40 protein-coding genes and 3 pseudogenes (2 of these 43 running past the window's edge) are annotated in these 57,671 nt (G+C 59.5%); 31 read left to right on the forward strand and 12 right to left on the reverse strand.

Translation table 11 applies throughout. From position 1 onward, the window contains the following. The 3 genes and pseudogenes from FHL16_RS05290 to FHL16_RS34925 all read right to left on the reverse strand — a co-directional run. Positions 1–841, reverse strand: partial view of a potassium/proton antiporter gene (locus FHL16_RS05290; protein ID WP_010464348.1) — the beginning only. The gene continues 902 nt to the left of window position 1, outside the view; the window shows 841 of its 1,743 coding nt (coding positions 1–841); it begins with the start codon at positions 839–841; its stop codon lies off the left edge, out of view. A 286-nt stretch (positions 842–1,127) separates the two neighbouring features. Then, the gene (locus tag FHL16_RS34920) at positions 1,128–2,183 is read right to left on the reverse strand and encodes a methyl-accepting chemotaxis protein (RefSeq protein WP_425335202.1); all 1,056 of its coding nucleotides are present in this window, start codon (positions 2,181–2,183) and stop codon (positions 1,128–1,130) included. Positions 2,184–2,246: 63 nt separating this feature from the next. Next, a pseudogene (locus tag FHL16_RS34925) lies at positions 2,247–2,819 on the reverse strand (MCP four helix bundle domain-containing protein); the annotation flags it as partial. 208 nt (positions 2,820–3,027) lie between these two features. Here FHL16_RS34925 and FHL16_RS05300 point away from each other — a divergent pair. The 4 genes and pseudogenes from FHL16_RS05300 (at position 3,028) to FHL16_RS34935 (ending at position 5,595) form a co-directional block, all read left to right on the forward strand. After that, entirely contained in the window at positions 3,028–3,258 is a 231-nt protein-coding gene (locus tag FHL16_RS05300; RefSeq protein WP_010464345.1) for a hypothetical protein, read from the forward strand. Continuing rightward, complete coding sequence (locus FHL16_RS05305) at positions 3,255–3,557, forward strand: cell division protein ZapA (RefSeq protein ID WP_010464343.1); 303 nt, start codon at positions 3,255–3,257, stop codon at positions 3,555–3,557. The genes FHL16_RS05300 and FHL16_RS05305 overlap by 4 nt, the downstream gene beginning before the upstream one ends. Positions 3,558–3,702: 145 nt before the next feature. Continuing rightward, positions 3,703–4,731: pseudogene (locus FHL16_RS34930) on the forward strand (HAMP domain-containing protein); the annotation flags it as partial. Positions 4,732–4,863: 132 nt separating this feature from the next. Then, the gene (locus tag FHL16_RS34935) at positions 4,864–5,595 is read left to right on the forward strand and encodes a methyl-accepting chemotaxis protein (RefSeq protein ID WP_370654432.1); all 732 of its coding nucleotides are present in this window, start codon (positions 4,864–4,866) and stop codon (positions 5,593–5,595) included. Positions 5,596–5,720: 125 nt separating this feature from the next. On the opposite strand, the gene FHL16_RS05315 is transcribed toward FHL16_RS34935, so the two are convergent. Next, positions 5,721–7,523: an acyl-CoA dehydrogenase gene (locus FHL16_RS05315; protein WP_077747635.1), complete on the reverse strand. Its 1,803-nt coding sequence runs from the start codon at positions 7,521–7,523 to the stop codon at positions 5,721–5,723. 258 nt (positions 7,524–7,781) lie between these two features. Then, entirely contained in the window at positions 7,782–11,732 is a 3,951-nt protein-coding gene (gene putA, locus FHL16_RS05320; RefSeq protein ID WP_010464336.1) for a trifunctional transcriptional regulator/proline dehydrogenase/L-glutamate gamma-semialdehyde dehydrogenase, read from the reverse strand. A gap of 462 nt (positions 11,733–12,194) precedes the next feature. On the opposite strand from putA, the gene putP reads away from it, so the two are divergent. The 8 genes from putP (at position 12,195) to FHL16_RS05370 (ending at position 24,939) form a co-directional block, all read left to right on the forward strand. Then, a complete protein-coding gene (gene putP, locus FHL16_RS05325) occupies positions 12,195–13,679 on the forward strand; it encodes a sodium/proline symporter PutP (protein WP_010464334.1) in 1,485 nt (494 codons plus the stop codon). Between the two features lie 361 nt (positions 13,680–14,040). Beyond that, on the forward strand, positions 14,041–16,059 hold the full coding sequence (locus FHL16_RS05330) for a type VI secretion system Vgr family protein (protein ID WP_077747636.1): 2,019 nt from the start codon (positions 14,041–14,043) through the stop codon (positions 16,057–16,059). Next, positions 16,049–16,786 carry a DUF4123 domain-containing protein gene (locus FHL16_RS05335; RefSeq protein WP_077747637.1) on the forward strand — a complete coding sequence of 246 codons (738 nt, stop codon included), beginning with the start codon at positions 16,049–16,051 and terminating at the stop codon, positions 16,784–16,786. Before FHL16_RS05330 ends, FHL16_RS05335 begins: the two co-directional genes overlap by 11 nt. Next, entirely contained in the window at positions 16,786–21,594 is a 4,809-nt protein-coding gene (locus FHL16_RS05340) for an RHS repeat-associated core domain-containing protein (protein WP_077747638.1), read from the forward strand. The genes FHL16_RS05335 and FHL16_RS05340 overlap by 1 nt, the downstream gene beginning before the upstream one ends. Next, positions 21,591–22,007, forward strand: coding sequence for a hypothetical protein (locus tag FHL16_RS05345; protein WP_077747639.1), 417 nt, complete (start codon positions 21,591–21,593; stop codon positions 22,005–22,007). The genes FHL16_RS05340 and FHL16_RS05345 overlap by 4 nt, the downstream gene beginning before the upstream one ends. Positions 22,008–22,596: 589 nt before the next feature. Then, positions 22,597–23,013 carry a hypothetical protein gene (locus tag FHL16_RS05355; protein WP_238706152.1) on the forward strand — a complete coding sequence of 139 codons (417 nt, stop codon included), beginning with the start codon at positions 22,597–22,599 and terminating at the stop codon, positions 23,011–23,013. 443 nt (positions 23,014–23,456) lie between these two features. Beyond that, positions 23,457–23,780: a hypothetical protein gene (locus FHL16_RS05360; protein WP_077747641.1), complete on the forward strand. Its 324-nt coding sequence runs from the start codon at positions 23,457–23,459 to the stop codon at positions 23,778–23,780. A gap of 319 nt (positions 23,781–24,099) precedes the next feature. Continuing rightward, complete coding sequence (locus FHL16_RS05370; RefSeq protein WP_077747642.1) at positions 24,100–24,939, forward strand: 23S rRNA (adenine(2030)-N(6))-methyltransferase RlmJ; 840 nt, start codon at positions 24,100–24,102, stop codon at positions 24,937–24,939. A 151-nt stretch (positions 24,940–25,090) separates the two neighbouring features. Here FHL16_RS05370 and msrA read toward each other — a convergent pair whose 3' ends face one another. The 5 genes from msrA to aceE all read right to left on the reverse strand — a co-directional run bounded on the left by msrA (position 25,091) and on the right by aceE (position 35,132). Beyond that, positions 25,091–25,738 (reverse strand): peptide-methionine (S)-S-oxide reductase MsrA, encoded by a 648-nt coding sequence (msrA, locus tag FHL16_RS05375; protein WP_077747678.1) that lies wholly within the window; start codon positions 25,736–25,738, stop codon positions 25,091–25,093. A gap of 208 nt (positions 25,739–25,946) precedes the next feature. Next, positions 25,947–28,640 carry a sensor domain-containing phosphodiesterase gene (locus FHL16_RS05380; protein WP_077747643.1) on the reverse strand — a complete coding sequence of 898 codons (2,694 nt, stop codon included), beginning with the start codon at positions 28,638–28,640 and terminating at the stop codon, positions 25,947–25,949. 193 nt (positions 28,641–28,833) lie between these two features. Continuing rightward, complete coding sequence (locus FHL16_RS05385) at positions 28,834–30,228, reverse strand: alkaline phosphatase D family protein (protein WP_077747644.1); 1,395 nt, start codon at positions 30,226–30,228, stop codon at positions 28,834–28,836. A 270-nt stretch (positions 30,229–30,498) separates the two neighbouring features. Beyond that, the gene (gene aceF / locus FHL16_RS05390; RefSeq protein WP_077747645.1) at positions 30,499–32,475 is read right to left on the reverse strand and encodes a dihydrolipoyllysine-residue acetyltransferase; all 1,977 of its coding nucleotides are present in this window, start codon (positions 32,473–32,475) and stop codon (positions 30,499–30,501) included. Positions 32,476–32,486: 11 nt separating this feature from the next. Beyond that, positions 32,487–35,132, reverse strand: a complete 2,646-nt coding sequence (gene aceE / locus FHL16_RS05395) for a pyruvate dehydrogenase (acetyl-transferring), homodimeric type (RefSeq protein WP_010464306.1) — start codon at positions 35,130–35,132, stop codon at positions 32,487–32,489. Positions 35,133–35,367: 235 nt separating this feature from the next. Between aceE and FHL16_RS33995 the strand changes: the two genes are divergently transcribed. The 17 genes and pseudogenes from FHL16_RS33995 (at position 35,368) to FHL16_RS05475 (ending at position 54,035) form a co-directional block, all read left to right on the forward strand. Further along, positions 35,368–35,520 (forward strand): hypothetical protein, encoded by a 153-nt coding sequence (locus FHL16_RS33995; RefSeq protein WP_158080544.1) that lies wholly within the window; start codon positions 35,368–35,370, stop codon positions 35,518–35,520. After that, positions 35,517–38,456, forward strand: a complete 2,940-nt coding sequence (glnE, locus tag FHL16_RS05400; protein WP_077747646.1) for a bifunctional [glutamate--ammonia ligase]-adenylyl-L-tyrosine phosphorylase/[glutamate--ammonia-ligase] adenylyltransferase — start codon at positions 35,517–35,519, stop codon at positions 38,454–38,456. Before FHL16_RS33995 ends, glnE begins: the two co-directional genes overlap by 4 nt. A gap of 307 nt (positions 38,457–38,763) precedes the next feature. After that, a complete protein-coding gene (gene waaF, locus FHL16_RS05405; RefSeq protein WP_077747647.1) occupies positions 38,764–39,798 on the forward strand; it encodes a lipopolysaccharide heptosyltransferase II in 1,035 nt (344 codons plus the stop codon). Between the two features lies 1 nt (position 39,799). Next, the gene (gene waaC / locus FHL16_RS05410; RefSeq protein WP_077747648.1) at positions 39,800–40,861 is read left to right on the forward strand and encodes a lipopolysaccharide heptosyltransferase I; all 1,062 of its coding nucleotides are present in this window, start codon (positions 39,800–39,802) and stop codon (positions 40,859–40,861) included. Further along, positions 40,861–41,982, forward strand: a complete 1,122-nt coding sequence (locus FHL16_RS05415) for a glycosyltransferase family 4 protein (protein ID WP_077747649.1) — start codon at positions 40,861–40,863, stop codon at positions 41,980–41,982. Before waaC ends, FHL16_RS05415 begins: the two co-directional genes overlap by 1 nt. Then, a complete protein-coding gene (gene rfaP, locus FHL16_RS05420) occupies positions 41,982–42,788 on the forward strand; it encodes a lipopolysaccharide core heptose(I) kinase RfaP (protein WP_077747650.1) in 807 nt (268 codons plus the stop codon). Before FHL16_RS05415 ends, rfaP begins: the two co-directional genes overlap by 1 nt. Then, positions 42,788–43,522, forward strand: coding sequence for a lipopolysaccharide kinase InaA family protein (locus FHL16_RS05425; protein WP_010464295.1), 735 nt, complete (start codon positions 42,788–42,790; stop codon positions 43,520–43,522). The genes rfaP and FHL16_RS05425 overlap by 1 nt, the downstream gene beginning before the upstream one ends. Beyond that, positions 43,519–44,271, forward strand: a complete 753-nt coding sequence (locus FHL16_RS05430; RefSeq protein WP_077747651.1) for a lipopolysaccharide kinase InaA family protein — start codon at positions 43,519–43,521, stop codon at positions 44,269–44,271. Before FHL16_RS05425 ends, FHL16_RS05430 begins: the two co-directional genes overlap by 4 nt. After that, positions 44,271–45,722, forward strand: coding sequence for a lipopolysaccharide kinase InaA family protein (locus FHL16_RS05435; protein ID WP_077747652.1), 1,452 nt, complete (start codon positions 44,271–44,273; stop codon positions 45,720–45,722). The genes FHL16_RS05430 and FHL16_RS05435 overlap by 1 nt, the downstream gene beginning before the upstream one ends. 238 nt (positions 45,723–45,960) lie before the next feature. Beyond that, complete coding sequence (locus FHL16_RS05440) at positions 45,961–46,296, forward strand: YceK/YidQ family lipoprotein (RefSeq protein WP_077747653.1); 336 nt, start codon at positions 45,961–45,963, stop codon at positions 46,294–46,296. 313 nt (positions 46,297–46,609) lie between these two features. Continuing rightward, entirely contained in the window at positions 46,610–48,367 is a 1,758-nt protein-coding gene (locus tag FHL16_RS05445) for a carbamoyltransferase family protein (RefSeq protein ID WP_010464288.1), read from the forward strand. After that, positions 48,351–49,481: a glycosyltransferase gene (locus tag FHL16_RS05450; protein ID WP_077747654.1), complete on the forward strand. Its 1,131-nt coding sequence runs from the start codon at positions 48,351–48,353 to the stop codon at positions 49,479–49,481. The genes FHL16_RS05445 and FHL16_RS05450 overlap by 17 nt, the downstream gene beginning before the upstream one ends. Further along, a complete protein-coding gene (locus FHL16_RS05455) occupies positions 49,481–50,377 on the forward strand; it encodes an antimicrobial resistance protein Mig-14 (RefSeq protein WP_077747655.1) in 897 nt (298 codons plus the stop codon). Before FHL16_RS05450 ends, FHL16_RS05455 begins: the two co-directional genes overlap by 1 nt. An 8-nt stretch (positions 50,378–50,385) precedes the next feature. Continuing rightward, positions 50,386–51,819 (forward strand): PIG-L deacetylase family protein, encoded by a 1,434-nt coding sequence (locus tag FHL16_RS05460; protein WP_077747656.1) that lies wholly within the window; start codon positions 50,386–50,388, stop codon positions 51,817–51,819. Between the two features lie 25 nt (positions 51,820–51,844). Continuing rightward, positions 51,845–52,003: pseudogene (locus tag FHL16_RS34940) on the forward strand (DUF6625 family protein); the annotation flags it as partial. After that, complete coding sequence (locus FHL16_RS05470; RefSeq protein WP_077747658.1) at positions 52,000–53,154, forward strand: glycosyltransferase family 4 protein; 1,155 nt, start codon at positions 52,000–52,002, stop codon at positions 53,152–53,154. The pseudogene FHL16_RS34940 and the gene FHL16_RS05470, both read left to right, overlap by 4 nt. Continuing rightward, on the forward strand, positions 53,151–54,035 hold the full coding sequence (locus tag FHL16_RS05475; protein WP_010464275.1) for a glycosyltransferase: 885 nt from the start codon (positions 53,151–53,153) through the stop codon (positions 54,033–54,035). Before FHL16_RS05470 ends, FHL16_RS05475 begins: the two co-directional genes overlap by 4 nt. A gap of 101 nt (positions 54,036–54,136) precedes the next feature. On the opposite strand, the gene FHL16_RS05480 is transcribed toward FHL16_RS05475, so the two are convergent. Both FHL16_RS05480 and FHL16_RS05485 read right to left on the reverse strand, forming a co-directional pair. Then, positions 54,137–55,354, reverse strand: a complete 1,218-nt coding sequence (locus FHL16_RS05480) for an acyltransferase family protein (RefSeq protein ID WP_077747679.1) — start codon at positions 55,352–55,354, stop codon at positions 54,137–54,139. Beyond that, positions 55,354–56,871: an O-antigen ligase family protein gene (locus tag FHL16_RS05485; protein ID WP_371917141.1), complete on the reverse strand. Its 1,518-nt coding sequence runs from the start codon at positions 56,869–56,871 to the stop codon at positions 55,354–55,356. Before FHL16_RS05485 ends, FHL16_RS05480 begins: the two co-directional genes overlap by 1 nt. A 27-nt stretch (positions 56,872–56,898) precedes the next feature. Here FHL16_RS05485 and FHL16_RS34340 point away from each other — a divergent pair, with 27 nt between their 5' ends. Then, positions 56,899–57,339, forward strand: a complete 441-nt coding sequence (locus FHL16_RS34340; protein ID WP_238706153.1) for a hypothetical protein — start codon at positions 56,899–56,901, stop codon at positions 57,337–57,339. Positions 57,340–57,372: 33 nt separating this feature from the next. Then, positions 57,373–57,671 carry the start of a lipid A export permease/ATP-binding protein MsbA gene (msbA, locus tag FHL16_RS05490; protein ID WP_077747660.1) on the forward strand. Its footprint extends 1,504 nt past the window's final position, so only the first 299 of its 1,803 coding nucleotides appear in the window; it begins with the start codon at positions 57,373–57,375; its stop codon lies off the right edge, out of view.

Genomic DNA, 57,671 nt, shown 5'->3' on the forward strand with positions numbered 1-57,671 from the left:
TGCCGATCTGTGCCAACCAGGCCATGCCGTCGAGCATGTGGAGAATGCCGTGGCGGCTGCGCACCGGACGATTGCCGATCACCAGGCCGCAGAGGTAAACCGCCAGGAAGCCACTGCCGTGCAGGGCGTTGGTCAGGGCGAAGACGGCCAGGCCGCCGGCAATCACCAGAATCGGGTAGAGGCCGTTGGCGAGGTTGATCCGGTTGACCAATTGCAGCATGACCCAGCCACCGCCGAGGCCAATCACGGCCCCGATGCCGAATTCACGCACGAAATGCCCGAGCAGGCTCCAATGCAGGCCCGTCTGGCCGCTGGCGAGCATGTCGATCAGGGTGACGGTGAGAAACACCGCCATCGGGTCGTTGCTGCCGGATTCGATTTCGAGGCTGGCAGTCACCCGTTCGTTCAGGCCTTTACCGCCCAGCAGCGAGAACACTGCCGCGGCGTCGGTCGAGCCGACGATGGCACCGATCAGCAAACCCTGGATCATGTTCAGGTTGAACAGCCAGGCGGCGGCCATGCCGGTCAGCGCGGTGGTGATCAACACCCCGACCGTGGCCAGCGACAACGCCGGCCACAACGCCACGCGAAAGCTGGATACGCGGGTGCGCAAACCGCCATCGAGCAGGATCACCGCGAGGGCGAGGTTGCCGACCAGATAAGCCGTGGGGTAGTTATCAAAGATAATGCCGCCGCCGTCGACGCCGGCGGCCATGCCCACGGCGAGGATGATCACCAGAATCGGGATGCCGAGACGCGAGGAAAGTGAACTCACCAGAATGCTCGCACCTACCAGCAACGCGCCGATCAAGAATAGGCTGTTGATGGTCGTCGCATTCAAAGGCAGTACTCCAGAAAGCTGAAAGGCGGGCACAAACTGACCATGCAGTCTGCGTGCCAGCGATTCTAACCTGTTGAAATGTGATGCTGTCAAAAAGCTTTTGCAGCAGCGACAACGTCACCCGGATTGAGCTTGATCCCTGTGGCGAGGGAGCTTGCTCCCGTTGGGTCGCGCAGCGACCCCGAAGAGGCGGCGCGGTGAATCAGATTCAACGCGCAGGCTGATTGGCGACTGCTTCGCAGCCGAACGGGAGCAAACTCCCTCGCCACAGAGAAGGTGTCGGCGGTTAGAGGCTAAACCGCCCAACCATGTTGTTCAGGTCCAGCGCCAATCGCGACAACTCATTGCTCGCCGCACTCGTCTGATTCGCCCCGGTCGCCGATTGCACCGACAAATCACGGATATTCACCAGGTTGCGATCCACTTCACGGGCGACCTGCGCCTGTTCTTCGGCCGCGCTGGCAATTACCAGGTTGCGCTCGTTGATCTCGACAATGGCACTGTTGATCGTATCCAGCGAAAGACCTGCACCGCGGGCGATGTTCAAGGTCGATTCAGCACGTTCGGTGCTGTTGCGCATCGAGTTCACCGCATGTTCGGTGCCGCTCTGAATGCTGCCGATCATGCGTTCGATCTCGCTGGTCGACTGCTGAGTGCGATGCGCCAGTGCACGCACCTCATCCGCCACCACTGCGAAGCCACGTCCGGCTTCACCGGCACGCGCGGCTTCAATTGCTGCGTTCAACGCCAGCAGGTTGGTCTGGTCAGCCAGGCCACGGATCACGTCCAGCACCTTGCCGATGTCACGGGACTCGTTGGCCAGATCACCAATCAAGGTCGCGGTGCTCTGCACATCGGCGCTCATGCGTTCGATGGCGCTGACGGTTTCCTGCACCAGGTCGCGGCCGTCACCGGCCGAGGTGGTGGCGTTCTTCGAGGCTTCGGACGTGCTCACAGCGTTGCGCGCGACTTCTTCCACGGCGCTGGTCATTTCATTGACAGCGGTGGCGGCCTGTTCGATTTCGTTGTTCTGCTGGGTCAGGCCACGGGCGCTTTCGTCGGTGACGCTGTTCAGCTCTTCAGCGGCGGACGCCAGTTGCGTAGCCGAGCCGGAAATCCGCTGCAGGGTGTCGCGCAGCTTTTCCTGCATCTTCGACATGGCCAGCAGCAAGCGGCCGGCTTCGTCATCGCCATCGACATGAATCGGGCGAGTCAGGTTGCCTTCGGCGATTTCTTCGGCCGCGCTCAAGGCGTTGGCAATCGGTTTGGTGATGCTGTTGGTCAGGAGCCAGGCGAACAGCAAGGTCAGGCCGCTGGCAATGACCAACAAGGTGATGACCAGGTTGAGCGACGTTGAATACTGTTCGCCGGCCCGGGTGTCGGTGACTTCGATCTGTTGCGTATTGATTTCGAGCAACTTGGCCAGTGCCGCGTTGACGGCCTCGGAGTTGGAGAGCAATTCGCTATTGAGCATTGTGCGCAGTTCATCGACCTGATTGTTGCGCGAGAGGGTCTTCATGCGGTCTTCAAGTTGGCGGTATTGCGCCAGCAACTGCACGTACTGATCGTAGGCGGCACGCTCTTGCGGGCCCTCGATCAGCGGTTCGTAGACTTTCTGCGCGTCACGAATCTGCTGATTACGCAGATCGAACAGCTCGAAGGTTTTCTGCTGCACGTCTGGTTCGCGGTTCACCAGCAAGCGGTAGGACAGCACCCGCAGGCGCAGGGTCAGTTGAGTGAATTCGTCCAGGCTTTTGATGCTCGGCACGCTCATGGAGGCAATGTCTTCGCCGGCGCCGCGAATCTTGCTCATCTGGTTCAAGGCAAACACACCCAGAACCAGCATCAAACCGCCAATCAGGGCGAAACCGAGGAACGCCCGCGGTGCGATATTCATATTACGAAGGGACATGGTGTTTACCAAAGTGAGCGCACCCGTGCGGCGCTGAAGCTGACGTATGGGTGACTTATCGGTCATACGACTAAAGTCTTGAGGGCCTGCGCGTTTTTGTCGCACAACCGCTCCGGCGACGAAGTGCAGGAACCAGATCCGCCAATCACAGTCTTTAAAGCTCGCGAGGAAGGTCGCCCGCCAGGAAAATCAAGGCCTTGCGTCCCAATAACCCTGGCATCGGTGGTGACTTTTCTTTATCGTACGCGCCCTTTGAAATGCTTGGAAAATCAAAATGTTGGAAGCATCCCTTAGTCAATTGGAACAGCTGGTCAGCGACCTGGTGCAACAGAACCAGACCCTGCTCGCCACCAACCAGACCCTGAGCACAGAACTGGCCCAGGCCAAGGATGAAAACGAAAGCCTGCAACTGAACCTGATGGAACAGGAAGAGAAACAAGGGGCCACCGCAGCCCGCATCCAGGCCCTGGTTGAGCGCGTCAGCGCCGGCCCGGTCAGCGCATGAATCACGGCGCCGCAGGGGTAAAAGTCGTCTCGATCCTGGGGGAGGACTATTCGATCAAGGCGCCGGCCGGGGAAGAGCAAACCCTGCTGGACGCCGCGATGATGTTGAAAGCTGCCTTGGCTGACACCAAAAGGAAGTACCCGACACTGATCGGTGACCGACTGTTGGTATTGGCTGCGATGAATCTGTGTTCCCAGCAGATTGAAATGCAAAAGCAGCACAAGCAGGAACTCGACCGTTACCAAGAGCAAGTCAGCGCCACGGTTGAAGTGATCTCCAAGACGATCAATCAGGCCTGATCGGCTTTGCGCACAACCAAAGAATAGATTGTCGGTTTAGTTGTATACAATCGGCACGGCTGTTGCAGTGTTTCAGCCTCTTATTCTTTGGGGGTGCTCCATGCAGTTCTGGCGACGCAGTATTCAATGGCAGTTGATCCTCAGCATGGGCACCGCCCTGCTGGTCAGCATCCTGATCGTGGTTGGCATTTATACCCTCGTGGTCAACCGCCTTGCCCAGAGCTATCTGGTCGAACAGGCACTGCCGTCCAGCATCGAAGCGATGCGCAACGACATCGAACGAATCCTCGTCCAACCCCTCACCGCCGCCAAGGACATCGCCAGCAACAGCATGGTGCGCGACTGGTTGGCCGGGGGTGAAAACAGTGCCCAGACCGCCGCGTTCGTCCAGTATCTGGAAGGCATCCGTGCCGAACACAAAGCCTTTACCGCGCTGATCGTCGGCACGGCTTCAAACCATTACTTCACTGAAAAAGGCCTGGACCGGACCCTCAGCCGTACCAACCCCAAGGACGCCTGGTTCTACGCGTTCCTCGACAGTAACCAGCCACGCACCATCAATATCGACAATGACACCGCGACCGGAGAATTGGCGCTGTTCATCGACCTCAAGGTCGAGCAGGCCGGTAAAGTCGTGGGCGTTGCCGGACTTGGGTTGAGCATGAAAGAGCTGTCGGAGCTGATTCACAATTTCAACTTCGGTGAGCGCGGTAAGGTCTATCTCGTGCGTTCCGACGGTTTGATCCAGGTTCACCCTGAAGCGCAGTTCAGCGGCAAGCGCACGCTGGCCGAGCAAATCGGCGCGGCCGCCGCACAATCGGTCATGGGTCAAAAAGTTGCCACCAACAGCAGCTTTGTCCGCGATGGCGAAGATTATCTGGCGTTGAGCCTGCCGTTGCGGGATCTGGGCTGGACCCTGGTGGCCGAAGTGCCACAGTCGCAGATCTACGCCGAAGCCCGTCGCGCCATGTGGATGAGCAGCGGCATTGGTCTGGCGGTGGCGCTGGTGTGTCTGTTGCTGGTGGTATTACTGGCCCGTGGCCTGGTACGGCCGATCCGTCAGGTAACAGCGGCGCTGGTGGCCATTGGTAGCGGTGGTGGAGATTTGACCCACCGGTTAGATTCCAGCCGCGCCGATGAACTGGGTGACCTGGCGCGAGGCTTTAATCGATTCCTCGACAGTCAGCGCGAGATGATCGGTGAAGTGCTGACCACCAGCGAGCGTTTGCGCACGGCGGTCAGCCAAGTGGCGAAGGTCGTGGACAACACCGCCGAACGCTCCGGTCGTCAGCAGGAAATGACCGATATGGTCGCCACCGCTGTTCATGAGATGGGCCTGACCGTGCAGGAAATCGCCCAGAACGCGGGTAACGCCGCGGTCGCTTCACAGAACGCTCGCGATGAAGCGATGCAGGCGCGGGAAGTGGTCGGTGGGTCGATCCGGCATATAGAAAGCATGTCCGACGAAATCGGCATCGCCGCCAGTGCCGTCGGCGAATTGGCTGATCAGGTCGCATCCATCGATCAGGTGCTGGCAGTGATTCGCGGAATTTCCGAGCAAACCAATTTACTGGCACTGAACGCGGCCATCGAAGCCGCGCGGGCCGGAGACATGGGCCGTGGATTTGCGGTCGTGGCGGATGAAGTGCGCACGTTGGCGCGGCGCACGCAGTCGTCGACCGATGAGATCCAGCAGATGATCGGCAGCCTCAAGCAGGGCGCGGAGAATGCGGTTTCATCCATGCACTCCGGGCAGGCAGCAACAGGCACCGGCGTGGAATCGAGCCAGCGCACTGGCGCGTCGTTGACGGCGATTACCGGTCAGGTCGAGCGCATCAGCGACATGAACCATCAAGTGGCGACGGCCACGGAAGAGCAATCGGCGGTGACGGAGGAGATCAACCGTAACGTGCAGGGCATTTCCGATTTGGCCCGGGCGACGGCGGGGGAAGTCAGGGCTTGTCGCGAAGACTGTCAGACATTGCAGCGGTTGGCGGATGATCTGGCGCGGCAGATGGGTGGGTTCAAGTTGAGCTGATAAATATGTTGTTTGTGCTGACGTCATCGCGAGCAGGCTCGCTCCCACATTGGATCTGTGAACACTTGACCCTGTGGGAGCGAGCCTGCTCGCGATTGGATTTCAGCAGCAGCAAAAAATCCTGATCAGAACCACTCATCCTGCATCGTCAGACAAACATCATCCCGAGCCTCAAGAATCGCCAGCTCATGGTGGCAACCCGGCACTTCCCAGGTCAGGAAATACCGCGCCGCCTGCAGCTTGCCTTTATAGAAGCTCACATCCGCCGCATTCCCCTTCGCCAACCCTTCCTCGGCGCGAATCGCCTGTTCCAGCCAGCGCCAGCCGATCACCGTGTGCCCGAACACTTTCAGGTACAGCGCCGAGTTCGCCAGGCTGCTGTTGACCTTGCCTTGGCCCAGATCCATCAGCAAGCCGATGGTCACCGTTTGCAGGCGCGCGACCAGCTTCTCCAGCGGTTCACGCAACGCAGTCAACGACTCATGTGCCTGCGAGCGTTCGGCAGTGTTGGCAATCAAGCGGATCAGCTGCTTGAGCCCCGCCCCTCCGTTCTGCGCCAGTTTGCGTCCCAGCAAATCCAGCGACTGAATACCGTGGGTGCCTTCGTGGATCGGGTTCAAACGGTTGTCGCGGTAATACTGCTCCACCGGGTATTCGCGGGTGTAGCCGTGGCCGCCGAGAATCTGGATCGCCAGTTCGTTGGCCTTCAGGCAAAACTCCGAGGGCCAGGATTTGACGATGGGTGTCAGCAAATCCAGCAGTTCGTGCGCCTGTTTGCGCTGGTCTTCGGTCTCCAGCGTCGTGGTGTCATCGAACAGTCGCGCCGCATACAACCCAAGGTCGAACGAGCCTTCGACATAGGCTTTCTGCGTCAGCAGCATGCGCTTGACGTCGGCGTGCTGAATGATTGCCACTGGCGCGGTGTTCGGGTCCTTGCTGTCCGGCACGCGACCTTGCGGACGTTCGCGGGCGTATTCCAGGGAATACAGATACCCGGCATAACCGAGCATCACCGCGCCCATGCCGACGCCGATCCGCGCCTCGTTCATCATCTGGAACATGTAGCTCAAACCATGGTGCGGCTTACCCACCAGGTAGCCGACGCACTCACCGTTATCACCAAAGTTCAGCGCGGTAGACGTGGTGCCGCGCCAGCCCATCTTGTGAAACAGGCCTGCCAGCAAGACGTCGTTGCGCTTGCCGAGGCTGCCGTCATCGTTGACCAGGAACTTGGGCACGATAAACAGCGAAATCCCTTTCACCCCGGCCGGTGCATCCGGCAGTTTCGCCAGGACCATGTGCACGATGTTCTCCGAAAGCGGGTGATCGCCACCGGAGATGAAAATCTTGTTGCCCTTGAGTCGATAGGTGCCGTCAGACGCAGGCTCGGCGCGTGTACGAATATCCGACAGCGAAGAACCGGCGTGCGGTTCGGTCAGGGCCATGGTGCCGAAGAAGCGACCGTCAATCATCGGTTGCAGGAAACGCTGCTTCTGCTCATCGGTGCCGAAGCTTTCAATCAGGTTCGCCGCGCCCATGGTCAGGAACGGGTACGAGGTCGATGCCGCGTTGGCCGATTGGAAATGCGCGAAGCAGGCCTGGGACAGCAGCGTAGGCAGTTGCATGCCGCCGGCGTCGAAGCTGCGCGCCGCGTTGAGGAAACCGGCTTCGAGAAACGCATCCACCGCCGGTTTTACTTCCGGAATCAGAATCGCCTGACCGTTCTCGTAGCGCGGCTCGTTCTCGTCGTTCTTGCGGTTGTGCGGCGCGAAGAACTTCTCGGCGATGTTTCGGGCCGTGCCGATGGCGGCATCGAAGGTTTCGCGGTTGTGCTCGGCAAAACGCTCACGCTGGGTCAGGCCCTCGGCATCGAGGACTTCGTACAGCTCGAAAGCCAGATTGCGGGAACTGAGCAGCGTCTCGGACATGGCGGCCTACCTTTTTTTGGAATGGACCGAGTCTAGGCGTGAGAATAAAAGCTGAACAGGATGATTGATGAGCGTGATGGTAGATCAGAGCACCGACTTACCAGACACCCCAAAACAACTGTAGGAGTGAGCCTGCTCGCGATAGCGGTGTGTCATCCAATAAATAGGTCGGATGACAGAGCGCTATCGCGAGCAGGCTCACTCCTACAGGATTTTGCATACCGGGCAGCCATTGCGGTTGCCCGGTTTTGTTGCGGTTTAGCCGATGGTCATCAAGCTGGCGTTACCACCCGCCGCAGCGGTGTTGACGCTCAACGCCCGCTCAATCACCAGACGCTCCAGCGCAATGCTGGTCTCGCCCTGCGACAGACCATGAACCCCGACAATCGCCCCGGCACGCTTGGCCACTTGCTGGCACACCGCACGCAGCTGGTCGGAATGGCCATGATGCAGAACCGCATCAAACACCACTTCGTCCTTGCTCCAGTCGGAAACAAGCTTGATTCGCGCCTGAACTTCCTTCGGCAGACGTGCGAACACCGCCTTGGTCAATTCAGCTTCCGGCCACACCGCCGAACCGCCGACAGCCAATACCGCCGCCAGCTGCGTCAGCAGATCGCCTTCGACTTCCGCCAGGCACAGCACGTGTTCACGCGGCAGGATGGCGTAGCTGTTGCGCTCGCCAGTCGGTCCCGCGAGGACACGGGTGATGCCGCTTTGCGACTGCGCCGCGAACTGCACACACAGCGTGCTCAGGTCTGCAAACGTGTTGCTGTCGGCCCACGCCTTCAGGGCGGTCAGTGGTTTGCTCATGGCATCACGCAAACGGACATCCGGTGCTGCGATGGCGTCGCCGCGAGCGAAGGATTGTTCGATGGCATCGGTAGGACGCGTCGACAGCAGACGGTACAGGTACAGCGGACCACCGGCCTTCGGGCCGGTGCCCGACAAGCCTTCGCCACCGAACGGCTGTACGCCGACCACGGCACCCACGATGTTGCGGTTTACGTAGACGTTACCGGCGTTGACGTTGTCGATCACCTTGGCGATGGTCTCGTCGATCCGGGTGTGCACACCCAGTGTCAGGCCATAGCCGGAAGCGTTGATCTGACCGATCAGTTGATCGATGTCTTTGCGCTTGTAGCGAACCACGTGCAGCACCGGGCCGAAGATCTCCCGTTGCAGTTCGTCGAAGCTTTCCAGTTCGATCAGGGTCGGCATCACGAAGGTGCCGCGTTTGACTTCTTCGCTGTTGGCGATCGCCACCTGATACACGTTGCGACCTTTGTCGCGCATGGCCTGGATGTGCTTCTCGATGCCGGCCTTGGCTTCGGCGTCGATCACCGGGCCAATGTCCACGGACAGGCGCTCAGGGTTGCCGAGACGGCATTCAGCCATGGCGCCCTTGAGCATTTCGATCACACGGTCAGCGGAATCTTCCTGCAGGCACAGCACGCGCAGGGCCGAGCAACGTTGACCGGCGCTGTCGAAAGCCGACGACACCACATCGATCACCACCTGTTCGGTCAGTGCCGAAGAGTCGACGATCATCGCGTTCTGGCCACCGGTTTCGGCGATCAGCGGAATCGGACGACCCTGTGCATCCAGGCGACCGGCGACATTGCGTTGCAGCAAACGAGCGACTTCGGTGGAGCCGGTGAACATCACGCCTTTGACCCGATCGTCGCCGACCAGACGGGCGCCGACGGTTTCGCCACGGCCCGGCAGCAGTTGCAGCACACCTTCCGGAATCCCGGCTTCGAGCAGCAAGCGCACGGCTTGAGCCGCTACCAGCGGGGTTTGTTCCGCAGGCTTGGCCAATACCGGGTTGCCTGCGGCCAGTGCAGCAGCTACCTGGCCACTGAAGATTGCCAGCGGGAAGTTCCACGGGCTGATGCACACCACCGGACCCAATGGGCGGTGGGCGTCGTTGGTGAAATCGTTACGCGCCTGCACCGCGTAATAACGCAGGAAGTCGACGGCTTCACGCACTTCGGCGATGGCGTTGGCGAAGGTCTTGCCGGCTTCGCGAGCCAGCAGGCCCATCAGCGGCTGGATCTCGCCTTCCATCAAATCGGCGGCACGTTCCAGAATCGCAGCGCGTTCGGCGGGCGGAGTGGCCTGCCAGATCGGTGCAGCCTTCAGGGCGCACTGGATCGCGTTGTCGACGTCTTCGACGGTTGCTTCCTGTACGTGGCCGACGACGTCACGCAGATCCGACGGGTTCAGCACCGGAGCCGGGGTTTCAGTGCTGGACGCGCAACCGAGCATCGGCGCGGCTTTCCAGTGATTGTGAGCGGTGGCCAGCAAAGCACAGGACAGCGAAGCCAGACGATGTTCGTTGGCCATGTCGATGCCGCTGGAGTTGGCGCGCTCGGCACCATAAAGATCACGCGGCAGCGGGATACGCGGGTGCGGCAGGCCGAAGCCGCCTTCCAGCGTTGCCATCTGCTCGATGCTGGCCACTGGATCGGCCACCAGCTCCTGAATCGAAATGGATTGGTCGGCGATGCGGTTGACGAACGAAGTGTTCGCGCCGTTTTCCAGCAGACGACGCACCAGATACGCCAACAGCGTTTCGTGAGTACCGACCGGGGCGTACACGCGGCACGGACGATTCAACTTGCCTTCGGAAACTTTGCCTACAACCTGTTCGTACAGCGGTTCACCCATGCCGTGCAGGCACTGGAACTCGTACTGACCCGGGTAATAGTTCTGACCGGCAATATGGTAAATAGCCGACAGGGTGTGGGCGTTGTGCGTGGCGAACTGCGGGTAGATGACTTCCGGCACCGACAGCAGCTTGCGTGCGCAAGCGATGTAGGAAACGTCGGTGTACACCTTGCGGGTGTAGACCGGATAGCCTTCCAGGCCCTCGACCTGGGCGCGCTTGATTTCGCTGTCCCAGTACGCGCCTTTTACCAGGCGGATCATCAGGCGATGACGGCTGCGACGAGCCAGGTCGATCACGTAGTCGATCACATACGGGCAACGCTTCTGATAAGCCTGGATCACGAAACCGATGCCGTTCCAGCCGGTCAGTTGTGGCTCGAAGCACAGGCGCTCCAGCAGATCCAGCGACAGTTCGAGGCGGTCGGCTTCTTCGGCGTCGATGTTCAGGCCGATGTCGTATTGCTTGGCCAGCAGGGTCAGCGACAGCAGGCGCGGGTACAACTCGTCCATCACGCGCTCGTACTGCGCACGGCTGTAACGCGGGTGCAGTGCCGAGAGCTTGATGGAAATGCCGGGACCTTCATAAATCCCACGACCGTGGGAGGCTTTGCCGATCGAGTGGATGGCTTGTTCGTACGAGGCCAGGTATTTCTGGGCATCATGCTCGGTGAGTGCGGCTTCACCCAGCATGTCGTAGGAATAGCGGAAACCCTTGGCTTCGAACTTGCTCGCATTGGCCAGGGCTTCGGCGATGGTTTCGCCGGTCACGAACTGCTCGCCCATCAGGCGCATGGCCATGTCGACGCCCTTGCGGATCATCGGCTCGCCGCTCTTGCCGATGATGCGGCTCAAGGAGGAAGTCAGGCCCGCTTCATTGTGGGTGGCGACCAGTTTGCCGGTCAGCAACAAGCCCCAGGTCGCGGCGTTGACGAACAGCGACGGGCTGTTGCCCAAGTGCGGGTGCCAGTTGCCGGTGCTGATCTTGTCGCGGATCAGCGCGTCACGGGTGCCTTTGTCCGGGATGCGCAGCAGCGCTTCGGCGAGGCACATCAGCGCGACGCCTTCCTGGGACGACAGGGAAAATTCCTGCAACAGACCCTGAACAATTCCGGCACGGCCGCCGGCGCTCTTCTGATTGCGCAGTTTTTCGGCGATCGAGGAGGCGAGCTTGTTAGTGGCTTCGGCCATCGCCGCCGGCAGACGCGCCTGCTCGATCAGCATCGGCACCACTTCAGGTTCCGGGCGACGGTAAGCGGCAGTGATCGAGGCGCGCAGCACCGATTGCGGCAGGATGCTTTCGGCAAATTCGAGGAAGCACTGATGGGCGTGATCCAGAGGCGCATCGACGGCTTCGTCGGAATCCTTGGTCAAACCGCTCAGCTCGGTCAGGGTTGCACCACCCTCGAGTTTTTCCAGGTAATTGAAAATTGCCTGCTTGATCAGCCAGTGCGGCGTGCGATCAATCGAGGTCGCGGCCGCCTTGAGGCGCTCGCGGGTCGGGTCGTCAAGTTTGACCCCAAGGGTGGTGGTAGCCATATTTTTATCCTCATGTTTGCCACGACCGCGTGGCATCAGCTGGCCGCAAGATTAGCTGGGCAACCTTTGAGGTGCAACCGGGTGCAACCCTTTTTTTGTCGGAATAATAAGCAGCTCGTCAGGAAATAAATTCCGGAACGAACGTACCGCGCTGACTTGGTGCTTTTCATTCTAGTAAACCGTCAGGACTGCCCTAAAAGGGAGCAAAAACAGGGGATTTTCAGGTAAATCCGACTAGGTGCAACTTATTCTCGAAAAATGGGTTGCACCTTATTTGCTTTGTTGAATAGCATTCGCGGCCAAGGTGCAACCGGTCATAAAAGACTGGTGTACCGGCTGATGGCTTTCCTGGGGAAACATCAGTCATAAATGCGCGGGACCTGAAATCGTCTGTCAAACGTCGTCGTTTGCGCGCGGTTCACCAGCCGCCGCTACATAAAAACAAAGCCAGGGCGAAACTTAATGAGCGTTAGCAATCCAACTCTGATCACGTTCGTGATCTACATCGCAGCAATGGTGCTGATCGGCTTCATGGCCTATCGCTCCACCAACAACCTTTCTGATTACATTCTGGGCGGTCGTAGCCTGGGCAGCGTCGTGACTGCATTGTCTGCCGGTGCTTCCGACATGAGCGGCTGGTTGTTGATGGGCCTGCCGGGCGCCATCTACATGTCCGGTCTGTCCGAAAGCTGGATCGCCATCGGCCTGATCATCGGTGCTTACCTGAACTGGCTGTTCGTCGCCGGTCGTCTGCGCGTGCAGACTGAGCACAACGGCGATGCACTGACCCTGCCGGATTACTTCTCCAGCCGTTTCGAAGACAAAAGCGGCCTGCTGCGGATCATCTCCGCCGTTGTGATCCTGGTGTTCTTCACCATCTACTGCGCTTCCGGCATTGTGGCCGGCGCCCGTCTGTTCGAAAGCACCTTCGGCATGTCCTACGAGACAGCGCTGTGGGCCGGTGCTGCGGCGACGATTGCCTACACCTTCGTCGGCGGTTTCCTGGCCGTGAGCTGGACGGACACCGTACAAGCCACGCTGATGATCTTCGCCCTGTTGCTGACCCCGATCATCGTGCTGCTGGCCACCGGCGGCGTCGACACCACGTTCCTGGCCATCGAAGCGCAGGATCCAAGCAACTTCGACATGCTGAAAAACACCACCTTCATCGGCATCATCTCGCTGATGGGCTGGGGTCTGGGCTACTTCGGCCAGCCGCACATCCTCGCGCGTTTCATGGCGGCGGATTCGGTCAAGTCGATCGCCAAGGCACGTCGCATTTCCATGGCCTGGATGATCCTGTGCCTGGGCGGCACCGTCGCTGTAGGTTTCTTCGGTATCGCTTACTTCTCGGCACACCCCGAGCTGGCCGGCCCTGTGACCGAAAACCCAGAGCGCGTGTTCATCGAACTGGCCAAAATCCTCTTCAACCCATGGGTTGCCGGTGTCCTGCTGTCGGCCATCCTGGCTGCGGTCATGAGCACCTTGAGCTGCCAACTGTTGGTGTGCTCGAGCGCCCTGACCGAAGACTTCTACAAAACTTTCCTGCGTAAAACCGCTTCCCAGGTTGAATTGGTCTGGGTCGGCCGCGCCATGGTGCTGCTGGTTGCCCTGATCGCCATCGCGTTGGCCGCTAACCCGGAAAACCGCGTATTGGGTCTGGTCAGCTACGCCTGGGCCGGTTTCGGTGCTGCGTTCGGTCCGGTGGTCCTGATCTCCGTGATCTGGAAAGACATGACTCGCAACGGCGCACTGGCCGGCATCCTGGTCGGCGCGATCACCGTGATCGTCTGGAAGCACTTCGAACTGCTGGGCCTGTACGAAATCATCCCGGGCTTCATCTTCGCCAGCCTGGCCATCTACATCGTCAGCAAGCTGGGCGCGCCGACTCAGGGCATGCTTCAGCGTTTCGCCGCTGCCGAGGCTGATTTCCGCCTGAACAAGTGATAGGGATGAGCTAAGGCTCTGAGCTTTCGCCGAACATGAAAACGGCCCGCTTCCTTTTGGAGGCGGGCCGTTTTTTTGTCTGCGGGAAAAGATTGGGTGTTTTTTATGGCCCTTTCGCGGGCAAGCCTCGCTCCTGCAGGGTTGGCGATTCGCCACAAAACTGTGGGCGCTAGGCTTGCCTGCGAAGAGGTCACCAGCTGCAACACACTACTTTTGCAGAGAATGTCTGTAGCCAAACATTCCAATTCTTGAAGGACAAATCCCTAAAAAAGTAGGGCAAATCTGATTTTCCTGTCCCTCCCTCAACACCCCTTGTCGCTCATGCAGAATCGCCCGCCCTCATTCTGCAGAGACACATCGGATGTTCGCTCCTGCCAATCAACCGCGTTTCACGTTGACGATCGACGGCGTCCAGATTGAGCTCAAGGTGCTTGAGTTCACGGGCACGGAAGCCATCAGCCAACCCTACCGCTTCGATCTGGAACTGGTCAGCGACCGGCCAGACATCGAGCTCGAAAACCTGCTACATCGTCAGGCGTTTCTGAGTTTCGATGCACAAGGTTCTGGCGTACACGGTCAGATCTTTCGCGTCGGTCAAAGCGATTCCGGGAAACGTCTGACGGGCTATCAAATCAGTCTCGTACCGCGATTGGCCTACCTCGGTCAGCGCATCAACCAGCGGATTTTCCAGCACCAAAGCGTGCCAGCGATCATCGCGCAGGTCCTCAAGGACCATGGCATCCAGCGCGATGCCTTCGAGTTCCGGCTCGGCAGCGACTACTCACCGCGCGAATACTGCGTGCAATACGCCGAAAGCGACCTCGCGTTTATCCAGCGCCTGTGTGCCGAGATCGGCATTCATTACCACTTCCAGCACAGCCCCGACGGACATCTGCTGGTGTTTGGCGATGATCAGACAGTATTCCCGCGCCTGCCTGAGCCGACGCTGTACTTGCCGGGCAGTGGCATGGCGGCGGACGCGCCGGCCATCAAGCGTTTCAACGTGCGTCTGGAGACCCGCACCACGGCGGTCACCCGGCGCGATTACGACTTCCAGAAACCGCGTCTCTCCCTGGAAAACCGGGTCGACAGCGAACAGCGTCCGGTGCTGGAGGATTACCACTTTCCCGGCCAATTCACTGACCGCGAGCATGGCAAACAGCTGACACAGCGAGCGCTGGAACGGCACAACGCAGACTTCCGTCAGGCCGAAGGTCGTGGCGACGATTCTGCCTTGGTCAGCGGACATTTCCTGCACCTCGCCGAGCACCCGCGTCAGGCGTGGAACGACCTGTGGCTGATCACTGAAATCGAACACCGTGGCCGACAGCCGCAAGTGCTGGAGGAGTCGGCCACCAGTGATGACCCGGATGATTTCCAGGGTTATCGCAATACCTTTCTGGCGACGCCGTGGGATGTTTCATTTCGTCCACCACTGGGACCGGAAAAGCCGCGCATGCTCGGCTACCAACCTGCCGTGGTCACCGGTCCTGTCGACAGCGAAATCCATTGCGATGAGTTCGGCCGGGTAAAGGTCCAGCTCGCTTGGGACCGCGACGGTCAGCTCAATGAGCATTCCAGTTGCTGGTTGCGGGTCGCCACGGGCTGGGCCCACGACCATTACGGCAGCGTGCTGATCCCACGAGTGGGCATGGAAGTGCTGGTGGGTTTCATCGACGCCGATGCCGACAAACCGCTGGTGATGGGGTGCCTGCCCAACGCCGCAACACCGGTGCCGCTGGATTTGCCCGCCGAGAAGACCCGCAGCATTTTCCGCAGCCAAAGTAGTCCGGGCGGCGGCGGTTACAACGAATTGCGCATCGAGGATCGCAAAGGCGCCGAGGAAATCTACCTGCGCGCCCAGCGAAACTGGACCCAGCACGTGTTGAATGATCAGCAGGTGCAGGTCGATAACCAGCGCACCATCGTCGTCACGGGGACCGCTCGCCATGAGCTTAAGGCTGACGAGCAACGCATCACCCACGGCCAGCGCCAGGCCGAAGTGAAGCTCGACGATCACTTGCTGGTGATGGGCGACCGGCACATCCGCGTGTCCAGTCAGGCGCTCAACGCCAGCCAGCAGTTCCATGTCAGCGCCGGTCAGCAAGTGGTGATCGACGGCGGTGCCAGCGCGACGATTCAGGCGGGCGGGCAGTGGATCAACATCGGTCCTGGCGGGATTTTCAGCAGCGTTCCGATTCAGGTCGGGGGCGCGTTGATGCCGTCTATGGCCGCTACGCCCGTGTCGCCCAATACGCCGTTGAAACTCGTCGCCGCCCCAGCCGCCCTGCTGAGCGCCGCACAGATCATGAGCCTGCAAAGCGACGCGCCGTTCTGCGAAGAATGCGAGCGCTGCAAGGACGGTGTCTGTGCCGCCTGATCGCATGTCACCCCACGCCTGGCTGGAACGCCAACCGCTCAAATCCGGCGAGCAGTTGTTCGCGATTTTCGGCAACGCCAGTGCGTCGCAGCCGATGAAAGCCTGGCAGCTCTCGACCCCGGCCCAAGCACCGAGCCCGATCTGGGCCGACACCACCTATGCCGAGTGGGAACCGGTGATGCCCTATGTAGGAATCGTTCCCGCAAGCAGTGAGTTTCTGCAGTGGGTCGCCACGACAGAGTCCCGTGATTGGGGTTGGCTGGCGGTTTCTTCTGCGTCTCAGGAAGCGCTGGTCGAACATCTGCGCAGCCTTACACAAGTGCTTTTGCCCAACGGCAGTGCGGTGTTTTTTCGGTTCTGGGATGGGCGTTATTTGCTGCCGATTCTTCAGTCTGCCGACGTGAACCCAACGCAATTAATGCCTGTGCTTGACCGCTGTTTGATCAATGGGCAGCCGCTCGATATCGGCGGTAGCGCATTGAAAGTCTCCAGGGTTTTTCCGTGGTGGGAAGTGTCCGAATCGCTGCTCGACGACCTCGCCGCCGAGTCCGCGACAACCCGGATCAACAACTTGATGAAGTGGTTGAGCGAAGACCGTCCTGATCTTTTTGAGGCGTTTTCGGCGCGTGTATTGCGGCACAAGGTTGCGACCTTTCTGAAGACGCCGGACCTGCCTCAAGCACCGAAACAAGCCTTGGCGGATTACCTGATGGCGGAGCGGAACTGATGGACCAGATTGTGCGGATCGAGCAGGAGCTCGACGGTTTTAAAGACACGTTGGTTTTGTATCGCGAGCAGCTCGGCAGTTTCTTGAGTCGGAATGCGGACAAGATCAGCCGGTCGATGGACATGCCTTCGCTGATGGGCATGGAGCGGCTGATAAAGCTTGGCGATTCGACGACAGCGGTGAGCAGTCGCGACGATGATTTTCTCTCGGGCTTGGCACAGTGTCCTGCGAACGGAATTCTGGAGATCGAGAGCAAGTTTGAATCGGTTTATGACATCCCGCTGGGCAATATTCAGGTCGATGTGATCGCCATGGACGGGGGTGAGAGCACCGCGGTCCCGCTCGACAAAAATGGCAAGGGACAGTTCGAAGGCACGCCTGGCAAGTTCTATCGCGTTCATGTCCAGAGTGACGTTTCATCGGATCAAATCGAAGACCTGTTCTCCTCTTACGATGGCCTGACCCAAGAACTGGACAGTTGGCTGCGCAACGAGTGGGAAGGGTTCAAGCCGCAATGGTCGCAGTCGACATATGCGGCCGCCGGTAATGGAATACTCGCGGGAAGTTGGGCGGCGATTACCGGTGTCTGGGACAGCATCAGCCTGCTCTCGGACATTCTCCAGAATCCCCGAAAGTTCGTTGGCCGCTTGGGCGATGGGGCCGACAAGCTTGCCGAACTGGCAGAGAAACTCCCGGCAACAATGGAAAAGGTCCAGCTGCTGTTCAGCGATGAAGCGGCCCTTTGTCTGTTGCTGCGCACGGCAAGCCTCTGGCTGGAGATGCTGCCCCCCAGTGAAATCGCCGGCAAAACTGCCGAAGCGCTTTCAACCGTGGTGGTGCAACTGCTCATCGATATTCTGATCGGGCTTGTTCTGACTTTTGCGGGCGCAGGCGCAGGCGTTGCCTATTTGGGGATGCGCCTTGCCAACTACGGCGCCCGAATCGTCGACGCTGTTGTGGGCTTCGTCAAAGCCATCTTCAACATCACCAACAGCTTCATTACCTACGTTGACCGCTACAAAAAAGTGGCCGCACGCGGTGTAGCGGCAGGCCTGAAAAAAGGTCGCATGCAACTGCGCTGGGACGCCAAACGCAACACCACACTCAAACAAAACGAACACCACGACAACGTCCCGGATCAGGCGAAAAACCCCAACGGCGACAGTGCCGATTCCATCGATAAAACCGCCACCAACAAATGCCCGGTGTCGATGGTTACCGGCGAAGAACTGCTGACCCTCATCGACGGTTCGCTGGACGGCATTCTGCCGTTTGACTTTGCCCGGCTCTATCGCACCAGTGCTGCCGAAATCGACTGCGGTCTCGGATTTGGCTGGAGCCATTCGCTCTCCCATCGACTGGAAATCGACGGCGACACCATCATCTGGATCGACCACGAGAACCGTCGCACCACGTTCCCGCTGCCGTCCGCTGAACGCCCGGCGATTCATAACAGCCTGTCGCGCGCCGCGATTTACGTTGGCAATGAACCCGAAGAATTGATCCTCGCCGTCGCCGTCGCCGGCGACGAGTCACGTTTCTACCATTTTCGTAATGGTTTACTTACAGCGATCAGCGACGGATACGACAACCGCCTGCGCATAACCCGCGATCGTCAGGGCCGCATTCGGCGCCTCGACAACGGTGCGGGCCGCGCCTTGTTGTTGCGTTATGAATGCAGTCACTTGGTCGCCGTCGATTATCAGGTTTTCGCCCCGGCCCAAACCCTGGACGAAGCCTGGCAGACCGAGCAAACACTGGTCGGTTACCGCTACGACGAACGCGGTCGACTCATCGAGGCCACCAATGCCGCCGGCGAAAGCGAGCGATACGACTACGACGATCAGCACGTCATTCTCCAGCGGCAATTGGCCGGTGGGGCGAGTTTCTTCTGGGAGTGGGAAAGGTCCGGCAAGGCCGCCCGATGCATCCGCCACTGGGCGTCGTTTGCGCAGATGGACGCGCGGTATACCTGGGATGACCAGGGCAGCGTCACCGTCCACAACATCGACGGCAGCGAAGAGGTTTACGTCCACGACGACCGGGCGCGGCTGGTGCGCAAGGTCGAACTGGATGGCGGTGAACACCTCAAGGCCTACGACGATCAGGGGCGGCTGATTGCCGAGCAGGACCCGCTCGGCGCGGTCACCGAATACCGCTACGACGAAGTCGGACGCTTGGTGGCGCTGATTTCGCCAGAAGATGAGCCAACGGCCTACGAGTATCGCAACGGTTTCCTGCACGCACGCTATCGCGGCAAAGCGGTGTGGAAGTATCAGCGCAATGCGCAGGGGGATGTCACCGAAGCGACCGATCCCGATGGCCATGTCACCCACTATCACTACGACGAAAAAGGTCAGTTGCTGTCGATCCGCTACCCGGACACCAGCCGGCATGTGTTCGTCTGGAATGGCTTGGGGCAACTGGTCGAAGAGACGCTGCCGGACGGTGGCGTACGGCGGTTTTCCTACGATGCGCTGGGGCGGCAGATTACCCGGCAGGACGAACATGGCGCGGTCACCCAGTCGCAATGGGACGCCATTGGCCGACTGATCCAGACGATTCTTCCTACCGGTGCCAGTCGCGCCTACAGCTACAACGCCTACGGAAAAATCACTGCCGAACGCGATGAACTCGGCCGCATCACGCGCTACGAATACCTCGACGACCTGCACCTGGTCAGCCGCCGGCTCAATGCCGACGGCACCCAGCTGAAGTATCGCTACGACAACGCGCAGCTGTTGCTCACGGAAATCGAAAACGAATCCGGCGAAAAATATCAGTTGGCCTACACCCCCGGCGGATTGATCCGACAGGAAACCGGCTTCGACGGCCGACGCACGGCGTATGCCTACGACCTCAACGGCCATCTGCTGGAGAAAACCGAGTTTGGCGACGATGGTTCGCAGCTCGCCACCGCCTATGAACGAGACTCGGCAGGGCGGTTACTGGTCAAAACGCTGCCCGACGGCGTCAAGGTCGAATACCGCTACGACAGCCTCGGTCGACTGATTGGCGTCGATGACGGGCACGACCACCCGCTGGAATTCGAGTACGACCAACAGGATCGGCTGATCACCGAGCATCAGGGTTGGGGCACGCTGCGTTATGGCTACGATGCCTGCGGCCAACTCAATCGCCTGCGCCTGCCGGACGGCAGCAAACTCGATTATCACCACGCCAAGGGCGGCGCACTGACCGCCATCGATCTCAACGGCGCAAGGCTTTCCAGCCACCAATTTGCGTTTGGTCGCGAGCAGCAACGTCAGCAAGGCCAACTGCTCAGCGAATATGCCTACGACGATCAAGGCCGCTTGAAGGCCCACGCTGTCAGCCAACAGCAACAACCGCTCTATCGCCGCGACTATGCCTACAGCGCCAACGGCAATCTCGACAGTATCGCCGACACCCGTCACGGCCAGCGCAACTACCAATACGACCCGCTCAACCGCCTGACCCGCGTGCGCCACACCCGCGACGACCCGGCGGAAAGCTTCGCCCACGACCCGGCCGGCAACCTGCTGATGCAGGATCGGCCTGGCTTGGCGACCGTTAAAGGCAATCGCCTGCTGATGCAGGGCGACCGCCATTACGACTACGACGCCTTCGGCAACCTGGTTCGTGAACGTCGCGGCACAGCGCAAAAACTCGTCACCGAATACCGCTACGACTGCCAGCACCGATTGCTCGGCGTCACCACCCCGGACGGTCGCACCGCCAGTTACCGCTACGACGCCTTCGGCCGCCGCATCGCCAAAACCGTCGACGGCAAAACCACCGAGTTCTTCTGGCAAGGCGACAACCTCATCGCCGAAAGCAGCCGCGAACACTACCGCAGCTACATCTACGAACCCGGCAGCTTCCGCCCGCTGGCGATGCTCGACGGCAAAGGCCCACGCAAAGCCTGCCCGTTCTACTACCAACTCGACCATCTCGGTACACCGCAGGAACTGACCGATTTTGGTGGCGAGATTGTCTGGTCAGCGAAGTACAACGCCTACGGCAAAGTCACTCGCCAGACGTTCGGCGGGGGCGAGCAACTTGAGCAACCGTTGCGGTTTCAGGGGCAGTACTTTGATGCGGAGAGTGGTCTGCATTACAACCGGCATCGGTACTATGATCCGAAGATTGGCCGATACCTGACGCCGGACCCGATCAAGTTGGCGGGTGGGCTGAATCAGTATCAGTACACGCCGAATCCGACGGGGTGGGTTGATCCGTTGGGGTTGAGCGGGAATTGTCCGCAGTCGGGTAAGGCTGGGTGTGAGGCGCCGGATGATACGACTGGCGTTAGGGTTGATGAGGGTGAGGCGCAGCTACCGAAGCTGACGGGTGATCAGCGGCGAGAAAGGATTGGGATTCTTAAGGAGGAGGTTGCTAAGCGCTGGGTTGAGCGGTTTGAGAAAAAGTACCCTGGAATGCATTCCATCGGTAAGCATAGTATCGAGGTTCCTGATGTGGTAATTCGACAGCGCTCGGTAGACGGTACGGATCCCATTACTAAGATTCCCCATAGAGAAAACAGAGGGAACTTAAGCTCGCAATATAAAAGCTGGAACTTGCAAATGCATACGCTAAACGATGATATGACTAGGGTTGTTCGAGGGCTTCCGCAATTCACCGGCAAAGATGTCAATGGCTACAATGTGGTTAGAAGGGAGAATAGAAATGTTGGGCGAGGGTATAAGCCAAATAGAAAAGACCCGGAAAATCCACACCTGTTTGAAAATATGCATGGTTCGGAAACAAAATTTAGTAAAGGTGAAAACCCTAAACCGTTTACATCTCATCCGGTGATAATTAAATGATTAAAGATCCATATTTAGATCAGCCATACTCGCCAACAGTGAGGGAGCTTATAGGGGATTTTGATATTTATGATAGGGAGCACACTCTTGGTGTAGAGTTAGAGAAATACGATATCAATCTTTCTATTGATAGAAGGGCTCTTGCAAGAAAATATATTTTAGTTAGTTACGATTTTTTGAGTCATAGACATAAGTTTTTGCTGGTGGCCGTTCTTGAGTCTGCACTACAAGATGAGTCTTATGACTTTCAGGCATTGCTAGAGCATGACTGCGAAAGCACGAATCTCTTTCCAAGTGGTTGGGATGAAATGAAAAATCCTCGTGCATTTTTTGAAGATATTTACAGTGTTTTGAGCGATGAGTGGAAAGGTCAGCTGCTAAAGGCAAGCCTTGAGGATCAATCCACTTGGTGAGATGAAGTCAGCGAAGTTTCTGGGCAAGGTCGTCGGAAGTTTCCTGCAAATCTGCGGCGGCTTTCATGAACGGGTGGGCAACGTGTTTCATCAATAGTCTCTGGTGGTCACTGAAAATTCAGTGGCAGGGTGTAGGAACCCTTCAAGACTAGAGAGGACGCTTTGGCGTCGACACCTGAATTGCGGCCATCAACATGCATCCGTAAGATCAGTTGCGGCGGCTGTGCGCGGGCACGCTTTGGTGTGGTCGAGTTCTCTGGTCTCGATATTCCTACCCCGCGTATAGCTGCCACCCAAGCCTGTAGGATGCCAAAGGGGACGGATTTATTTTTGCTGATTTTTTGCTGCCAGCTTCGAAGGTGTTGTTATAGAGCAACAAATATATCCGTCCCCTTTATGGTTTCTTTGTGGTTTAACTACTGCTTTACTTGTGCTCGCGAATGCAACATTGTTTTGACAGTGGTAGCGAGCGGATACACTGTTGGAAAGTGTCATTGAAGAATTAGAAAAATAAATCCGCCATCTTTTTCAAGCTTGATAAGGATAATGTGCTGCGGCCTTTTACTGCTTATCCTTCGGGGAGAAAATGATGCTGCGAGATCCATTTTTAAATGAAGAATTTCAACCCGATTTGATGTGGTTTATTGGCGTCTTTGATGTTTATGATCGCGAGGAAACTCGAGGTGCGGAGCTGGAAGTGTTTAACCCTAATGATCGCATTGACAGAACGGAACTGATAAAAAGATACAGCTTGAATCTAGGTTGTCTGTCCTATAGACATAAGCTCGTGCTGATGGATTTTCTAGCGGAAAAGCTAAACGATGCGTCTTATGACTTTCAGAGTTTGTTTGATATAGATGAAGAAGATGCAGGGAGTTGGCCGCGTGGTGAGTGGTATGCATTGGCGGATCCCCGTGGATTTCTTCAAGATTTCTATACGTTGGCTCAGGAGGCCTGGAAGGAAGATGTTCTTTTAGCGAGCTTTGAAGATCGGGCCAGTTGGTGATAGAGAAGGTGGCACCTGTCAGTCTGGAGTCCTCCGCGTCGGTATTCGCAATGCCAATTGCCAGCACTACGGAATGTTTAAGTGTTGTTTAAAGACCTCGTAACTACTACGAAATTTCCGGGCAAGCTCATCGGAAGTTTCCTTCAAGTTGTGACGGCTTCCATGAACTGGTGGGCGATGGGTTGCAGGGATAGTCTTTGGCTGTCACCGCGCAAGTGGTGGCAGGGTGTAGGAGCCCTCTCTCATGATGCAACAGCTCTGTCGTCTGATTGCGGCACTTAACTCGTGTCCATATGATCGTTCGCGGCGGCTGTGTGCGGGACACGCTTCGGCGTGACCGAGGTTCATGAGTGCTCGGTACTCCTACTCCTGCGCATGGCTGCCACCCAAACCTGTAGGAGGGTGCGTTTGGCAGCTAATTTTCATACTCATGGAATTTACAAATGACAACGCTAACGCCAGATCCACCCTACGAAAAACCAATCCCCCACCCCAAAAACCGCTTCATGGCCCTCACCAGCAACTGCACCGACATGCCGACGCTGTTCGTCGATACCCACGCGCCGCTCGATGTTTTGTACGACGCTGCCAGCTATCGAATTCGCGCGGTGACGCAGGTGCTTGAGAACCTGTCGATGCGCGGTTCGGTTGAGTGTGAGTCGTTCATTCTTAGTGATTTTGCGTTGCTGTGTGCCATTCCGTTGCGGGATGGGTGTGATGTGCTGGATGTAGTGGGGCGACGGTTGAGGGCTCGGCCTTCGGATTAAGGGCAGGATGTGGCGAGGGAGCTTGCTCCCGTTCGGCTGCAGAGCAGTCGCCAAATCAAGCGCTGCGGTGTTTCTGACAAATCTGCGGTGCTGGTTTTGGGGCTGCTTCGCAGCCCAGCGGGAGCAAGCTCCCTCGCCACAGGGTTTGTGGTTGGCTGGGATGTTTTGGGGTTGCTGCGCAGCCCAACGGGGGCAGGCCCCCTCGCCACAGGCTCTTGGGTTGACGTGAGATTGCGTGTCGGCAGTTGCCCGCTCAGCCGCGAACCCCTGACGTTCGCCTCGGTACAAGGTAAACTTCCCGGCCTTCGCAGGAGCAATCATGAATTATCGTCACGCCTTCCATGCCGGCAATCACGCCGATGTGTTCAAACACCTGACTCTGACCCGCATCATCGCCCTGATGTCGCGCAAGGAGCAGCCGTTTGCCTATCTCGACACTCACGCCGGCATTGGTCTGTATGACCTGCAGGGTGATCAGGCGAGCCGTACCGGTGAGTACCTGGAAGGTATTGCGCGTCTGTGGGATCAGCCGGATCTGCCAGCGCTGACCGCCGACTACATGAAAGTGCTGCACGACATGAACCCGGATGGCCAATTGCGCTATTACCCGGGGTCGCCGGAGCTGGCGCGGCGTCTGACGCGGCCGCAGGATCGGGTGATGCTCAATGAGAAGCACCCCGAAGACGGTTTGCTGCTCAAGGACAACATGGCCGGTGATCGTCGGGTGAAGGTACATCTGGGCGAAGGCTGGCATGTGCCGCGTGCGATGCTGCCGGTGCAGGAGAAGCGGGCGGTGATGTTGATTGATCCGCCGTTCGAGCAGCTCGATGAGATGCAGCGTTGCGCGGCGTCGCTGAAAGAGGCGATTGGCCGGATGCGGCAGACGGTGGCAGCGATCTGGTACCCGGTGAAGGATCAGCGCATGTTGCGACGTTTTTATCAGGACTTGGCCGGCTCGGGCGCGCCGAAGTTGTTGCGCGTGGAGTTGCTGGTGCATCCGCTGGATACGCCGAACAGTTTGAATGGCTCCGGGTTGGCGATTGCGAATCCGCCGTGGGGCCTGGAAGAGGAATTGCGTGAGTTGCTGCCGTGGTTGTCCAAGAAGCTTGGGCAGACCCAAGGCGGGTGGCAGATGGATTGGTTGATTGCTGAGAGTTGATGGCTGATCAGATGGATTGATGGCGTCTGATCGGACGCCTTCGCGGGCAAGCCTCGCTCCTACAGGGATCGATATCTGAGCACAATTTTGTGATCGACATAAATCCCTGTAGGCGCGAGGCTTGCCCGCGAAGCTTTTCAGGGCCCGAGAGTTAGATCGGGCAGGTAACGCCCGTACCACCAATCCCGCAATACCCTTCAGGGTTCTTCGCCAGGTACTGCTGGTGATACGCCTCGGCGAAGTAGAACGTCGGCGCTTCATCGATTTCAGTGGTGATTTCGCCTTTCCCGGCCTTGGTCAACTCAGCCTGGAACACGTCCTTGCTGTGCTTGGCGGCGGCCAGTTGCGTCGGGTTGGTCGCATAGATCACCGAGCGGTACTGAGTGCCGATGTCGTTGCCCTGACGCATGCCTTGCGTCGGGTTGTGCAATTCCCAGAACATTTTCAGCAGTTCTTCGTAGCTGACTTTGGCCGGTTCGTAGACCACCAGCACCACTTCGCTGTGGCCGGTCAGGCCCGAACAAACTTCTTCATAGGTCGGGTTCGGGGTAAAACCGCCGGCATAACCCACCGCCGTGCTGACCACGCCTTCACGTTGCCAGAACTTGCGTTCCGCGCCCCAGAAGCAGCCCAGGCCGAAGATCGCGAAATCCACGTCCATCGCGAACGGGCCCAGCAGTGGGGCGTCGTGGACGAAGTGTTTTTCCGGCACGGTCATCGGGGTTTCACGGCCGGGCAGAGCTTGTTCTTTGGTAGGTAGCACGTTTTTGTTCACCAGGATTTCCGAGCGCAAGACCATCATCAGTCCCCTCAGTCAGGTTGAATGTAAATTGTCAGACACGCAGTTTGCCCAATGCCGGCCGGTTACGCACTACCCCTGTGCGAGCGTGCCTGCTTGCGATAGCGGCGGGACATTAAACATTGATGGCGACTGACACACCGCTATCGCGAGCAGGCTCGCTCGCACAGGGGATTACGGTGTTCCACAGGGATTTTGTGGTGTGCTGTCAGACGAGCGGGCCGCGTGGGTAGCGCTTGAGCTTTTCGATCAGCTCGGCGCCGGGGATGGGGCGGTCGAACAGGTAGCCCTGGCCGACATCGCAGCGGTGGCGACGCAAGAACGCAAGCTGCTCGGCCGTCTCGATCCCTTCCGCCACAACTTTGAGTTTCAGGTTGTGAGCCATGGCGATCACCGCGGAGGTGATTTCCATGTCGTCCTGGTTGTCCGGGATTTCGTGGATGAAGCTTCGGTCGATCTTGATGATGTCGATCGGGAATTTTTTCAGGTAACTGAGCGACGAGTAACCGGTGCCGAAATCGTCCATGGCCAGGGTCAGGCCCAGGCGCTTGAGTTGATCGAGCTGCAAGTGGGTGTCTTCGGTGGCTTCCAGCAGCAGGCCTTCGGTCAGTTCCAGCTCCAGCAGGTTCCCCGGCAGCGCTTCTTCCTTGAGGATGTTGGCGATGGACGCCACCAGGTCCGGGTCGGAGAACTGCTTGGGCGACAAGTTGATCGCCACTTGAAGATTGCCCAGGCCGGCGGCGGTCAGGTCTTTGCTCATGCGGCAGGCCTGGCGGGCGATCCATTTGCCGATCGGGATGATCAGGCCGGTTTCTTCGGCAACGCTGATGAACTGGTCCGGGCGGATCATGCCTTTTTCTGGATGGTTCCAGCGCAGCAGCGCTTCCATGCCCAGCAGGCGACCACTGCGCAGGCACAGTTTGGGCTGATAGAACACGTCCAGCTCATTCTGGGTCAGGGCGCGGCGCAGGTTGTTTTCCACGAACAGCTTGTAGCTGGCCTCGGCGTTCAGTGCTTCGGTGAACACTTGGACCTGGTGTTTGCCATTGGCCTTGGCCTTGTGCAGCGCCAGGCCGGCGTTGCGCATTAATGTCTGTGGATCGCGACCGTGCAGCGGCGCGCACGCCAGGCCCACGGAGCCGGTGACGCTGATCAACTGGTTGTCGACGAACATCGGCTTGTCGAGGGTCGCCAGCAATTGGTTGGCGACGTGCTGGCCCATCGCGAGGTCGGTGTTGTCCAGCAGCACGGCGAATTCGTTACTGGCGAATCGCGCCAGGCTGCCGCTCGGGCTCAGGCTGTTGCGCAGGCGCCGGGCCAGGCTGATCAGCAGTTTGTCGCCGGTCTGGTGGCCGAGGCTGTCGTTGATGCGCTTGAAGTTGTCGATGTCCACCAGGAGCAGGCTGATCGGCGTATCGCTGTCCCGGGCGAAGCGTTCGTCGAGGTTGCGGATGAACGCCGGGCGGTTGCCAAGGTTGGTCAGGTTGTCGGTGTAGGCCAGGCGCTCGATGCGCTGCTGGGCGAGCTTGGTCTGGGTGATGTCTTCGTAGATGCCGATGTAATGCGTCAGCTCTCGGTTGTCGCCATAGACCTTGGAAATCGACAACTGGCCCCAGTAGGGTTCGAGGTTTTTGCGCCGGCTCTTGAACTCGCCCTGCCAGCTGTTGCTCTTGGCCAGCGCCGACGGTGCGTCGAACAGCAGTTCGCTGAGGTTCTCCAACGCAGGCAGTTCCGATAGCCGCTGGCCGTGGACTTCCTCGGTGGTGTACTGGGTGATCGCCGTGAAACTTGGGTTGACGTACTCCACCACGCCATCGCAATTGACCAGCAGAAAGGCGTTGGCGCTTTGCTCCACCGCACGCTGGAACAGGTGCAGGGCGCTGGTGGCGGTGCGGCGGTTGTGGTTGTTGATGACTTGGGCGAACTGATCCGCCAGCTCGCCGGCAAAGGCGATTTCATCCGACTGCCAGGCACGGGTCGCGCCAGTCTGTTCCAGGCACAGCACGCCGACCACTTGGCCGTCGACGCGGATACTGGCGTCGAGCATGGCGTTCACATCGCGCGGGCGCAGGTGTTCGGCCATTTCCCGGGTACGCGGATCGCGAATGGCGTTGTGCGCATCGATGGCGCGGCTGCCGTGCAAGGCGTCGAGGTAATCCGGGAAGCCGCTGACGTCGATCGGTTCCGGCAGCTGATATTCCCCGGAGGTGCGGTGATAGGCCGAGATCGGCACCAGTAGCGAGCCTTCGAGGTTCCACAGGCTGGCGCAGTCGATTTCATAGATGTCGCAAGCGCTGCGGGTAATCAGTTCGGCGGCTTCTTGCAGGGAATTGTTGGTGCTGTAGCGCTGGCGGGTCAGCAGCAGGATCAAGTCTTGCTGGGCGCGGACCCGATCCAGATGCTGCAGTTGTTCCAACTGGGCGCGCTGATTGAGTTCCAGAGCGATTTGCAGGCGCGAGTTCTGGGTTTCCAGGTCCAGCGACGGCAGCAGCGGTTCACCCTCGAACAAGCCTTCCACGACCATCAGGTAACCGCGCAGCAGGTGTCGATTGTGTTGTCGGTAGGCTTCGCCCAGTTCGAGCAGGCTCAAGGAGCCTTTGGCGGTGTGCAGGTTGTAGCGGATCAGGTAATGCGGGCTCTCTCTGAGTTGCTGCTGAATCGCGTCGTGCAGTTGATAGCGCGCTTCAGGCTCCATCAGGCTGGCATAAGGCGAGTCGACCAAGGCACAAAGCTCCACGGCCGGCAGACCAAATTGTCGTTCGCAATTGGGATCGAGAAACAGGAGTGCCCAGCTAGCTTCATTCAGCCGTTCGAAACGCAGCATGCCGAGCCGCGAGGGCACAGGCAATTGCGTCACTACCTCGGCCACCATACGGCTGGCGGCATCAGGTTGGCTTTTCATTGAGGGAAACTCGCTTCGAATGTGCTGATCGCGCCGGGCTCTCGCCCTCTTTACTGTTGCCTGCGGCAAGGTTGCATCATTGCGACACTGACTGACAAGAGACATGAAGGCCAAGTGCTATAAGAATATGTCGGCAGGGGCGAGGATTTCTCCAGCCAGGGCCGAAAACTAATGCATTTGGCCTTCATTTTCCTTAGTGCAGCGGGATGTTGATCGATTGCAGGCGCCGGCCGTTCCGGTCGTGGTAACTGACCTGAATCTGCTCCCGATCCACCACCAGATGAGCAAAGTTGTCTTCGCTGACCACCTTGCTGGTCAATTCATGTCGATAATCTCCCGCTGCGGTACGTGCCAGCGCCTGGTTCAGAATGAAGGTGGACTCGGAGGCATAGGGCAGCAATTTGCTGTTGCACAGCGGGGACGAGACGATGGTGTGCACGTCGAAGTCCGGATCCTCGCTGTGGGTCAGGCGACTGGTCAGTGAGCCGTGGACATCGCCGGAAACGAAGATGACGTTCTTGATGCGATGCGTGCGAATCGTCTCCAGCAACCGCAGGCGTTGTTCCGGGAAGGCTTTCCAGGCGTCATCGCCGTTGAGTTTGCGGTCGGGGTAGAACATCACGCTGGTGACCACGAACTTGACCCGGGCCGGGCTGTGGATCAGCCATTTGCACAGCGCCTGTTCCTGCTCATCGTCGAGGATGCGTCGATCATTGGGCGACAAGTTACGACGGGTTCGGCTGTCGGTGACAAACCATTCAATATCGCCTTCGGCGAACTGATACCAATACTGTTCCAACTTTCGGCTTACTTGCCCGCTGGGTAATAAGTCATGCGCCGGACTGTGGCTGGCTTGGTATATCTCATAGGCTGCCATGGCGTTCTTATATAAATAGGCATCGGCCTTGCTTTCGTTGGCGGGCCAGTTGTCTTCTATTTCATGATCGTCGAGGATCATATAAGTCGAGGTGTTGGACATTAATCGGGCGATGTTCGGTTGGGAAAACGCCGCGCGATATTTGCTGAGTATTTCCTTGTATTCCCGGTCGGGAGCAATAACGTTCAGATCATCGACGTAAATTTGATCACCCGTCATTAACATCGCGCTGATGGGCGGCTCGGCCTGCTGCGCAAGTTCGGTGATCGAGGCAAAAATACGGTCGCCCAGATGAGGTGCCGAAGGGATGCCTGCGGTCATGCGCAGGTAGCGGCATGAGCCGACGATGTACGCCCTCGGTGTGTTGGCTTTGCTGGACAGGGTGCGAAAGCGATAAATCTCCCGTGGCCATTGCAGCGGCAGTTCCTGAACGGTCTCCACGGTGTGCACCGGGCTCATGGGGCTGAACCATCCGGCCTGGTATTCATAGTCGGTATCGATGGCGAGGTTGTTGAGTGCAATCACATCGGACATATCGCGCAAGATCGACAGTTTGGCAAAGACACCTTGCGACCAACGCTCTTCCCTCGCGCGCCGATAACGAATGCCGGCAAATACCAGCGAGTTGTCTTGACGTTCTCCGCGCAAAAAAATACGTACGTGGTTAGTTGTAGTGTGGCCAATAATAGGGCCGACAGTTGGTTTAAACATGTTCGAATCCGTTCGAAATAACGTTAACTAAGCAAATGAGGTTTTCAGTATTTAAAAGAAAATGCTGTCGAACTAAGCCTAGTTATTAAACGGCAAAAAATATCGAGCGAAAGCCGCCATGAGTTGTGGGCGGTGTAAGCCACGGCTGTAGGAAATTACTTTGTTCAAGGCAAAAAAAGCCCCGCCAAATTGGCGGGGTTGAGGTACGAGCGTGGCGCTCGGAAAACATGGAACGCGACGGGCCCTCCGATGAAGGAGGGCCGGCCGGTGTTACAGCAGGATGGTACGGATGTCCGCCAGCAGGCTGCTCAGACGCTGGGTGAAGCGTGCAGCAGCAGCGCCGTTGATCACACGGTGATCGTAGGACAGCGACAGTGGCAGCATCAGTTTCGGCTGGAAGGCTTTGCCGTCCCAGACTGGCTGGATGGTTGCCTTGGAAACACCGAGGATCGCCACTTCCGGCGCGTTGACGATCGGCGTGAAGCCGGTGCCGCCAATGTGGCCGAGGCTGGAAATGGTGAAGCAGGCGCCTTGCATGTCGTCAGCGGTGAGCTTTTTGTCGCGGGCTTTGGCGGCCAGCGCAGCGGCTTCGGCTGCCAGTTGCAACAGGCTCTTCTGGTCGACGTTCTTGATGACCGGTACCAGCAGGCCTTCAGGGGTGTCGACGGCGAAGCCGATGTTCACATACTTCTTGCGGATGATCGCCTTGCCGCTTGGCGCCAGCGAACTGTTGAAGTCCGGCAGCTCCTTGAGCAGGTGCGCGCACGACTTGAGCAGCAGCGGCAGGATGGTCAGCTTGACGCCGGCCTTCTCTGCGACGGCTTTCTGAGCGATGCGGAACGCTTCCAGGTCGGTGATATCAGCCGAATCGAACTGAGTCACGTGCGGAATGTTCAGCCAGCTGCGATGCAGGCTCGACGCGCCGATTTGCATCAGGCGAGTCATCGGCACTTCTTCGGTTTCACCGAAGCGGCTGAAGTCCACGACCGGAATCGGCGGGATGCCCGCGCCGCCGGTTGCGCCGGCAGCAGCGGCCGGCGCTTCCTTGGCCTTCTGCATCATCGCTTTGACGTAAACCTGCACGTCTTCTTTGAGGATGCGACCGTGCGGGCCACTGGCGCCGACGGCGTTCAGCTCGACGCCGAATTCACGGGCCAGTTGGCGTACAGCCGGGCCAGCGTGAACCTTGGCGCCCGGCTTGGCCGGTGCAGCCGCGGGTGCGGCAGGTGCCGGAGCAGCAGGTGCTGCGGCGGCCGGAGCAGGAGCGCTCGGTGCAGCAGCGGCTGGAGCCGGAGCAGCGGCCGGCGCAGCGCCTTTGACTTTCAGCTTCAGAATCAGGTCGCCAGTACCGACTTCGTCATCCAGCTTGATGGAAACGCTTTCCACCACGCCAGCGGCAGGCGATGGAATTTCCATGCTCGCCTTGTCGGATTCCAGTGTGATCAGCGACTGGTCGGCGGTGACGGTGTCGCCGGCCTTGACCAGTACTTCGATGATCTTGGCCTTGCCCGACGAACCGATGTCCGGGACATGAATGTCCTGGACGCTATCGGCAACCGGTGCGGCCGGGGCCGCAGCGGCTGGCGCCGGAGCAGCGGCAGCAGGCGCAGCAGCCTGGGCTGGCGCGGCAGCAGCAGGGGCCGCAGCACCCGCCACTTCCAGATCCAGAATCAGGTCACCCGTACCGACTTCGTCGTTGAGCTTGACGCTGATGGCCTTGACCACGCCAGCGGCAGGCGATGGGATTTCCATGCTGGCCTTGTCGGATTCCAGGGTGATCAGCGACTGATCAGCCTCGACGGTGTCGCCGACCTTGACCTGGATCTCGATGATCTGGGCCTTGCCCGCCGAACCGATATCCGGCACGTGCACTTGCTGAACCGAAGCGGCAGCAGGCGCGGCTGCTGGCGCGGCTGCTGGCGCTGGAGCAGCGGCGGCGGCAGGCGCAGCAGCCGGTTTCTCTTCAGCTTTCGCAGCCGGCGCAGCGGCAGCCGCAGGGGCCGCATCAGCGGCACCTTCGACTTCCAGCTCCAGCAGTTCGTCGCCTTCTTTCAGGCGATCGCCCAGCTTCACTTTCAAACTTTTGACGATGCCGGCCTTGGGAGCAGGGACTTCCATGCTCGCCTTGTCCGATTCCAGCGTCAGGATGCTCTGTTCGGCTTCGATACGGTCGCCGACCTTCACAAACAGTTCAATTACTTCACCTTCACCGCTGCCGATGTCAGGTACGCGAATGAGTTCGCTCACAGAGTGTCTCCTCAGCAGTCCAGTGGGTTGCGTTTTTCCGGGTTGATCCCGAACTTGGCGATGGCCTCGGCCACCACTTTAGGTTCGATGTCACCACGGTCAGCCAAGGCTTCCAGGGCTGCCAACACCACGAAATGACGGTCGACTTCGAAGAAGTGACGCAGCTTCTTGCGGCTGTCACTGCGGCCGAAACCGTCGGTGCCCAGGACTTTGAATTCCTTGGACGGGACCCACTGACGAATTTGCTCAGCGAACAGCTTCATGTAGTCGGTAGACGCGATGACCGGACCTTTACGGCCGTTCAGGCACTCTTCGACATAGCTCAGTTTAGGCTTCTGGCCCGGATGCAGACGGTTGGTGCGCTCGACGGCCAGGCCATCGCGACGCAGTTCGTTGAAGCTGGTAACGCTCCAGACGTCGGCGGCAACGTTGAACTCTTCACGCAGAATCTTCGCCGCTTCACGGACTTCACGCAGGATGGTGCCGGAGCCCATCAGCTGAACGTGGTGCGCCGCTTCGCGGGTGTCTTCTTCGAGCAGGTACATGCCCTTGATGATGCCTTCCTCGACACCGGCCGGCATGGCTGGCTGCTGATAGGACTCGTTCATCACGGTGATGTAGTAGAAAACGTCCTGCTGCTCTTCGGTCATCTTCTTCATGCCGTCCTGGATGATCACCGCCAGCTCGTAGCCGTAGGTTGGATCAAAGGTGCGGCAGTTCGGGATGGTGGCAGCCAGGATGTGGCTGTGACCGTCTTCGTGTTGCAGGCCTTCGCCGTTCAGCGTGGTCCGGCCGGCGGTGCCGCCGATCAGGAAGCCACGGGTACGGCTGTCGCCTGCAGCCCAAGCCAGGTCGCCGATGCGCTGGAAGCCGAACATCGAATAGAAGATGTAGAACGGCAGCATTGGCTGGTTGTGGCTGGAGTACGAAGTACCGGCTGCAATGAAGGAACTCATGGCGCCCGCTTCGTTGATGCCTTCTTCGAGGATCTGGCCCTTCTTGTCTTCCTTGTAGAACATCACCTGGTCTTTATCGACTGGCTCGTAGAGCTGGCCGACGGACGAGTAGATGCCCAACTGACGGAACATGCCTTCCATACCGAAGGTACGGGCTTCGTCCGGGATGATCGGGACGATGCGCGGGCCGATTTCCTTGTCCTTGACCAGCTGCGCGAGGATCCGCACGAAGGCCATGGTGGTGGAGATTTCACGGTCGCCCGAACCATCAAGAATCGCCTTGAGGGTATCGAGTGACGGCGTCGGCACGCTGAAGCTTTGCGCGCGGCGCTGAGGCACGAAACCGCCCAATGCAGTGCGGCGCTCGCTCAGGTAGCGGGCTTCGGCGCTGTTTGGCTCTGGCTTGAAGAACGGCAGGTTTTCCAGCTCTTCGTCGCGAACCGGAATGTCGAAACGATCGCGGAACAGCTTCAGGCTTTCAACATCAACCTTCTTGGTGTTGTGCGCGGTGTTTTTCGCTTCGCCGGCACCGGTGCCATAACCCTTGATGGTCTTGGCGAGGATGACGGTCGGTTGTTCTTTGTGGTTGACCGCTTCGTGGTACGCCGCGTAGACCTTGTACGGGTCGTGGCCGCCACGGTTGAGTTTCCAGATCTCGTCGTCGGACAGATCAGCAACCATCGCCTTGAGTTCTGGCGAGTTGAAGAAGTGTTCACGCACGAACGCGCCGTCTTTGGCTTTGTAGTTCTGGTACTCGCCGTCGATGACTTCGTCCATGCGACGTTGCAGGATACCGTCGACGTCTTTAGCCAGCAGTGGGTCCCAGAAACGGCCCCAGATGACCTTGGTCACGTTCCACTGAGCACCGCGGAAAACGCCTTCGAGTTCCTGGATGATCTTGCCGTTGCCGCGAACCGGGCCGTCGAGGCGCTGCAGGTTGCAGTTGATGACGAAGATCAGGTTGTCGAGCTTCTCGCGGCCAGCCAGCGAGATCGCGCCCAGGGATTCTGGCTCGTCGCACTCGCCGTCGCCCAGGAAGCACCAGACTTTCTGTTTGCCTTCAGGGATGAAACCACGTGCTTCCAGGTACTTCATGAAACGTGCCTGGTAGATCGCCTGGATCGGGCCCAGACCCATGGATACGGTCGGGAACTGCCAGAAATCAGGCATCAGCCAAGGGTGCGGATAGGAAGACAGGCCTTGACCATCGACTTCCTGGCGGAAGTTGTTCATCTGGTCTTCGGTGATGCGGCCTTCCATGAACGCACGGGCGTAAACGCCTGGCGAGGTGTGGCCCTGGAAGTAGATCAGGTCGCCGCCGTGTTCATCGGTCGGGGCCTGGAAGAAATAGTTGAAGCCGATGTCATACAGGGTGGCGCTGGAGGCGAAGCTGGAGATGTGACCGCCCAGGTCCGAATCTTTCAGGTTCGTGCGCATCACCATGGCCATCGCGTTCCAGCGTACCAGCGAGCGAATGCGGCGTTCCATGAACAGGTCGCCAGGCATGCGTGCTTCGTGGGTAACGGGAATGGTGTTGCGGTATGGCGTGGTGATGGCGTAAGGCAACTGCGAACCGCTGCGGGTTGCGAGTTCGCCCATACGGGTCATCAGATAGTGAGCGCGGTCTTCGCCTTCTTTGTCGAGAACCGATTCCAGGGCGTCCAGCCATTCCTGGGTTTCGACGGGATCGAGGTCTTGCATGGCTTGCTCCAGGGCGGAAAGGCTTCCAGAATCGGTTGCCTGAGTTTGCGACTGGCCTTGTGGGCAGACGATATAAATTCTTGGATTGCCGAGTGGTAGGTTCCGGCGGCGTGTAGTTTTACTACAAATCATCGGGCATTTCAGCTATCTGGATGTATATACGAGTAGTAAAACTACAGATGAGCGGCTTGTGGCCTCCGGCTGCGTTGTGAGAATAATCGTTAAGGTTGGTCTTTTGCCAACCGAAAAAGGTGAAAGCTTGATGCTGCCTGCCAAAAATAAAGAAATTTCAGCTATTTCTAACCTTTGTTCGACAGTCGATCACGTAGTGCGTTTTGAAAAATCACTACATGCCGCCCTCTACACGCCGATCAAGGATAGACCATGAGCCTCCCACCGCTTGCCGAACTGCCCGGCATTCTCCTGCCGTTTGTCACCCGCGCCGAGCAGTCGTTCCGTACCGCCGTTGCCGAGTTGGAAGATGACCATGGCCTGTCTGCCTGGACAGCTGAGCGCTGGGCGCAATTCGCCCGCGTCACCGCCGCCAGCGATTTCGTGACCGAACAGAGTGTGCGTGACCCCTTGATGTTGCTGGCGCTGGTGCAGTCCGGCGAACTGGACCGCAGCTTCGCACCGGGCGAGTTGTGCGGGCAGATCGCGGCAGCGGTGAATGCGGCCGAAACCGATGACGAGCTTGGTCGCGCCTTGCGCCGTCAGCGCACGCGTCAGCAAGTGCGGATCATCTGGCGCGACCTGACTCGTCAGGCTGATCTGGTCCAGACCTGCCGCGACCTCTCGGACATGGCCGATGCGAGCATCGATCAGGCCTATCAGTGGTTGTACTCGCGGCATTGCCAGCAGTTCGGCGTGCCCACCGGCCGGCGCAGCGGCGAGCCGCAGCAGATGGTCATCCTCGGCATGGGCAAGCTCGGCGCGGTGGAGCTCAACCTGTCATCGGACATCGACCTGATCTTCGCCTACCCCGAGGGTGGCGAAACCGTCGGCGTGAAACGCTCGCTGGATAACCAGGAATTCTTCATTCGTCTCGGCCAGCGCCTGATCAAGGCGCTGGACCCGATGACCGTCGACGGTTTTGTGTTCCGGGTCGACATGCGTCTGCGGCCTTACGGCTCGGCCGGTGCCCTGGTGTTGAGCTTCAACGCGCTGGAGCAGTATTACCAGGACCAGGGCCGCGACTGGGAACGCTACGCGATGATCAAGTCGCGGGTGGTGGCTGGCGATCAAGTGGCCGGCGCGCAACTGCAAGAGATGCTGCGCCCGTTCGTTTACCGGCGTTACCTCGACTTCTCTGCGATCGAAGCGCTGCGCACCATGAAGCAGCTGATCCAGCAGGAAGTGCGGCGCAAAGGCATGGCCGACAACATCAAGCTCGGCTCGGGCGGCATCCGCGAAGTGGAATTTATCGCCCAGGCGTTCCAGCTGATCCACGGCGGTCGCGACCTGAGCCTGCAGCAACGCCCCTTATTAAAAGTACTGAGCACCCTGGAAGGTCAGGGCTACCTGCCGCCGGCGGTGATCAGCGAGCTGCGCGAAGGCTATGAATTCCTGCGGTACACCGAGCACGCGATCCAGGCGATTGCCGACCGCCAGACCCAGATGCTGCCGGACGGTGCGCAGGATCAGGCGCGCATTGCCTTTATGTTGGGCTTCGCTGACTGGGAGGCTTTCCATGCGCAGCTTATGTATTGGCGAGGCCGCGTGGCCTGGCACTTTGGACAAGTGATCGCCGATCCCGATGAAGAGGAAGGCACCGAAAGCGAAGTGGTGGTCGGCGGTGAATGGCTGCCGCTGTGGGAAGAGGCCCAGGATGAAGAAGCCGCCTGCCGCCAGTTGGAAGAGGGCGGTTTTGCCGATGCCACCAAGGCACTGAAAGCGTTGGCCGGTTTGCGCAGCAGCCCGCAGTTGCGCGCGATGCAGCGTCTGGGGCGCGAACGCCTCGATGCATTTATTCCGCGTTTGCTGGCTCAGGCGGTCGAGCATGCCAATCCGGATCTGGTACTTGAGCGCGTGCTGCCGCTGGTTGAAGCGGTGGCCCGTCGCTCGGCGTATCTGGTGCTGCTGACCGAGAACCCCGGCGCCCTGCGACGTTTGCTGACCTTGTGCGCGGCAAGCCCATGGATCGCCGAGCAGATCACCCGCTTCCCGCTGCTGCTCGACGAATTGCTCAATGAAGGTCGATTGTTCAAGCCCCCACTGGCGCCGGAACTGGCCGCCGAGTTGCGCGAGCGCCTGACGCGGATTCCCGAAGACGACCTCGAACAGCAAATGGAAGCCCTGCGCCATTTCAAACTGGCGCACCGCTTGCGGGTCGCCGCTTCGGAAATCGCCGGCAGCCTGCCGTTGATGAAAGTCAGCGATTACCTGACCTGGCTGGCTGAAGCGATCCTCGCACAAGTACTGGCCCTAGCCTGGCGCCAGACCGTGGCCAAATATGGCACGCCACTGCGCACCGACGGCACCTTGTGCGATCCGGGCTTCATCATTGTCGGTTATGGGAAAGTCGGCGGACTGGAATTGGGGCATGGTTCGGACCTTGACCTGGTGTTCATCCATGACGGTGATCCGCAGGCGGAAACCGACGGAGCGAAACCTATCGACGGCGCGCAGTTTTTCACCCGGTTGGGGCAGCGGATCATTCATTTGATTACCACCCAGACCAACTCCGGCCAGCTGTATGAAGTCGATATGCGCCTGCGACCTTCCGGCGCCTCGGGGTTGCTGGTGAGTTCGGTCGGGGCGTTTGCCCGCTACCAGGAAAACGAAGCCTGGACCTGGGAACATCAGGCACTGGTGCGGGCCCGGGTGCTGGTGGGCAGCCAGGATGTCGGCCAGGCATTCGAGAAGGTGCGCGCGACGATATTGGGCAAGCACCGGGACCTGGCGACCTTGCGTCAGGAGGTGAGCGAGATGCGCGCCAAGATGCGCGATAACCTCGGTAGCAAGAGCACCGCAGCCGGCACGGCGGCAAATGCCTTCGAGGCCACGGCGCCATTCGATCTCAAGCAGGACGCCGGAGGTATCGTCGATATTGAATTTATGGTGCAATACGCGGCCCTGGCGTGGTCCGAAACACACCCGCCATTGCTGCGCTGGACGGATAACATCCGCATTCTGGAAGAGCTGGAACACGAAGGGCTGATGCCTGCCGAAGACGCCAGCCTGCTACGCGAGGCCTACAAGGCCTACCGTTCCGCCGCCCACCGGCAGGCCTTGCAGAAGGACCCCGGGGTGATACCAGGTGACCAGTTTGTCGATGAGCGTCGGCAGGTATTGCGGATCTGGCGTGAACTAGGGTTAAGCTGAAACGCGCGAGTTGAAGCAACAAGATTCAAATGTGGGAGCGAGCCTGCTCGCGAAGGCGGGGTGTCAGTCGCCATCGATGCTGGATGTGACGGCCCCTTCGCGAGCAGGCTCGCTCCCACAGTAGATCTGCTTTGTATCGCAGAACGATGCACACCAAATCCCAATGTGGGAGCGAGCCTGCTCGCGATAGCGGAGTGACAGTCGACAGCAATGTTGAAGGTGATGACCCATCGCAAGCCGACAGGCTCCCGCAGTGATTCTCGAGGCGGGGAGGCGTATGCCTCCCCGGTTCGTTTATGGAAACCACATGAAAATTCTGATCGTTGGGCCCAGTTGGGTCGGTGACATGGTGATGGCGCAGACACTGTTTCAGTGTCTCAAGCAACGCCACCCGCAATGCGAAATCGACGTCCTGGCCCCCGAATGGAGCCGGCCGATCCTGGAGCGCATGCCCGAAGTCCGTCAGGCCTTGAGCTTTCCGCTCGGCCATGGCGCCTTGGAGCTGGCGACGCGTCGGCGCATCGGCAAATCCCTGGCCGGCCAGTACGATCAGGCGATCCTGCTGCCAAACTCCTTGAAGTCGGCTCTGGTGCCGTTCTTCGCCGGGATCCGGAAACGCACCGGCTGGCGCGGCGAGTTCCGCTACGGCCTGCTTAATGACGTGCGCACGCTGGATAAAGAACGTTATCCGCTGATGATCGAGCGCTTCATGGCGCTGGCATTTGAGCGCGGTGCCGAACTGCCGACACCGTATCCACGGCCAAGCCTGCAGATCGACCCGGTCACCCGCGAGGCGGCGCTGGCCAAGTTTGGCCTGACCCTCGACCGCCCGGTGTTGGCCCTGTGCCCAGGTGCAGAGTTCGGCGAATCCAAGCGCTGGCCGTCCGAGCACTACGCCAAGGTCGCCGAAGCGAAGATCCGCGAAGGCTGGCAAGTCTGGTTGTTCGGTTCGAAAAACGATCACGCGGTCGGCGAGGACATCCGCGCACGGCTGATTCCCGGCCTGCGCGAAGAGTCGGTCAACCTCAGCGGCGGGACCTCCCTGGCCGAAGCTATCGACCTGATGTCCTGCGCCGATTCGGTGGTGTCCAACGACTCCGGCCTGATGCACGTCGCCGCTGCGCTCAACCGCCCGCTGGTGGCCGTCTACGGTTCGACATCGCCGGGCTTCACGCCACCCTTGGCCGAGCACGTCGAGATTGTGCGCCTGGGCCTCGAATGCAGCCCGTGCTTCGATCGCACCTGCCGCTTCGGTCATTACAACTGCCTGCGCCAGCTCATGCCGCAAGCGGTGAACGAAGCCTTGCAGCGGTTGCAGGGCACTGTGGTCGAGGTCAAATAGCTTGCGCGTTCTGTTGATCAAGACATCTTCGCTGGGCGACGTGATTCACGCGTTGCCCGCGTTGACCGACGCGGCGCGGGCGATCCCCGGCATCACGTTCGACTGGGTGGTGGAAGAAGGCTTCGCCGAGATCCCGACCTGGCACCCGGCCGTGGGCAAGGTGATCCCGGTGGCGATACGTCGCTGGCGCAAGAACCTCTGGCAAACCCTCAAGAGTGGCGAGTGGAAGCGCTTCAAACAAAGCGTTCGCGCCACCCGATACGATCTGGTGATTGATGCCCAGGGCCTGCTCAAAAGCGCCTGGTTGACGCGCTATGTCAAAGCGCCGGTCGCCGGGCTCGACAAGGACTCGGCGCGCGAGCCCATCGCCGCACGTTTCTATTCCCGTCGTCTGGCCGTGGGCCGTGGACAACACGCGGTAGAGCGGGTACGTCAATTGTTCGCTCTGGCCTTGGGCTACGACCTGCCCAAAGGCCTGGGCGATTACGGCTTGAACGTCGAGCGCCTGGTGGAACTGCCGCGCAAGAACCCCTATGTGCTGTTCCTGCACGGCACCACGTGGGACACCAAGCACTGGCCGGAAGCCTATTGGCGCGAACTGGCCGAGCGCGTTGGCTATCTCGGTGTTGCCGTGAAGCTGCCGTGGGGCAATCCGGTCGAGAAGGCCCGGGCCGAACGCATCGCCGCCGGGTTCCGGCATGTCGAAGTGCTGCCCAAACTGAACCTGGCCGGTGTCGGCAAAGTATTGGCTGGCGCTCAAGCCTGCGTGGCCGTGGACACCGGCCTCGGTCATCTGGCCGCCGCGCTCGACGTACCGACCCTTTCGCTGTTCGGTCCGACCAACCCGGGCCTGACCGGCGCCTACGGCAAGGCGCAGATTCACATCGCCAGCGATTTCCCCTGCGCGCCGTGCCTGCAAAAGAAATGTACGTATCAACCGACGGCCGAAGATGCCCGTCAGTTCGACCTGAAACGCGAGTGGCCCCTGTGCTTCACGCGTCTGAATCCCGAGCGTGTCGCGACCCGACTGAGCACGTTGTTACTGGCTGAGGAGCTGCGCTGATGCAATTGGCATTCGTCTTGTACAAGTACTTTCCGTTCGGGGGGTTGCAGCGCGATTTCATGCGCATCGCCCTGGAGTGCCAACAGCGCGGCCATCAAATTCGCGTCTACACGCTGATCTGGGAAGGCGATGTCCCGCCGGGTTTCGAAGTGCTGGTGGCGCCGGTCAAGGCGTTCTTCAATCATCGCCGTAATGAAAAGCTCAGCGAGTGGATGGAGGCGGACCTGGCCAAGCGTCCTGTGGACCGTCTGATCGGCTTCAACAAGATGCCGGGCCTGGACGTTTACTACGCCGCCGATGGTTGCTTTGAAGACAAGGCGCAGAACCTGCGCAACTCGCTGTACCGTCGTTGGGGCCGCTACCGGCACTTCGCCGAGTACGAGCGCGCGGTGTTCGCCAAGGACGCCAAGACGGAAGTGCTGATGATTTCCGAAGTCCAGCAGCCGCTGTTCATCAAGCATTACGACACACCGCTGGAACGCTTCCATTTGCTGCCGCCGGGGATCTCCCAGGACCGTCGCGCACCCGCCAATGCCGCCGAAATCCGAGCCGATTTCCGTCGCGAATTCAACCTCAAGGACGATGAGCTGCTGCTGGTGCAGATCGGCTCCGGGTTCAAGACCAAGGGGGTGGATCGCAGCCTCAAGGCGCTGGCCGCGTTGCCCGCTGATCTGAAGAAACGCACCCGGCTGTTTGTAATTGGCCAGGATGACCCCAAATTATTCCAGATGCAGAGCGCCACTTTGGGGCTCGGCGACAACGTGACGTTCCTCAAGGGGCGCAGCGATATCCCACGTTTCCTGCTGGGTGCCGACCTGCTGATTCATCCGGCGTATAACGAAAACACCGGGACTGTGTTGCTCGAAGCCCTGGTGGCCGGGTTGCCGGTATTGGTGAGCGCGGTCTGTGGTTACGCCCATTACATCGCCGAGGCCGACGCCGGCCTGGTGTTGGACGAACCGTTCGATCAGGCGCAACTGACGCAGTACCTGACCGGCATGTTGAACGACGCTCAAGCACGGGCGGCCTGGAGCCGCAACGGTCTGGCCTTCGCTGAGACGGCCGACCTCTACAGCATGCCGCAGCACGCGGCCGATGTGATTCTGGCGGAGCACGCTTAATGAAGTTGATGCTGGCTGAACCGTTCAAGAGCCTTTGGGCCGGACGCGATGCGTTCACCGAAGTGGAAGGCTTGCAGGGCGAGGTTTACCGTGAACTGGAAGCGCGCCGGACCTTGCGCACTGAAGTGAACGGCAATGGCTTTTTCGTGAAGATCCACCGTGGCATCGGCTGGGGCGAGATCTTCAAGAACCTGCTGACGGCCAAGCTGCCGGTACTCGGCGCGGGTCAGGAGTGGAAGGCCATTCAGCGCCTCAAAGAAGTCGGCGTGCCGACCATGACCGCCGTCGCTTATGGCGAAAAGGGCAGCAACCCGGCGGATCAACACTCGTTTATCGTCACCGAAGAGCTGGCGCCCACCGTTAGCCTCGAAGACTTCAGCATCGACTGGATCAAGAACCCGCCCGAGCCCAGACTCAAGCGCGCGCTGATCGCCGAAGTCGCGCGCATGACCGGCATGATGCACCGCGCCGGGGTCAACCACCGCGACTGCTACATCTGCCACTTCCTGCTGCACACCGATAAACCGGTGACGGCTGAAGACTTCAAGCTCTCGGTGATCGACCTGCACCGCGCCCAGACCCGGCCGGCCATTACCCAGCGCTGGCGCAACAAGGATCTGGCGGCGTTGTACTTTTCGGCCCTGGACATCGGCCTGACCCAACGCGACAAACTGCGATTCCTCAAAGGCTACTTCCAGCAGCCATTGCGCCAGATTCTGGCTGAAGAAGCGCCGTTGCTCGCCTGGCTTGAAGGCAAAGCCAACAAACTTTACGACCGTAAACAGCGATACGGGGATGCGCTCTGATGCCCGGTTGGAAGTTGGAACCTGCTTACAGCGATCTGACGGAAGATTTTGGCAGCCTGGAAGCAGTGTTTGCGCTTCAGGGTGAACGCCTGACCCGCGACCCGTTGTCCGAGGTCATCCGCGTCAATCGCAACGGCGTCAATTATTACGTCAAGCGCTACGTGGGTGCCGGCAAAGGCCTGCGCCGCTACCTGGGCAAACCCCGGGTCAAGGCCGAATGGCAGAACCTCAAGCGCTTCGCCAAGTGGGGCATTCCGACCGCTGAAGTGGTTGCCTGGGGGCTGGAGCGGCGAGGCGCGGCGTATGCTCGTGGCGCGATGATCACCCGCGAACTGCCCAACACCGAAGACTTGTCGGCCCTCGCCGACCGCCACGATCCCAAGCTGGCGGACCGCGCCTGGGTCGATTCCGTCAGCCGTCAGTTGGCCGGTTACACCCGGACCATGCACGACAACCGTTTCACCCATAACGATTTGAAGTGGCGTAATCTGCTGATCGACGATGAGGCCAAGCTGTTCCTGATCGATTGCCCCAACGGCGATTTCTGGCGCGGCTTCTGGCTCAAATACCGGATCACCAAAGACCTGGCCTGCCTCGACAAGGTGGCGAAATATCACCTGTCGGCCACCCAGCGCCTGCGCTTTTACCTGCAATACCGCCAGCGTGACCGGCTGAATGCCGACGACAAAAAACGCATCCGGCACGTGGTGAGATTTTTCGAGGGGCGCGAATGACTGATTTCCTGGCCGCTGAAGACCGTGCGCTGCTTGAGCGCCACGGCCTCGGCACGTTCGATGCACTCTGGGACAAGCAACTTGAGGCGGTGGATGAGCCCAACACCGTCAGTGGCGGCTGGAGTAGCGTGTTTCGGCTGGATCTGGAAGGTCATGGCTACTACCTCAAGCGCCAGAGCAACTACCTGACGCGCACCTTCCATGCGCCGTTCGGCGAACCGAGTTTTGCCCGCGAGTTTCGCAACATCAGTCGTTATCAGAAGCTGGGTATTCCGGCGCTGAAAGCGGCGTTTTTTGGTGAGCGCAAAGTCGATGGGGAAGTGCGGGCGGTTCTGCTGACCCGTGCGTTGGACGGTTGGGATGACCTGGATTCGCTGTTACAGCGCTGGTCGGACCTGAGCGAAGCGCAACACACGGCCATCATGAAAGCCTGTGGCGAACTGGCGCGGCGCCTGCACGGCGTGCGCCAGCTTCACGGCTGTTTCTACCCCAAGCACATTTTCCTCCAGGCCACGGGTGAGGGTTATCAGGCGCAGTTGATCGACCTGGAAAAAACCCGGCCGTTGCTGTTCGGCCAGCGTGACCGGGTCAAGGACCTGGAACCGTTGCTGCGCCGCGCGCCGGAGTGGACCGAAGCGCAGTTGCGCGAATTGCTGGCGGTTTATGTGGATCAGCCACGGGACAGTTCGCTGGTGGACAGTTGGGTTTCGCGCCTCACCGCGCGACGCAGTCACAAGGAGGCGCGCTGATGCGTTTGTCCGAATTGAAAGGCGCGGGCCGCAGCCCGAGCCTGCCGATGAGCATTTCACTGGCCGATGCTGCCGGTCCCGCCGAGTTGCAGTTGCTGAGCTTGTTGCGCGTATTGCCGGGGCAGCGTTATGTCGGCGCCGGCGTGTGGCGCGGCCGGCCGGTGCTGGCCAAGTTGTTGGTCGGCGGCAAGGCGGCGCGGCATTTTCAGCGTGAACTGGACGGCGTGCGTTTGCTCGCCGATCAAGGGCTGACCACTCCGCAGTTGCTGGTGGACGGCCTGAAAGAGGGCGAGGGCGGCTGGCTACTGTTCGATTTCCTCGAAGGCGCCGAGAGCCTGGGGGAGACCTGGAAAAAAGTCGAACACTTGCCGGTGCTGGCTGATATGCAAGGGGCCGTGTTGGCCGAGGCGTTAGGCGCTATCGGCCAAATGCATCGCAAGGGGCTCTGGCAGGAAGACCTTCATCTGGACAATCTCCTGCGTCAGCGAGGTCGGCTGTACCTGATCGATGGCGGCGGAGTCTGTGCTGAGACCCCGGGCCAGCCGCTGTCTCGGCAGAAAGTCCTGGAAAACCTCGGCGTGTTCTTCGCCCAGTTGCCCAAGTCTTTGGAACCGTACACCGAAGAATTGCTGGTGTATTACCTGCTGAGTAACGGCGAACACGCCTTGCCGATGGAAGCGTTGCAGAAGCAGATCGACAAGGTTCGCAGCTGGCGCTTGAAGGACTACCTGATCAAGGTGGGGCGCGAGTGTTCGTTGTTCAGCGTCCAGCGCGGGCCTTTTGGCTTGCGGGCTATTCGTCGTGAAGAAGAGGCGGCGATGCTGCCGGTGCTGGAACAGGCCGATGCCTTGCTCGATCAGGGCCATCTGTACAAGACTGGCGGTGCAGCGAGTGTAGGAAAAGTCGAGGTTGGTGGTCGGACGCTGGTGATCAAGCGCTACAACATCAAAGGCTTTGCCCACTGGCTCAAACGCTTCTGGCGTCCGAGCCGTGCCTGGCACTCGTGGCGCGAAGGCAATCGCCTCGCGTTCCTCGGCATCGCCACGCCCAAACCGCTGGCGTTGCTGGAGAAGCGTTTTCTCTGGCTGCGCAGCCGGGCGTACTTGATCACTGAGTATCTGCCGGGGCCGGACATCATCGAGCGCTTTGCGCCGTACGTTGAAAAGGGTGATGCGCCCGAGGCTGAATTGGTGGCGCTGGATCATTTGTTTGCCGAGCTGATCCGCGAGCGCATCAGTCATGGGGATTTCAAGGGGCATAACCTGTTCTGGCAGCAGGATCGCTGGGCGCTGATCGATCTGGATTCGATGTGTCAGCATGGCTCTGTAGGGAGCTTTGCCCCGGCGTATGCGCGGGACCGGGCGCGGTTCATGCGTAACTGGCCCGAGAGCAGTGCGCTGTATCAGGTCATTGACCAGCGTCTGCCCAAAGACATCTCTGGCGCGGCCTGAATCGGGTCTTCGACCCTATCGTCGGAACGCCGCCCGGAGCCGGCTCGCTCCCACAGGGGCTCTGTGTTCACCGCAGATCAAATGTAGGAGCGAGCCTGCTCGCGATGGGGCCAGAACAGACACCCGAGATTAAGAGGACAAGTTCTTGTGAACCGTCCTACATGATCCCCAGACCCCGTGAACTGTGCGCTGAAGAGCCGCGATGCTAGTTTCGCCTGACGTTCACGGAGGGCAAACCTTGACCATAAAAACGGCTGTTGCAATCGGTACATTCTCACTGGCTTTATCGGGATGCGGGACCGCGCTGACGGTGCTGCAAGATGACGAAGACGCCGCTCGCGGCCTGCGAAAACAAAAAACCTACTGCCAGTCCATCCCCCGCATCTACAGCGGCCTGGCCTACGACTTCTGCATCCTGAATGCCCCGCCAGATCCCACCGGCTTCCTCGTCCCCTTTGTGTTGCTGGACCTGACCCTGTCAGGGGTCATGGACACCGTTTCCTTGCCCTATACGATTTACCGCCAGGCCGCCGACGGCAATCTCGGTATTTACTGGCGCGCTGGCCGCGGGTAGCGCTTTTGTAATCCGGCGGGTGATGTGTCTAGTCCTGAAACAGGTTTTCCCAGTTTCAGAAAGCGAAAAGCCCCGATGAACTCACCGAGGCTATAGCGCCGACCGGGATCTCCCAGTCCATTTGAGCAGGAGCCTATGTCGACGTCTTTCTGCTGTCAACGCGTGAGCTTGCTGCTTGCCACTTCCCGCTAGAGGCTTGCCGTCGCTTTTAAGCTATAATCCCGCCCTTTAGCTGTCTCTCGCCCCTTGCGAGGGGCACATCAATTTTTGAGGCGCTTGTCGCCTGCATGCAGACTAAAGAGGCTAGACCCCTGTGGCATTGACGATTCTTGGCCTGTCCGGCGCCCTTAGCCATGATCCTTCAGCAGCCTTGTACATCGACGGCAAGCTGGTCGCGGCGGCTGAGGAAGAGCGCTTCGTACGCGATAAACATGCAAAGAACCGCATGCCTTACGAATCGGCGAAGTTCTGCCTGGAGCAGGCAGGCATCAAGCCGTCCGACGTTGACGTGGTCGCGATTCCGTTCGCCCCGATCAGCATTTTCGGCAAGGCTCGCTGGCAGTACGCCAAGCGTTACTGGTACGCCCCGGACCGCGCACTCGACGCGATCCTGATGGGCAACCGTCGCTACAAGCGCTATCGCAACAAGATCGTCTGGTGCCTGGAGCAACTGGGCTTCGATCCGAAGAAAATCAAGATCGAGCCGGTTGAACACCACCTGGCCCACGCTTCCAGCGCTTATCACTGCTCGGGTTTCAAAGAGAAAACCGCGATCCTCGGCATCGACGGCAAGGGCGAGTACGCCACGACCTTCTTCGGTTATGGCGAAAACGGCAAGATCCACAAGATCAAGGAATTCTTTGATCCGGACTCCCTCGGCGGCCTGTACGGCGCGATCACCGAGTTCCTCGGTTTCGACATGCTGGACGGTGAGTTCAAGGTCATGGGCATGGCGCCGTACGGCGATGCCAGCAAATACGATTTCTCGCGTCTGGCCTCGTTCGAGAACGGCGAACTGGTGATCAACACCGACTACGCCAACGTGATCGGCCTGCGCCGTTATAAAGAGAAGGGCAAGGGTTACTACTTCTCGCCGAAGCTGATCGAGTGGCTGGGGCCGAAGCGCGAAGGCGACATCGCCGACGAGCCGTACATCCACTACGCCGCCAGCATTCAGGCGCTGTTCGAAAAAATTGCGCTGCAGATGATCGACTACTACCTGGGCGACGTGCTCAAGGAAACCGGCAAACTGGCCTACGCCGGTGGCTGTGCGTTGAACGTCAAGCTCAACCAGAAAATCATCGCCCGTGACGACGTCAAGGAGCTGTTCGTACAGCCTGCTTCCGGCGATGCCGGCACCGCAGTCGGCGCAGCAGCCTACGTGTCCAATGCCCGTGGCGTGCCGGTCGAGAAGATGGAACACGTCTACCTCGGCCCGTCGTACAGCAACGAAGACGTGGTCGCCGCGTGCGCCCGTCATCCGAGCAAGCCGGTCTGGCGCAAACTCGAAAACATGCCGGAAAACATCGCCAAAATCATGGTCGACGGTAACCCGGTAGCCTGGTTCCAGGGCCGCATGGAGTTCGGTCCGCGGGCCTTGGGCGGTCGTTCGATCATCGGTTGCCCGAGCGCTGTCGGCGTGGCTGACCGCATCAACCACCAGATCAAGTTCCGCGAGCGCTGGAGGCCTTTCTGCCCGTCGATGCTCGACACCGTGGCCCCGCAGATGATCAAGATCGATCACCCGGCGCCGTTCATGACCTTCACTTTCGAAGTGGCTGAAGAATGGAAGACCCGCGTGCCGGAAGTCGTCCACGAAGACGGCACGTCCCGGGCCCAGGTGCTCAAGCGCGAATACAACCCGCGTTATTACGACATGATGAAGGCGCTGGAAGTGCTGACCGGCAACGGCGTGTCGCTGAACACCTCGCTCAACCGTCGTGGCGAGCCGATGATCTGCTCGCCGACCGACGCGCTGAACATGTTCTTCGGTTCCGATCTACAGTATCTGATCATGGAAGACATCCTGGTGGTCAAAGAGGGCGCCAACGCTTATGACACGCTCGGCTGAACGCCATGTGTTGCAGTTCTGCCACGGCTATGACGGGCCGTTCCTGGACTGCGCCCGGCAGTACGCCAGCCTGTTCGCGGGGACCGGTTATCGGGTGACCACGGTCTTTTTGACCGGGGCCGCCGATAGCGAAGTCGCCGCGAACTGCGCTTCCGATGAAGTGCTGTTCATGGAATACAGCTCCAAGGCCATTCGTGGCCTGAAGCTGGGCGCCATCAGCGATCTGCGCAAGATCGCCGCCTCGCGCAATTTCAGTTTCTGCATTGCTCACCGCTTCAAGCCGATCTACATCGCCTTGCTCGGCACCTCGCTGCCGGTGATTGGTGTGCATCACGCGTTTGGCGATTACAAACGCGGCACCCGCAAACTGTTCGCGCATATTTTCCGCAAGCGCCTGAGCCTGCTCGGGGTCTCCGATGCGGTGCGTGACGACATGCGCCGTTGCCTGCCGAAATGGCCGGCCGGGCGGATTCAGACGCTGTATAACCGTGTCGATGTGCCGGCGTTGCAAACCAGCCAGGTGTCGGTGCGCGAGGCCCGGGAAACCCTCGGCCTGTCGGCGGATGCCTGGATTGTCGGCAACGTCGGACGGCTGCACCCAGACAAAGACCAGACCACGCTGCTGCACGGATTTGCCGAGGCATTGCCGGGCTTGCCGGGCAACAGTCAACTGGTGATCCTCGGCAGTGGTCGCCTGGAGGAGGACCTCAAGGCCCTGGCCCGGGAGCTGGGTATCGGCGACCGCGTGCTGTTCCTCGGCCAGGTGCCGGATGCCCGTCGTTACTTCCGAGCCTTCGATGTGTTTGCCTTGAGTTCTGATCATGAGCCGTTCGGCATGGTGCTGCTCGAAGCCATGGCCGCCGGTGTACCGTTGCTCGCCACCGCGTGCGGTGGGGCCAAGGAGGTCGTCGAAGGCGTGGGCATTCTGTTCCCGTTGGGCGATGCCGAACACCTGGCCCAAGGGCTGCAACACCTGGCCGCGATGGACGACCAGCAACGTCACCAGTGTGCCGAGCTGATGCTCGATCGCCTGCGTGAGCGTTTCTCCGACCGCGCGGTACGCGATGCTTTCTGGCATTTGCCGCACGTCACTGAACTGGCACCGAGGGGCTGATGCTCAACCGATTTCAAGGCTGGCGCGAACGGGGCTGGGCGGTGGTCGACGCCTCGACTTATGCACAGGCCTGGCAACGTTTTGGCGGCAGCGTCGCGACCCATCCTCTGGTAGTTGAACGTCTGGCAAAGTTGGCCGGGATCCCGGTGCGTTACCTGGCCTGGGAAAAAAACGGTGAAGTTAAAGCCGCTATCCCGACCTGGGGCCGTGACCTGGCGCTGTCCAAAGACGTACTCAAGCGCCGTGGTAAAAAAGGCCTGTTCGACCTCGGCAATGCCGAGTTGATCCTGCCGGCCGCCGCCGATGCGCAGGCGCCGCTGCGCCATCGCGGACGTTATTTGTCGGCGCTCAACGAAGGCCGTTTCACCGGCATCAAGCTGCAGACTGAGCAACTGGCGATGGCCCGCACGCCCGAAGAGTTGTCGAAGAAGTTTCGCTACAACCAGCGCCGTGAATTGCGTCTGCTGGAAGAGGCGGGCGGGGTGGTGCGGCCGGTCGCCGAGTTTTCCAGCGCTGAGCTGGGCGCGATCTATTGCGACCTGTTCCAGCGTCGCTGGGGCTTCCCGGCCACCGGCGCCGAGCGCATGGGCGAGGTGATCGAGCTGCTGCGGGACTTGCTGATCGGCTCGGTGATTTTCCTCAACGATGCGCCGATTGCGATTCAACTGGTGTACCGCGTCGAGGCGCCGGAGTGGATCAGCGTCGAGTACATCAATGGCGGTGTCGATCCCGAAACGCGAGAGTTCAGCCCCGGCAGCGTGCTGAGTTTTCTCAATACCCAAAGTGCCTGGGAACACGCCCGCGCCCTGGGTAAACCCTTGCGGTTCTCCTTCGGCCGCGCCGACCGGGAATACAAGGACCGCTGGTGCAATCCCGTGCCGGTCTTCACCGTGTGAGTGAACCCATGAGCCGCAAACAGCAACTGCTCAAGCGCCATCGGCGCAACAAACGCATCGGCCTGTTGATCGCGCTGGTGCTGTTGATTGCCATCGGCGTGCTGGTGGCGTGGTGGTTGCCGCTGGTACTCGCGGTGCTGGGCTGGATTGCCCACGAGGCATGGTTCGCCGACCATTTGTTCTATTCGCCCAAAGACGATTACCAATACAGCTTCCCGCCCTACACCCCGCAGCCCAAGGTGCATCTGGACGGTGAGCGGTTACGCCTGGACGAAGGCGTGATGCTGGTCGACGACGCAACGCTGGTGTTGGCGCTGCGGGTAAAAAGCACGTGGCTGGGGCGCTTTATCGACCCGGTGGTCGAGTTGTTGGGTGGCGACAATCCGGACCGGCAAACCTTTGAGCGCGGTGTGAATGGCCTGCGTTACCTGAACCTCAGTGGTCAGGCGCAAGTATTGTCGCGGGGCGAGTTGCGCCTGCACGGACGCTTCTGCCGCTTGCTCGGTGAGCCTGTGCTGTGGGCGCTGGAACAACCGGATTACCGCCGCCAGCGCGTAATGGTGATCGCCCCTCATGCCGATGACGCCGAACTGGCCGCCTATGGTTTATACAGCCAGGCCGATGAAGCCTGGATCGTGACCCTCACCGCCGGTGAAATCGAAGCCGAGCATTATCAGCAGATCGGCCTGAACAAGGTCGAGGCGGCGCGGCTCAAGGGCCGTTTGCGCGCCTGGGACAGCATCGCTGTGCCGCGTTGGGCTGGCGTGCCTGAAGCGCATTGCGTGCAACTGGGTTATTTCTGCCTGCAACTGGCGGCGATGCAGGCCGCACCGGCGAAGCCGATGGGTTCCCGCGAAGCCGAATTGAGCGACACCCGCGTCTATCGCCAGTTGAATCCATTTGCCCTGCCGGGCGACGTCGACGGTGCTCCGACCTGGAACAACCTGCTGGCCGATCTGCGTGAACTGATACTGCGCGCGCGCCCTGAAGTGATCGTGCTGCCGCACCCGACGCTCGACCCGCATCCCGATCATCTCTGTGCCCAGCAAGCGGTCCTCGAAGCCTTGCGAGGCCTGGAATGGCAACCGACCACCTTGCTCGGCTACGCCAATCATCTGCACGATAACGATCGCTGGCCGATGGGCGATGCGGGGCATGGCATCGCGCTGCCGCCGGCCTTCGACTCGACCACACCGATGCAGCCTTGCTGCCTGCCGCTGTCGCTGGACCTTCAGCGTGATAAAGCCATGGCACTGGGCATGATGCATGACCTGCAACCGCCCATGCCGTTCAAGCGACGTTTGCGTCGGTTGATACAGCGTCTGCTGGCCCGTAGAGTGCCGCCCCTTTTTGGCGAAAACGAATTTTTTCGCAAGGCGGTCAGACGTCATGAATTGTTATGGCTGTTGAATCATGGTGAAGCATCTCGACAGCAGAAATGAAGCACTTCGCGGCCTAGCATGGCCCCGTTATGGCGATCGCCGGTTTCCGTACTTTCATTTCGTTTGCTGGAAACGCAACGAGTGGTCACGGTTGCCTCCACCCGATCCAGCCGAGGTCAGGCGTATTGCCGCCGAACCGGTCTGGGTCATCGATGCGACAGGTTTTCACCGGGGAGAGTTATGAGTCAACGGTCAAAGGTTCTGCAATTGCAGCCTGACTACAACGTCAAAGCCCATGATTTTGCCGACCTCGCGGAGCAGATCGTCAAGGCGCTGCCGAGTGATCGCTATGAGGTCACGGCGGCATTCCTGCGTGGCAAACCCGGGCCGGGCGAGGCTGTGAGCCGGGCCGACCGTTCGGTGTACTTCGAGTTTTCCGACAAGTCCCTCAAGGGCATGCGCCTGCGGGCGATGTGGCAGCTGTACAAGTTTTGCCGCGCAGAAAAATTCGACGTGGTGATTTGTAACCGCTTCAAGCCGGTAAACATGATGCTGACGCTCAACCGCTGGTTGAAGGTGCCGCTGTGCATCGGCATTTCCCACGGTTTTGGCGAGTACGACCGGTTTTACCGGCGCCGCCAGACCCAACGCCTGATCGATCGTCACTGGCGCTTCGTCGGTGTGTCGCCGGCGGTCAAGCAGTACCTGTTGGACTGTGACTGCGGTTTCACCGACCAGAATACCTACGCCATTACCAACGCCATCGACATCGAGCAGGCCGAAGGCTTGCAGCACAGCCGCGAGCGTGCTCGTGAACTGCTGGGCATCGATCCGTCGGTGCGCTTGATCGGGGCGCTGGGTCGCCTGGTGCCGGTCAAGGGTCACACCTATCTGTTGCAGGCGTTTGCTGCCCTCAAAGACAAATACCCCAATACCCAGCTGGCGATCATCGGTGCCGGCCGCGAAGAGTCGCGCCTGAAATCCGAAATCGAAAGCCTGGGCCTGACCGGTCGCGCGCACCTGCTGGGCTTCAAGGAAATCGCCTTGCAGTACATTCGCGCGTTCGACATCTGGACCATGCCGTCCCTGGCTGAAGGCCTGGGACTGGCGCTGCTCGAAGGCATGAGCGGGCATCTGCCGGTGATCGCCTCCAACGTGCCGGCCATGCTGCCGTTGATCGAAGGTGCCGGCGGGTTGTCGATTACGCCAAAAGACGTGCCGAGCCTGATCACGGCACTGGATAACTACCTCGGGCTGTCGGATGACGAGCTCAAGGTCAAGGGCGAGCAGTCCTTCCGTTATCTCCAGGAACAACATGACATCGAGGTGTTCCGCCAGGAATACCTGAACCTGATCGACTCCGGCCTGGAACAGGCCCGCAAGGAACAACCATGAGCGACGCGCAACCTCTCGTAACCGTCATCATCGCGTCGTACAACCACGCTCGCTACATCGAGGAAAGCATTCTCAGCGTCCTCAACCAGACCTATAAGAACATCGAGCTGCTGGTGGTCGACGACGGTTCCAAGGATGACAGCGTCGAGCGGATCAAGGTGTTGCAGGCGCAGTACGGTTTCGATTTCCAGGTTCAGCAGAACCAGGGGCTGACCAACACGCTCAATGGCGCCATTGCCCGTTCAAAGGGCAGCCTGATCGTGCCATTCGGTTCCGACGACATCATGCTGCCGGAGCGCATCGCGACTCAGGTGGCGTACATGGATGGCAAGCCCGAGGTTGGTATCTGCGCCGGCAACATCGAGCTGATCGACGCCGACGGCAATCTGTATCCCGAGAAGCGTCAGCGCCGTGATGTGCCGTTCCGTCGTCTGGATTTCGATGACATGTTCCTGGAGCGCAAACCCTATCCGCCCGCGCCAACCCTGATGATCCGCCGGGAAGCGCTGGACAAGGTGGGTGGGTTCGATCCGAACATCCGACTGGAAGACTTGCTGATCGAGCTGAAGGTGACCCGTGCCGGTTACTTTATCGATGGCCTGAATGTGCTGATGGCGCGCTATCGCAAGCACGCCACCAACTCCTATAAGAACCACCGCTTCATGGTCGACAACATCCTGCGCTCCTACGCGCTGTTCAGCGATCATCCGCTGTACGACGAGGTGCGTTACAAGTTCCTCAGTTCTATGTTCCTCAAGACCGCCAACCGTGACCGCAAGCTCGCCCGCGAGCTGCTGGCGCAGATCCCGTTCAGGGCCTGGAACAAGAAGACCTGGCGCGGTCTGGGGCGGCTGTATTTTTCGCCGCTGGAAAAAGACTAAGGTCGTATCGCGATCTGTGCAGCAGCTGGCGAAACCTGCGTCCGGTTGTGCCAGCTGCTACAGAGGATGCGTTATCAGCTTTGGAAAGGGGGCTGATCGCTTCAGCGAGCGACCTTCTCCGTCAGGCTCTTTTCGGCCTTTTTGCCTTGGCGCAGCCACTGCAAGAGTTTGCGGCCGGCCGACATGCCTGGCTTTTCTATATACAAGAACGTCAGGCTACTGATGACAATCAGCAGGCACGTGCATACGGCCAGCAGCGACAGATAGGTCCAGGTGTCACGAGCGTCCAGATCCATCACCAGCGGCAGGCGTTGCACCATCACCCAAAGCACGAACCCGTGCAGCAAATAGGTGCTGTAGCTGATTTCCCCGAGCCAGCGGATGCTGCGCGGCTTGAGAGCGCCGAACAGTGTGTTTCCAGAGGCCACGATGACAAAAAACAGGGAAAGCAGCAGCAGTGGCAGCAGGTTGAACGCGCGGTTGAATGCCGTAAAGGCAATCGCCAGCGCCAGCAACGCGATAATCCCCGCCTGTCGCGTCTGACCCCAGGCCATCAAGTGTGGGCGGCGTATCCAGTACGCCGCACCAATGCCGCCCAGGAAACTCGCCAGAAAGTGCTTCTTCAGTGAGTGCTCCCACCCGACCAATTGGTACAGAGCGTAAATGCCGATCAGGCACAGCACCACTTGCAGCCAGCTGCCGCGATAAATGAAGACCATGCCGGCCAATGGCAGCGCCAGATAGAAAAACACCTCGTAGCCCAGGGTCCAGGTGACGTTGGAGATCAGCATGCCGGTTTGGTGGTACTGGTTGACGTCCGGTCGGTCGAACGTCAGCCAGGCCAGTATCTGCCCGGCCAGTCGGATGCCGGGGTCCTTGAGTTCCCAGTCCTGCAAATAGAACACCGTGACAAATACAATCAGCATCAACGGCAGGTACAACGGGTAGAGGCGAAACACCCGAGAGACTGCGAAGGCCAGCCAGTCGTGTTGACGTCCCTGAGTGAGCAATCGGTTCCAGAACAGAAAACCGGTGATCATGAAAAACAGCGCGACGCTTCCCTGGCCCAGCTGCGAGTAGAAGTTGCTTGGCGGAAATTCGATAACGCCGGTGCGCAGGAAGATCCAGGTGATGACCGAATGGTGCACGAACACACCAAACGCCAGATAGCCGCGTAGTCCGTCAATGCTGGCATAGCGGCTTTCGCCGGAATGCTCCAGGTGACGGGTGATTTTCGGAACGGCGCGCAACAACAGGGCGGCGGTCACGATGGCCAGCAGGTAGGCTGCCAGCGCAATGAACGGATTGGTTTCAGTCATCATTGAGTCCGAGCCGGGGAACTCCCGGCCAGCACTTGCCTGTGCAGGTTATCGACAGCGGATTTCGACGCCATCATGGCGTATCCCTGGAGCAGTGCTTCGAAATGGTCTTCAAACAGCCAGCGCTTATCCACCGTGTAGCGCTGCATATGGCGCAGATTACGCTGACGCAGGGACAGGCTCAGCGACGAAGGATAGATGCGCATGTCGGCGACATCGATCAGGCCGAACTCGCCATCTTCCAACACCAGCACGTTACCCAGATGCAGCGAGCGGAAATAGACGCCCTGTTCATGCAGTTGCGCCATGAACTTGCCGAACCGCTCCACCAGCGCCTGACGTACCGCCGGTGCGGTAATGCCTTGCAGCACCTGACGCAACGTATTGCCCGGCAGTGGCGAGTAGTGCACGGCGCTGCTGCCATCGTCGAGCCGATACAGGTCAAGGATTTGGGGGGTGGGAATGCCGAGGTTGCGCAATTGCTCACTGTTGACCGCAAAGCGTTCGGAATAGGGGTTGAAGTTACCCGAGGTGTACCAGCGGCGGCGCCGGAACAGCTTGAGGAAGCTGCCATCGACCAGACGCAGCACTTTGGGGCCCAGACCATCTTCTTCAATCACATGCGCATTGGCAGTCATCGTATGCATGACGGTCGATTTCAGTGACTTGACCGGCATCGCCAATAAACGTTTGGCGCGCTGGTTAATGCTCAGCGCAGCGATCAGCGCCAACGGAATCCACAGCAGGAACCAGTGTTCCTTCGGTCGGGAAATGATCCCGCCACCTTCGGTCAAACCCGCGCCGATGCCGAATACCAGCCAGGTGGACGCAATGATGAACAGCGGTTGCACGCGATGGCGCCAGCTGCTCAATAATCCCCAGCCCTGGAAAAACAGCCACGGCAACAAACCGAAAATACCGACGTAATAGAGCACTCCCAAGGCAAAACTGTGCGGTTCCTGCAAAGAGTAGCCAATGCCGGGGTCGAGGGTCAGATCGGCGTTGTAGCCATGACCGATCCATGGGTGGTCGGCAATTTTGTTCAGGGCCAACTGCCAGATTTCAAAGCGATAGGAGTCGCCGCGTTCGATGATCATGTGTGAAAACATCGCCGTCACGGCCGCGCTGCTGACGATCAGGGCACTCAGTAATACAACGGAGCGGCGGTTCCAGCAGATAAAGCCCAGCCATAGCGCGGCCAGTGTCAGGGCGACCAGGGGGGTTCTGGAACCGGTGGCGATCACGGCAGCGAACATCGTGGCCATTGCAGGAATGCTCAGCCAGAGCATCTGCCGGCGCTTGCAGATCATGCTCAGGCTCAGCCAGTAAGCACAGAAAAAGCCGTACATGTGGGAGGCGAGCAGCGGGTTATCGAACGCGCCTCCGCCAATCAGGCGCAAGCCTGGCTCGTAGATGCGAGCGTACATGAACAGGTTATAGACCGTACCGATCAGCCCGACCATCGCCGCGGTGAACAGCAAAGGCTGGACGATTTCACTGCGATAACGCACGAGCAAGTAACAGCCGGCGAACAGTAGCAGGGTATGGAGCGGGGGTTTGAACTGGGCGGCGATGCGATCGCTGCCAGGCCCCCAGCACAAACTGATCAGCGCCCAGGCCGCGAACAGCAACGCAGCGACGAAGATCGGTTCGCGCAGCAATTCCTTGAATTCACGGGGCCGCAAGCAAAGGGCAATCAGCGCTGGAATGCTGAACAGACCATAAAAAAGCTTGTGATGCAGACTTCGTCCCGGCAGGAAAAACAGCGCGCACAAAAGCAAAAAGTAGCCGACCGGAAGAATCCAGAGGCAAATGAAATCGAAGACTCGATTGGATACGCTATTGAAACCGCTGAGTTGCATGCTGAGAGATTCAATCCTGAAGTTGATCGGCCATTTTGGAGCGATGGCTATTTGATGCTTAATCTGACGCGTAACAATAACAGCCTTTATGCGATTGCCAGAACCCTGAGGAAGCTGTGCTAAAGTCAGCGTCCTTTTTATCGACATTCGCGTGATATGACCGACTCCAGTCTCTCCGCAAGCCCTTCGAGCTTGAAAATCTACTTCCGCCTGCTCGGCTATGTCCGGCCGTATATCAGCCTGTTTCTGATCAGCATCGTCGGTTTTCTGATTTTCGCTTCGACGCAGCCAATGCTCGGCTACATCCTAAAGTACTTCGTCGACGGCCTGTCCAACCCCGAGGCAGTGCTGTTTCCAACCGTGCCTTACCTGCGAGACCTGCAACTGCTGCAGGCGGTGCCGTTGCTGATCATCCTGATCGCCGCATGGCAGGGGCTGGGATCTTATCTGGGCAA

Source organism: Pseudomonas sp. FSL W5-0299 (genome assembly GCF_005930655.1).
Taxonomy (GTDB): Bacteria; Pseudomonadota; Gammaproteobacteria; order Pseudomonadales; family Pseudomonadaceae; genus Aquipseudomonas; species Aquipseudomonas mandelii.

Coding starts and splice junctions, on each gene's coding strand:
- FHL16_RS05300 (WP_010464345.1), top strand. CDS start 3,028: ATGTTGGAAGCATCCCTTAGTCAATTGGAACAGCTGGTCAGCGACCTG.
- FHL16_RS05305 (WP_010464343.1), top strand. CDS start 3,255: ATGAATCACGGCGCCGCAGGGGTAAAAGTCGTCTCGATCCTGGGGGAG.
- FHL16_RS34935 (WP_370654432.1), top strand. CDS start 4,864: ATGGTCGCCACCGCTGTTCATGAGATGGGCCTGACCGTGCAGGAAATC.
- FHL16_RS05315 (WP_077747635.1), bottom strand. CDS start 7,523: ATGTCCGAGACGCTGCTCAGTTCCCGCAATCTGGCTTTCGAGCTGTAC.
- putA (WP_010464336.1), bottom strand. CDS start 11,732: ATGGCTACCACCACCCTTGGGGTCAAACTTGACGACCCGACCCGCGAG.
- putP (WP_010464334.1), top strand. CDS start 12,195: ATGAGCGTTAGCAATCCAACTCTGATCACGTTCGTGATCTACATCGCA.
- FHL16_RS05330 (WP_077747636.1), top strand. CDS start 14,041: ATGTTCGCTCCTGCCAATCAACCGCGTTTCACGTTGACGATCGACGGC.
- FHL16_RS05340 (WP_077747638.1), top strand. CDS start 16,786: ATGGACCAGATTGTGCGGATCGAGCAGGAGCTCGACGGTTTTAAAGAC.
- FHL16_RS05345 (WP_077747639.1), top strand. CDS start 21,591: ATGATTAAAGATCCATATTTAGATCAGCCATACTCGCCAACAGTGAGG.
- FHL16_RS05355 (WP_238706152.1), top strand. CDS start 22,597: ATGCTGCGAGATCCATTTTTAAATGAAGAATTTCAACCCGATTTGATG.
- FHL16_RS05360 (WP_077747641.1), top strand. CDS start 23,457: ATGACAACGCTAACGCCAGATCCACCCTACGAAAAACCAATCCCCCAC.
- FHL16_RS05370 (WP_077747642.1), top strand. CDS start 24,100: ATGAATTATCGTCACGCCTTCCATGCCGGCAATCACGCCGATGTGTTC.
- msrA (WP_077747678.1), bottom strand. CDS start 25,738: ATGGTCTTGCGCTCGGAAATCCTGGTGAACAAAAACGTGCTACCTACC.
- FHL16_RS05380 (WP_077747643.1), bottom strand. CDS start 28,640: ATGAAAAGCCAACCTGATGCCGCCAGCCGTATGGTGGCCGAGGTAGTG.
- FHL16_RS05385 (WP_077747644.1), bottom strand. CDS start 30,228: ATGTTTAAACCAACTGTCGGCCCTATTATTGGCCACACTACAACTAAC.
- aceE (WP_010464306.1), bottom strand. CDS start 35,132: ATGCAAGACCTCGATCCCGTCGAAACCCAGGAATGGCTGGACGCCCTG.
- glnE (WP_077747646.1), top strand. CDS start 35,517: ATGAGCCTCCCACCGCTTGCCGAACTGCCCGGCATTCTCCTGCCGTTT.
- waaF (WP_077747647.1), top strand. CDS start 38,764: ATGAAAATTCTGATCGTTGGGCCCAGTTGGGTCGGTGACATGGTGATG.
- FHL16_RS05415 (WP_077747649.1), top strand. CDS start 40,861: ATGCAATTGGCATTCGTCTTGTACAAGTACTTTCCGTTCGGGGGGTTG.
- rfaP (WP_077747650.1), top strand. CDS start 41,982: ATGAAGTTGATGCTGGCTGAACCGTTCAAGAGCCTTTGGGCCGGACGC.
- FHL16_RS05425 (WP_010464295.1), top strand. CDS start 42,788: ATGCCCGGTTGGAAGTTGGAACCTGCTTACAGCGATCTGACGGAAGAT.
- FHL16_RS05430 (WP_077747651.1), top strand. CDS start 43,519: ATGACTGATTTCCTGGCCGCTGAAGACCGTGCGCTGCTTGAGCGCCAC.
- FHL16_RS05435 (WP_077747652.1), top strand. CDS start 44,271: ATGCGTTTGTCCGAATTGAAAGGCGCGGGCCGCAGCCCGAGCCTGCCG.
- FHL16_RS05450 (WP_077747654.1), top strand. CDS start 48,351: ATGACACGCTCGGCTGAACGCCATGTGTTGCAGTTCTGCCACGGCTAT.
- FHL16_RS05455 (WP_077747655.1), top strand. CDS start 49,481: ATGCTCAACCGATTTCAAGGCTGGCGCGAACGGGGCTGGGCGGTGGTC.
- FHL16_RS05460 (WP_077747656.1), top strand. CDS start 50,386: ATGAGCCGCAAACAGCAACTGCTCAAGCGCCATCGGCGCAACAAACGC.
- FHL16_RS05470 (WP_077747658.1), top strand. CDS start 52,000: ATGAGTCAACGGTCAAAGGTTCTGCAATTGCAGCCTGACTACAACGTC.
- FHL16_RS05475 (WP_010464275.1), top strand. CDS start 53,151: ATGAGCGACGCGCAACCTCTCGTAACCGTCATCATCGCGTCGTACAAC.
- FHL16_RS05480 (WP_077747679.1), bottom strand. CDS start 55,354: ATGACTGAAACCAATCCGTTCATTGCGCTGGCAGCCTACCTGCTGGCC.
- FHL16_RS34340 (WP_238706153.1), top strand. CDS start 56,899: ATGGAGCGGGGGTTTGAACTGGGCGGCGATGCGATCGCTGCCAGGCCC.